The 57,030-nt window shown below is 73.0% G+C and carries 50 protein-coding genes (1 of these 50 only partly in view); 23 read left to right on the top strand and 27 right to left on the bottom strand.

All coding sequences use genetic code 11. The annotated features are described in order from the left end of the window. On the top strand, positions 1–2,212 hold the 3' portion of the coding sequence (locus tag QRN56_RS21460; RefSeq protein WP_285106682.1) for a LuxR family transcriptional regulator. Its footprint begins 545 nt before the window's first position; only the last 2,212 of its 2,757 coding nucleotides appear in the window; the start codon falls outside the window, past its left edge; the stop codon is at positions 2,210–2,212. Positions 2,213–2,221: 9 nt separating this feature from the next. Here the strand turns inward: QRN56_RS21460 and QRN56_RS21455 are convergent, their stop codons facing one another. After that, positions 2,222–4,567, bottom strand: a complete 2,346-nt coding sequence (locus QRN56_RS21455; RefSeq protein ID WP_285106680.1) for an arylsulfatase — start codon at positions 4,565–4,567, stop codon at positions 2,222–2,224. 114 nt (positions 4,568–4,681) lie between these two features. Between QRN56_RS21455 and QRN56_RS21450 the strand changes: the two genes are divergently transcribed. After that, complete coding sequence (locus tag QRN56_RS21450) at positions 4,682–6,403, top strand: SulP family inorganic anion transporter (protein ID WP_285106678.1); 1,722 nt, start codon at positions 4,682–4,684, stop codon at positions 6,401–6,403. Further along, positions 6,400–7,569, top strand: a complete 1,170-nt coding sequence (locus QRN56_RS21445; RefSeq protein ID WP_285106676.1) for an AI-2E family transporter — start codon at positions 6,400–6,402, stop codon at positions 7,567–7,569. Before QRN56_RS21450 ends, QRN56_RS21445 begins: the two co-directional genes overlap by 4 nt. Before the next feature lies 1 nt (position 7,570). Here QRN56_RS21445 and QRN56_RS21440 read toward each other — a convergent pair whose 3' ends face one another. From QRN56_RS21440 to QRN56_RS21405, 8 genes are all read right to left on the bottom strand, one after another. Next, positions 7,571–7,975: an SPFH domain-containing protein gene (locus QRN56_RS21440; protein WP_285106674.1), complete on the bottom strand. Its 405-nt coding sequence runs from the start codon at positions 7,973–7,975 to the stop codon at positions 7,571–7,573. A gap of 124 nt (positions 7,976–8,099) precedes the next feature. After that, positions 8,100–9,029, bottom strand: a complete 930-nt coding sequence (locus QRN56_RS21435; RefSeq protein WP_285106672.1) for a haloacid dehalogenase-like hydrolase — start codon at positions 9,027–9,029, stop codon at positions 8,100–8,102. Then, positions 9,026–9,958 (bottom strand): formylglycine-generating enzyme family protein, encoded by a 933-nt coding sequence (locus QRN56_RS21430; RefSeq protein WP_502928826.1) that lies wholly within the window; start codon positions 9,956–9,958, stop codon positions 9,026–9,028. Before QRN56_RS21430 ends, QRN56_RS21435 begins: the two co-directional genes overlap by 4 nt. Positions 9,959–10,020: 62 nt before the next feature. Then, on the bottom strand, positions 10,021–11,520 hold the full coding sequence (locus QRN56_RS21425) for an arylsulfatase (protein WP_285106669.1): 1,500 nt from the start codon (positions 11,518–11,520) through the stop codon (positions 10,021–10,023). A gap of 128 nt (positions 11,521–11,648) precedes the next feature. Next, positions 11,649–12,371 carry a ZIP family metal transporter gene (locus tag QRN56_RS21420; protein ID WP_285106667.1) on the bottom strand — a complete coding sequence of 241 codons (723 nt, stop codon included), beginning with the start codon at positions 12,369–12,371 and terminating at the stop codon, positions 11,649–11,651. A 105-nt stretch (positions 12,372–12,476) separates the two neighbouring features. Then, on the bottom strand, positions 12,477–13,760 hold the full coding sequence (locus tag QRN56_RS21415) for an ABC transporter permease (RefSeq protein WP_285106665.1): 1,284 nt from the start codon (positions 13,758–13,760) through the stop codon (positions 12,477–12,479). Further along, a complete protein-coding gene (locus QRN56_RS21410; RefSeq protein ID WP_285106664.1) occupies positions 13,757–14,452 on the bottom strand; it encodes an ABC transporter ATP-binding protein in 696 nt (231 codons plus the stop codon). Before QRN56_RS21410 ends, QRN56_RS21415 begins: the two co-directional genes overlap by 4 nt. A 151-nt stretch (positions 14,453–14,603) precedes the next feature. Beyond that, complete coding sequence (locus QRN56_RS21405) at positions 14,604–15,314, bottom strand: GntR family transcriptional regulator (protein WP_285106663.1); 711 nt, start codon at positions 15,312–15,314, stop codon at positions 14,604–14,606. 167 nt (positions 15,315–15,481) lie between these two features. On the opposite strand from QRN56_RS21405, the gene QRN56_RS21400 reads away from it, so the two are divergent. The 4 genes from QRN56_RS21400 (at position 15,482) to QRN56_RS21385 (ending at position 18,666) form a co-directional block, all read left to right on the top strand. Continuing rightward, entirely contained in the window at positions 15,482–16,870 is a 1,389-nt protein-coding gene (locus QRN56_RS21400; RefSeq protein WP_285107068.1) for an MFS transporter, read from the top strand. Continuing rightward, the gene (locus tag QRN56_RS21395) at positions 16,867–17,892 is read left to right on the top strand and encodes an L-idonate 5-dehydrogenase (RefSeq protein ID WP_285106662.1); all 1,026 of its coding nucleotides are present in this window, start codon (positions 16,867–16,869) and stop codon (positions 17,890–17,892) included. Before QRN56_RS21400 ends, QRN56_RS21395 begins: the two co-directional genes overlap by 4 nt. 113 nt (positions 17,893–18,005) lie before the next feature. Further along, a complete protein-coding gene (locus QRN56_RS21390) occupies positions 18,006–18,518 on the top strand; it encodes a mycothiol transferase (RefSeq protein WP_285106660.1) in 513 nt (170 codons plus the stop codon). A gap of 7 nt (positions 18,519–18,525) precedes the next feature. Beyond that, positions 18,526–18,666, top strand: coding sequence for a DUF4184 family protein (locus tag QRN56_RS21385; RefSeq protein ID WP_285106658.1), 141 nt, complete (start codon positions 18,526–18,528; stop codon positions 18,664–18,666). Here the strand turns inward: QRN56_RS21385 and QRN56_RS21380 are convergent. Continuing rightward, positions 18,657–19,169 carry a MarR family winged helix-turn-helix transcriptional regulator gene (locus QRN56_RS21380; RefSeq protein WP_285106656.1) on the bottom strand — a complete coding sequence of 171 codons (513 nt, stop codon included), beginning with the start codon at positions 19,167–19,169 and terminating at the stop codon, positions 18,657–18,659. The genes QRN56_RS21385 and QRN56_RS21380 overlap by 10 nt on opposite strands. Positions 19,170–19,174: 5 nt before the next feature. Next, complete coding sequence (locus tag QRN56_RS21375; protein WP_285106655.1) at positions 19,175–19,534, bottom strand: nuclear transport factor 2 family protein; 360 nt, start codon at positions 19,532–19,534, stop codon at positions 19,175–19,177. A 156-nt stretch (positions 19,535–19,690) separates the two neighbouring features. On the opposite strand from QRN56_RS21375, the gene QRN56_RS21370 reads away from it, so the two are divergent. The 3 genes from QRN56_RS21370 (at position 19,691) to QRN56_RS21360 (ending at position 24,499) form a co-directional block, all read left to right on the top strand. After that, the gene (locus QRN56_RS21370) at positions 19,691–21,160 is read left to right on the top strand and encodes a zf-HC2 domain-containing protein (protein WP_285106654.1); all 1,470 of its coding nucleotides are present in this window, start codon (positions 19,691–19,693) and stop codon (positions 21,158–21,160) included. Positions 21,161–21,961: 801 nt separating this feature from the next. Continuing rightward, the gene (locus QRN56_RS21365) at positions 21,962–23,563 is read left to right on the top strand and encodes an HNH endonuclease (protein ID WP_285107066.1); all 1,602 of its coding nucleotides are present in this window, start codon (positions 21,962–21,964) and stop codon (positions 23,561–23,563) included. A 141-nt stretch (positions 23,564–23,704) separates the two neighbouring features. Continuing rightward, positions 23,705–24,499, top strand: coding sequence for an SDR family NAD(P)-dependent oxidoreductase (locus QRN56_RS21360; RefSeq protein WP_285106652.1), 795 nt, complete (start codon positions 23,705–23,707; stop codon positions 24,497–24,499). Between the two features lie 24 nt (positions 24,500–24,523). On the opposite strand, the gene QRN56_RS21355 is transcribed toward QRN56_RS21360, so the two are convergent. Both QRN56_RS21355 and QRN56_RS21350 read right to left on the bottom strand, forming a co-directional pair. Continuing rightward, on the bottom strand, positions 24,524–25,873 hold the full coding sequence (locus QRN56_RS21355) for an SLC13 family permease (protein ID WP_285106650.1): 1,350 nt from the start codon (positions 25,871–25,873) through the stop codon (positions 24,524–24,526). A 52-nt stretch (positions 25,874–25,925) separates the two neighbouring features. Continuing rightward, positions 25,926–27,299, bottom strand: a complete 1,374-nt coding sequence (locus tag QRN56_RS21350; RefSeq protein WP_285106648.1) for a homoserine dehydrogenase — start codon at positions 27,297–27,299, stop codon at positions 25,926–25,928. Positions 27,300–27,419: 120 nt separating this feature from the next. On the opposite strand from QRN56_RS21350, the gene otnK reads away from it, so the two are divergent. The 4 genes from otnK (at position 27,420) to QRN56_RS21330 (ending at position 31,035) form a co-directional block, all read left to right on the top strand. Continuing rightward, positions 27,420–28,667: a 3-oxo-tetronate kinase gene (gene otnK / locus QRN56_RS21345; protein WP_285106646.1), complete on the top strand. Its 1,248-nt coding sequence runs from the start codon at positions 27,420–27,422 to the stop codon at positions 28,665–28,667. Next, complete coding sequence (locus QRN56_RS21340) at positions 28,664–29,335, top strand: class II aldolase/adducin family protein (protein ID WP_285106644.1); 672 nt, start codon at positions 28,664–28,666, stop codon at positions 29,333–29,335. Before otnK ends, QRN56_RS21340 begins: the two co-directional genes overlap by 4 nt. 16 nt (positions 29,336–29,351) lie before the next feature. After that, positions 29,352–30,140, top strand: a complete 789-nt coding sequence (locus QRN56_RS21335) for a DeoR/GlpR family DNA-binding transcription regulator (protein ID WP_285106641.1) — start codon at positions 29,352–29,354, stop codon at positions 30,138–30,140. Positions 30,141–30,234: 94 nt separating this feature from the next. Further along, entirely contained in the window at positions 30,235–31,035 is an 801-nt protein-coding gene (locus tag QRN56_RS21330; RefSeq protein ID WP_285106639.1) for a CHAD domain-containing protein, read from the top strand. 18 nt (positions 31,036–31,053) lie between these two features. Here the strand turns inward: QRN56_RS21330 and QRN56_RS21325 are convergent, their stop codons facing one another. After that, positions 31,054–32,007: a helix-turn-helix transcriptional regulator gene (locus tag QRN56_RS21325; RefSeq protein WP_285106638.1), complete on the bottom strand. Its 954-nt coding sequence runs from the start codon at positions 32,005–32,007 to the stop codon at positions 31,054–31,056. Positions 32,008–32,024: 17 nt separating this feature from the next. After that, positions 32,025–32,597 (bottom strand): dihydrofolate reductase family protein, encoded by a 573-nt coding sequence (locus QRN56_RS21320; RefSeq protein ID WP_285106635.1) that lies wholly within the window; start codon positions 32,595–32,597, stop codon positions 32,025–32,027. Between the two features lie 229 nt (positions 32,598–32,826). On the opposite strand from QRN56_RS21320, the gene QRN56_RS21315 reads away from it, so the two are divergent. Then, a complete protein-coding gene (locus QRN56_RS21315) occupies positions 32,827–33,513 on the top strand; it encodes an alpha/beta fold hydrolase (RefSeq protein ID WP_285106633.1) in 687 nt (228 codons plus the stop codon). Positions 33,514–33,531: 18 nt separating this feature from the next. Here the strand turns inward: QRN56_RS21315 and QRN56_RS21310 are convergent, their stop codons facing one another. Next, the gene (locus QRN56_RS21310; protein WP_285106632.1) at positions 33,532–34,458 is read right to left on the bottom strand and encodes a S1C family serine protease; all 927 of its coding nucleotides are present in this window, start codon (positions 34,456–34,458) and stop codon (positions 33,532–33,534) included. 156 nt (positions 34,459–34,614) lie between these two features. Here QRN56_RS21310 and QRN56_RS21305 point away from each other — a divergent pair, with 156 nt between their 5' ends. From QRN56_RS21305 to QRN56_RS21295, 3 genes are all read left to right on the top strand, one after another. Next, positions 34,615–35,085 (top strand): carboxymuconolactone decarboxylase family protein, encoded by a 471-nt coding sequence (locus tag QRN56_RS21305; RefSeq protein ID WP_285106630.1) that lies wholly within the window; start codon positions 34,615–34,617, stop codon positions 35,083–35,085. 110 nt (positions 35,086–35,195) lie between these two features. Beyond that, the gene (locus QRN56_RS21300; RefSeq protein WP_285106628.1) at positions 35,196–35,996 is read left to right on the top strand and encodes a helix-turn-helix domain-containing protein; all 801 of its coding nucleotides are present in this window, start codon (positions 35,196–35,198) and stop codon (positions 35,994–35,996) included. Further along, positions 35,993–36,688, top strand: coding sequence for a GOLPH3/VPS74 family protein (locus QRN56_RS21295; RefSeq protein ID WP_285106626.1), 696 nt, complete (start codon positions 35,993–35,995; stop codon positions 36,686–36,688). The genes QRN56_RS21300 and QRN56_RS21295 overlap by 4 nt, the downstream gene beginning before the upstream one ends. A gap of 21 nt (positions 36,689–36,709) precedes the next feature. On the opposite strand, the gene QRN56_RS21290 is transcribed toward QRN56_RS21295, so the two are convergent. From QRN56_RS21290 to QRN56_RS21265, 6 genes are read right to left on the bottom strand one after another with little or no spacing between them, the layout of a single operon-like run. Beyond that, the gene (locus QRN56_RS21290) at positions 36,710–38,437 is read right to left on the bottom strand and encodes an acyltransferase (protein WP_285106624.1); all 1,728 of its coding nucleotides are present in this window, start codon (positions 38,435–38,437) and stop codon (positions 36,710–36,712) included. 9 nt (positions 38,438–38,446) lie between these two features. Then, positions 38,447–38,803, bottom strand: coding sequence for a DUF4387 domain-containing protein (locus QRN56_RS21285; protein WP_285106622.1), 357 nt, complete (start codon positions 38,801–38,803; stop codon positions 38,447–38,449). Then, complete coding sequence (locus tag QRN56_RS21280; protein WP_285106620.1) at positions 38,800–40,176, bottom strand: acyclic terpene utilization AtuA family protein; 1,377 nt, start codon at positions 40,174–40,176, stop codon at positions 38,800–38,802. The genes QRN56_RS21285 and QRN56_RS21280 overlap by 4 nt, the downstream gene beginning before the upstream one ends. 14 nt (positions 40,177–40,190) lie before the next feature. After that, a complete protein-coding gene (locus QRN56_RS21275) occupies positions 40,191–41,273 on the bottom strand; it encodes a tartrate dehydrogenase (protein ID WP_285106618.1) in 1,083 nt (360 codons plus the stop codon). Further along, positions 41,270–42,268 carry a phosphoglycerate dehydrogenase gene (locus QRN56_RS21270; protein WP_285106616.1) on the bottom strand — a complete coding sequence of 333 codons (999 nt, stop codon included), beginning with the start codon at positions 42,266–42,268 and terminating at the stop codon, positions 41,270–41,272. Before QRN56_RS21270 ends, QRN56_RS21275 begins: the two co-directional genes overlap by 4 nt. Positions 42,269–42,271: 3 nt before the next feature. After that, the gene (locus QRN56_RS21265; protein WP_285106614.1) at positions 42,272–43,543 is read right to left on the bottom strand and encodes an MFS transporter; all 1,272 of its coding nucleotides are present in this window, start codon (positions 43,541–43,543) and stop codon (positions 42,272–42,274) included. Between the two features lie 127 nt (positions 43,544–43,670). Between QRN56_RS21265 and QRN56_RS21260 the strand changes: the two genes are divergently transcribed. Continuing rightward, positions 43,671–44,417, top strand: coding sequence for a GntR family transcriptional regulator (locus tag QRN56_RS21260; protein WP_285106612.1), 747 nt, complete (start codon positions 43,671–43,673; stop codon positions 44,415–44,417). A gap of 6 nt (positions 44,418–44,423) precedes the next feature. On the opposite strand, the gene QRN56_RS21255 is transcribed toward QRN56_RS21260, so the two are convergent. Continuing rightward, positions 44,424–45,017, bottom strand: a complete 594-nt coding sequence (locus QRN56_RS21255; protein WP_285106610.1) for a hypothetical protein — start codon at positions 45,015–45,017, stop codon at positions 44,424–44,426. 134 nt (positions 45,018–45,151) lie between these two features. On the opposite strand from QRN56_RS21255, the gene QRN56_RS21250 reads away from it, so the two are divergent. Further along, the gene (locus QRN56_RS21250; RefSeq protein WP_285106608.1) at positions 45,152–45,358 is read left to right on the top strand and encodes an EF-hand domain-containing protein; all 207 of its coding nucleotides are present in this window, start codon (positions 45,152–45,154) and stop codon (positions 45,356–45,358) included. Positions 45,359–45,495: 137 nt separating this feature from the next. Here QRN56_RS21250 and QRN56_RS21245 read toward each other — a convergent pair whose 3' ends face one another. Genes QRN56_RS21245 through QRN56_RS21230 form a run of 4 tightly spaced genes read right to left on the bottom strand, consistent with a single transcriptional unit; the run spans position 45,496 to position 51,139 of the window. Continuing rightward, positions 45,496–47,937 (bottom strand): glycoside hydrolase family 2 protein, encoded by a 2,442-nt coding sequence (locus QRN56_RS21245; protein ID WP_285106605.1) that lies wholly within the window; start codon positions 47,935–47,937, stop codon positions 45,496–45,498. 57 nt (positions 47,938–47,994) lie between these two features. Next, positions 47,995–48,909, bottom strand: a complete 915-nt coding sequence (locus QRN56_RS21240) for a carbohydrate ABC transporter permease (protein ID WP_285106603.1) — start codon at positions 48,907–48,909, stop codon at positions 47,995–47,997. Then, on the bottom strand, positions 48,906–49,832 hold the full coding sequence (locus QRN56_RS21235) for a carbohydrate ABC transporter permease (protein WP_285106601.1): 927 nt from the start codon (positions 49,830–49,832) through the stop codon (positions 48,906–48,908). Before QRN56_RS21235 ends, QRN56_RS21240 begins: the two co-directional genes overlap by 4 nt. Before the next feature lie 11 nt (positions 49,833–49,843). Next, positions 49,844–51,139, bottom strand: coding sequence for an ABC transporter substrate-binding protein (locus QRN56_RS21230; RefSeq protein ID WP_285106600.1), 1,296 nt, complete (start codon positions 51,137–51,139; stop codon positions 49,844–49,846). 177 nt (positions 51,140–51,316) lie between these two features. On the opposite strand from QRN56_RS21230, the gene QRN56_RS21225 reads away from it, so the two are divergent. From QRN56_RS21225 to QRN56_RS21215, 3 genes are all read left to right on the top strand, one after another. After that, a complete protein-coding gene (locus QRN56_RS21225; RefSeq protein ID WP_285106598.1) occupies positions 51,317–52,477 on the top strand; it encodes an ROK family transcriptional regulator in 1,161 nt (386 codons plus the stop codon). Positions 52,478–52,582: 105 nt separating this feature from the next. Then, entirely contained in the window at positions 52,583–54,625 is a 2,043-nt protein-coding gene (locus tag QRN56_RS21220) for a beta-galactosidase (RefSeq protein WP_285106596.1), read from the top strand. Continuing rightward, positions 54,622–56,805, top strand: coding sequence for an alpha-galactosidase (locus QRN56_RS21215; RefSeq protein WP_350224596.1), 2,184 nt, complete (start codon positions 54,622–54,624; stop codon positions 56,803–56,805). Before QRN56_RS21220 ends, QRN56_RS21215 begins: the two co-directional genes overlap by 4 nt. Positions 56,806–57,030: the final 225 nt, after the last annotated feature.

The raw sequence follows: 57,030 nt of genomic DNA, 5'->3' as shown, positions 1-57,030 counted from the left end.
CCTGCGGGGCGACCTGCTGCGGCTGAGCGACGCCGAGAGCGCCTCGCTCGTCTCGGCGCACGCCCGGACCGACGACCCGCGGGTGGTCGAGGCCGTGACGCGGCACGCCGACGGCTGGTGCGCCGCTGCCGTGCTCACCGCCCGCGACCTGAGCGCCGCACCGGACCCGGTGGCCGCCGCCCGCCAGCTCGCCCAGGACGTGACGCCGATCGCGACCCGGGTGGCGGGCGAGGTCTTCAGCACCCTGACGCCGCGGCAGCGGCACCTCCTGCTGTGCATCGCCGGCGACGGCGTGATCAGCGTGCCCGCGGCGGCCCACCTGTCCCACGACCAGCACGCGGGCGAGATCCTCAGCGAGCTGGAGGACACCGGCCTGCTGGTGATGCGCGAGGACTACCGGTGCCCGCCGGCCGCCCCGGCCGCGGAGTCGCCGGCGACCGGCGGCTTCCGGGTCCACCCGCTCCTGGCGGACGTGGTCCAGCGGCGGCTCGCCGTCGGCGGCGTCGACGCCGCCCGGGCCCGCGCCACCGTGATCCGTGCCGTCAAGCTCGACATCGCCCGGGGCAACCTCGCCGAGGCCTTCGCCCGGCTCGTCCGGGTCGGGGCACCCACCGAGGCCGCCGACGTGCTGGCCCAGGACGGGGTGCGCATGGTGCTGAACCAGTGCGAGCACGACGACGTGGGCGAGTTCGTCCGGACCCAGCCCGAGATCGTCGACCACCGGCCGGACATCTGGTTCGCCATCGCGCTCGACTGCTGGATCCGGGACGACCTGGAGGGTGCGCGGCACTGGGGCGACCGCCTGCTGGCGGCCCAGCGACGCTGGTCGCCGTCCTGGTTGGCGGGCGGGCCGGACGGCCTGGACGCGTCGATCGCGTGCGTGCGGCTGTGGCGGGTCGCGCTCGGGCTCGAACCGGCCTATGCCGCCGTCGGCCACGCGAAGCGCGTGGTGGTCGCCTCCCAGACCCGGCCGACCGTGCGCGAGGCCAACGCCGACGTCCTGCCGGTGCTGGCGGCCGAGCTGGGCGCCACGCAGAACTGGCTCGGCGAGCTCACCGAGGCCGAGACCAGCCTGACCCTGGCGGTCAGCCTGTCGCGCAGCCAGGGCCTCGCGCCGCTCGGGGTCAGCGCCCTGAGCCACCTCGCCTTCACCCAGTACATGCGCGGCCGCGAGAGCGCGTGCGTCGAGCTCGCCAACGAGGTGCTCGTGGCCGCGGACGGCCCGGGGGCCCGGACGTCGCGGTTCGTCACGGTGCGGGCGGGTCTCGCCCGGCTGCTCGCGCGGCTGCTCGACGTCCCGTCCGCGACCGGACCGGCCGAGGCGCCGGTCATCGACACGTGCTGCCATGGCGCCGACCTGTGCACCCGCTTCTGGTTCCGCATCTGGGACGCCCGCCAGGCGGTGCTGGCGGGCGACGTCGTCGAGGCGCAGCGGATCCTCGCCACTCCCGGGGAGAGCCCGCACCTGACCGACGACCAGCTCCCCGAGCATCTCCGGGTCGCGCTGCTCGTGGAGCGCGCGTTCGTGGCGACGCTCGCGAGCGACCGCGAGACGCTCAAGTCGCTGCACGCCACTCTCGAGTCCCTCGGCGCCGTCGGCGAGGCGGCGCTCGTGCAGGGGCTGCGCGCCGACCGCGACGGCAACCGCCGGGGAGCGGCGGTCGCGTTCGAGGCCGCCTCGGCGGACGCCACCTACTCCCAGCCGCCCACCCGCGCGCTGGCGCTGGCGTGCGAGGCCCAGCTGCTCGACGCGCTGGGTGACCCGGCGCGCTCCCAGGACTGCCTGGCGGAAGCGATCTCCGCCACCGAGGCCCGCCGGAACGCCTCACCCTTCTTCGGCTGGGCCCGCCAGGGCACACCCATCGCGACTCTGCTGCGCCGCCGGGTCGAGGGGCCCGCCACGCCCTGGGTGCACGAGCTCGCGGCCACGGCGGCCGGACGGCCGGACGTGACGGCCGCCTACGCCTCGACGACCGCGACGCCGCGCGAGCTCGGCGAGGTGAGCCAGGCCCTCGCCCCGCCGGCCCTGAGCCCGCGCGAGCGCGAGGTGCTCAACGAGCTGGCCCGCGGCGCGACCTACGCCGACATCGCCGCCGCGCTGTTCGTCTCGGAGAACACCGTCAAGACGCACGTGTCCAGCCTGTACACCAAGCTCGCGGCGTCCCGCCGGAGCGAGGCGCTCAAGATAGCGCGCAGCTTCCACCTGCTCTGACGACCGGCGTCAGTCGCGGGCCATCGCCGCCCGGAGGTGCGCCTCGGCGTCCACGTAGGCGTCGTCGGCGATGTCGAAGACGACCTTGTGGATGGTCCCGCCCGTGAGCTCGAACCGCGAGCCGGCGTACGCGCTGGAGACGGCGTCCCCGCTGTCGTAGCCGATGCACAGGCCCTCGCCGCACAGCGAGAAGTGGCCCAGCACGGTCCTGATCTCCTGCTCGGCGACCATCTCGTCGTCGATCCAGAGCCGCAGCGGGCCGATCGCCTCCCGGTACTCCCCCGTCCGCTCCTTGGCGAAGTCCACGCCGATGATGTGCCTGCCGCCGCCCGGCAGCGGCGCGGAGACATGGGTCTCGGGCGGTATCCCGAGGAAGTTGTAGGCGTACGTCACGGCGCCGTCCTTGAGGAAGAGCGCGTGGCCGCCGAACCGAGAGCCGTGGGCGAAGACCACGCCCTCGGCGCCCGGGGTGAGGTCCAGCTCGGCCAGCACCTTGTACGAGACGCCGTGGACGTTCGCCGCCGAGCGCTCCGGGACCTCCGACGTCCCGGGGTAGTAGACGTACCGGCCGCTGGGCGGCACGGGGATGTGGAACTCCATCTGCACGAACGTCTCGAAGTCCTTCGGGCTGCCGATGATCTGCAGGTCGTTCAGCGGCAGCACGTCGTTCGCGCGCGCCTCGTCCATCCAGAGCGCCTTGAGCGCCTTGAGCCTGTTGGGGTGCTCGGCCGCGAGGTCGTGCGCCTCGGCCCGGTCGACGTCGGTGTGGAAGAGCTGCCACGTGTCGTTCTCGAACCCGCTCATCCCGGACATGGGACCATGCACCGTGACGGCCTTCCAGCCCTCGTGCCAGATGCCACGGCTGCCGAGCATCTCGTAGTACTGGGTCCGCTTGCGCGTCGGCGCGTCGGGCTCGGCGTCGAAGGTGTAGGCCATGGACACGCCGGACAGCGGGTTCTGCTCGACGCCGTCGTACGTGTGGGGCATCTCGACGCCGCACAGGTCGAGGATGGTCGGGACGATGTCGGTCGAGTGGTGGTACTGGTTGCGCACCTCGCCCCGCGCCCGGATGCCGGCCGGCCAGTGGATCACGAGCGGGTCGCAGACGCCGCCCTGGTAGGTGTAGCGCTTGAACATCCGGTAGGGGGTCGAGAAAGCCATCGCCCAGCCGGTCGGGTAGTGGTTGTAGGTGTTCGGCGTGCCGAGCTCGTCGACCATCGTGAGGTTCTGCGCCTCGTCGTCGGGGTAGCCGCCGAAGATCTTGCCCTCGTTGACCGATCCGTTGGGGCTGCCCTCGCCCGAGGCCCCGTTGTCGGCGCAGTACAGGATGATCGTGTTCTCGAGCTGCCCCGACTCCTCGAGGTAGTCGACGATGCGACCGACCTGGGCGTCGGTGTACTCCGAGAACCCCGCGTAGACCTCCGCCATGCGGCAGAACATCGCCCGCTCCTCGGCGGACAGCTCCACCCACGGCCGCACGAGGTCGGTCTGGGTGAAGGTGCCGTCGGGCATCGGGTTGACGTCGGTGGGCTCGGTGCCCTCCGGAAGGATGCCGCGCTCGATCATCCGTGGCAGCACCCACTCGCGGTAGGCCTCGTAGCCGTCGTCGAACGCACCCTTGTACCTGTCGACGTACTCCTGCGGGGCATGGTGCGGGGCGTGGTTGGCGCCCGGGCAGAACCACAGGTACCAGGGCTTGTCCGGCTCGGTCTGCCTGACGTCCCGGATCATCCGGAGCGCCTGGTCGGCGAGGTCCTTGGAGAGGTGGTAACCCTCCTCCGGGCCGTAGGGCTGGTCGACGTAGTGGTTGTCCTCGGCCAGCGAGGGGTACCAGTTGTTGGTCTCGCCGCCGATGAACCCGTAGAAGCGGTCGTACCCCTGGGCGAGCGGCCAGTTCTTCTTCGAGGCGCCCGAGGTCCACTCGTCGATGGGGACGTTGTGGTTCTTGCCGACCCAGAACGTGCTCCAGCCCGCGTCGCGCAGGACGTTCGCCATGGTCGCGTTCGACGCCGGGATGTGCGAGCTGTAGCCGGGGAACCCCGTCGAGCTCTCCGAGATGGTCGCGAACCCGGTGAGATGGTGGTTGCGCCCCGTGAGGAACGTCGACCGGGTGGGCGAGCACAGCTCGGTCGTGTGCCACTGCGAGTAGGTCAGGCCGCCGGCCGCCAGGCGGTCCATCGTGGGCATCCGGATCCGCCCGCCGTAGGGTGACCAGGCGGCCTGGCCGGTGTCGTCGTACAGCACGACCAGTACGTTCGGGGCGCCCGCCGGCGCCTTCTGCGGGAGGAATGCCTCCCAGTCCCCCTGCGAGTCGCGGACGTCCAGCTCGATCCTGCCCCGGAACTCCCGTGCCATGTCGGTCTCCTCGTCGCCGCGTCACCTGCGTGGATCATCCGCACGCGGCCCGGCCGGTCACCTCACCCGAAGCAGGTGAACACACCACACGAGTCCCCCGCTTGGCTGACCCGTGTGGAAGCGACCTCGGCCCCGCCCCGCTGGCTCGTCCCGTCGCTCCGCGGGTACCGCCGGGCGTGGCTCCGCGCGGACGTCGTCGCGGGGCTCGCCGCCGGGGTCGTCGTCGTGCCGCAGGCCATGGCCTACGCGACCATCGCCGGCCTGCCGGTCTCCGTCGGGCTGTACACCTGCATGGTCCCGGCCCTCCTGTACGGGCTCCTCGGCGGCTCCCGGACGCTGAGCGTGTCCACCACGTCGACGATCGCCGTGCTGACGGCGTCGGCGCTCGCGACGACGGCACCGGACGCGCTGCTCGGGGCCGCCTTCACCCTGACGGCCCTGGTCGGCGTGTGCCTGCTGGCCATGCGGCTGTTCCGGCTCGGCCCGCTCGTGGAGCAGATCAGCCCCGCGACGCTGACCGGGGTGAAGACGGGCGTCGGGCTCACCGTCGCCGTGACACAGCTCCCGACGCTCCTCGGCCTGACGGGAGAGTCCGAGGCCACCGGGTTCTTCGGCCGGCTCGCCGAGACCGTCTCGGCCCTGCCCGAGACGCACGTCCTGACCGCAGCCGTCTCCGTCGGCGCGGTCGCCACCCTGGTCGTCCTGCGGCGCTGGGCACCCCGCGTCCCCGGCGCCCTGGTCGTGGTGGCGGCCTCGATCATGCTGGTGGCGTGGACGGACGTCGAGGAGCGCGGGCTCGCGCTCATCGAGTCCGTGCCGGACGGCCTGCCCGGCGTGAGCCTGCCCGTCTGGGGCGAGGTGGCCGGCCTGGTCCCCGCCGCCCTGGCCATCGCCGTCATGGCCTTCCTGGAGACCGTCCTGGTCGCCCGTGCCCAGCGGCAGCGGTCCGAGCCCGCGATCGACAGCGACCAGGAGCTCCTCGCCGCCGGCTTCGCGGCGCTCGGCGGCGGCCTCAGCCAGAGCCTCCCTCCGGCGGGCGGGTTCTCGCAGAGCGCGGTCAACCTCGGTGCGGGCGCCCGCACCCAGGTGGCCGGTCTCACCACGGCCGCGCTGGCCGTGCTCGTCGCCCTCTTCCTGGGGCCGGTCCTGGACGACCTGCCGGCCGCGACGCTGAGCGCCCTGGTCCTGGTCGCGGTCGTCGGGCTCGTGTCGCCGGCCGAGTACGTGCGGCTGTTCCGGATCGACCCGACGGAGTTCTGGGTGGCCGTGGTCACCACGGCGATCGGGCTCACCGCCGGCCTGCTCCCGGCAGTCGGGGCCGGCGTCGTGCTGACCCTCGGGCTGGTCCTGCGGGGGCTGAGCCGGAACGCCGCACGCCCCCTCTACCCGAAACCCGGCGGCGGCTGGACCCCCAACCCGCCACCCGGCGGCGCCGCGCACCCGCTCCCGGGGCTGGTGCTGCTGCACCTCGACGTGACGATCTACACCGGCAACGCACGGCCCACCCAGGACGCCGTCCTCGCGGCCGTCCTCGGCGCGAAGCCGGCTCCGCGCGCGGTGGTCCTGGAGGGCTCCGCCGTCCGCCAGGTGACGATCCCGCTGCTCGACGCCCTCGAAGGGCTGGACGCCGACCTCGCCCGCGAGGGGACGACGCTCCTGCTGGCGGCGTTCCCGCCGGAGGTGCACCGGCGGGCGCTCGCCTCCCGCTGGTGGGCGGCCGCCGACCAGGACGGCCGCGTCCTGCCGACCGTCGACGCCGCGGTGGTCGCGGCGAACGAGGCGAACGACACCAACGGGACGAGCACCGCGAGCACGGACCGGGAGGCGAGGACATGACGGATCCGGCCGACCGCCCCGGCACCGGCCCACGGCGAGGAGACCCCGCCTCGCGCCGTCCCCCGCGGTGGCTCCCCCGGGCGCTGCTCATGGTGGTCGTGGCCGTCTACCTCGGGGCCTTCGGCTGGTACGCGATCGGCGCCCTGCGCGGGCTCGCGGTCGACGTGCTGATCGCGTTCTTCGTCGCGCTGGCCCTCGAACCCCCGGTGGTCTGGTGCGTCCGGCACGGCTGGCGCCGGGGAGCGGCCGCGGCCGTCGCCCTGCTGGGGTCCCTGCTCCTGGTCGCGGTGGTCCTGGCACTGTTCGGCAACCTCTTCGTCCAGCAGCTCCTCCAGCTCCTGGAGACCGTGCCCGACATCTACGCCGGCCTCCAGGACCGGGTCGCGGAGCAGTTCGACGTCGTCATGCCGGACTCCGACGACCTCCTCCGCGACGTCCTGACTCAGTTCGGCGACGACGTCGCCTCCGGCGCCCTGCTGGTGGGCACCACCCTGGTCGGTGGCGTGTTCGCCGCGCTGACCATCCTGCTGGTGACCTACTACCTGCTCGCGGCAGGTCCACGGCTGCGTGTGGCGGTCTGCCGCTGGCTCACGCCCGCGCGCCAGCAGGAGGTCCTGACGCTGTGGGAGATCACGCAGGTGAAGGTCTCGGACTTCATCAGCTCGCGCGTCGTGCTCGCCGCGCTCTCCAGCGCCTTCACGCTCGTCTTCCTGCTCGTCATGCGCACCCCGTACGCCCTGCCGCTCGCGGTCTTCGTGGGCGTGGTGTCGCAGTTCGTCCCGACGATCGGCACGTACCTGGGCGGCGCGCTGCCGGTCGCCGTGGCGCTGACGTCCCAGGGCCTGCCCCAGGCGCTCGCGGTGCTCGCCTTCATCATCGGCTACCAGCAGCTGGAGAACCTGTACTTCTCCCCGAAGGTCTCCGCGCGGGCCCTGGAGATGAACCCCGCCGTGAGCTTCCTCGTGGTGCTCGGGTTCGGCGCCGTCTTCGGGGCGCTGGGCGCGTTCCTGGCGCTGCCCGTCGCCGCGACGATCCAGGCGACCGCCAACACCTATCTCCGGCGGCACGCACTCATCGAGTCGAGCATGCTGCGGGACCCGAGCAGGTGGCACACGGTCGAGGACGACGACGCCGCGCGCCGCCGTCGCCGCCGGCAGCAGAACTAGCTCAGCAGCCGAGCTCCTCCGTGATCGAGTCGCGCGCGTCCTTCACCGCCGTGGCATCGTCCTTGAGGGAGTCCACCGCTTCGGAGACCGTCGCGTCCCCCTCGATGTCGTTGACGGCCCCGTTGAAGCTCTCCCACGCGTCGTCGAGGGCCTGGCCGCGGTCCTGCGCGACGTCGGACGCGGCCGAGTCGAAGGCCTGCCACGCCTGGCGCACCTCGTCCCGCGCGGACTGCACCTCGGCGACGGTGGCGTCGGGGGTCAGCGTCGTGTCGAAGTTGTCCAGCGCCGTCGAGAGCTCCTCGGCCGCGCTGCAGGCCTGCGCCGTGTTCTCCTCCGGTGTCTCGCTGGAGCACGCGGCCGTTCCCAGGAGGATCAGTCCGACCAGGACCCCTGCTGTCCGCCTCATGTCCACGCCCTTCTGCCGTTGGTACGGGTCGCCCCGTGAGCCTTGTCTGCACGGTCCCTCCGGCGGCGCCGTCCGGCCTCACCCGCGTCGGGTGAGTCCTGGCGCCCGGCGTCGGTCCGGGGTGTCAGCGCGGTGGCTCGTCCTCGACGAACACCGAGACCCAGTCGTCCTTCATGCTCACGGTCGTCCAGCCGAGGCGGTCGGCCGTCGCCGTGACGGGCTCCGTCGCCTCGAAGGTCTGGGCCTGGCTGGCGTAGGAAAACTCCCGCTCGGGGTCGTCGTGGTCGACCAGGAGCGAGAGGTGCGGCCCGTCGGCGGCCGCCGCCCACTCGAGGAGCTCGTGGTCCCCGGCCGAGTTGCCGGCCGCGAGCACCGGGGGCCTGCCGAGCTGGGTCTGGATGTTCGTCACCTTGGCGGCGCCCTCGTTGACGTCGCCCAGCACCCGGGCGGTGCGCCGCAGGGCGGGCCGGCCGGCGGCGTCCTGCCCGAGGTCGTACGCGATCATCGTCCCGACGACCAGCTCAGGCGGCACACCGTACAGCTCCTGGCTGACCGCACGGACGAACTCGGTGCCGCCGCCCGTGACGACCCCGACGGTGAAGTCCAGCGCCCGCAGCGCGTCGAGGAGCTCGAGCATCGGGCGGTAGCGGACGGCGCTCAGCGACCGGCCCAGGGTGGGATGGGCGCCGGTGTCGAGGAAGGTCCGGGCCTCGCGTGTGAACGCCCGCGGGTCGAGCCCCTGGAAGAGGCCGGCCAGTGCCAGCGCCACGCGTTCGAGCCCGATCTCCCCGACCGCGGCGGTGTCGCCCGCGAGCACCGCGCGGAACTCGGCCTCGCCGGCGAGCGCCGGGTCCTCCCGCACCCGCCGCCGCAGCGCGTCGACGTAGAACTCGTACTGGACGTAGGTGGGGCGCTCGCACCACAGCGTGCCGTCGTTGTCGAAGTAGGCGACCCGTTCGTCGCGCGGGATCGAGCGGGCCTGGTCGAGGAACCCGAGGAGGGCGTCCCGGGTGCCGCCGGGACGCCACGAGGGGAGCTGGCCGACGTCGGTCATGGTGCGACTCCAAGGAGAGTGGTGCCTGGCGGAACAGCGGGGGCCGCGTCGTCACGGACGCAGCGGAAGCCGATGTGGCTCATCCCGGTGTCGACGGCCTGCGGCCGGCGCGCGGCGGGCCGGTAGCGGCGGCAGTAGGTGTCGGCGCAGAGAAAGGACCCGCCCTTGATGACCTTGCGGGGCACGGCGAACTGCGGCTGACGCGGGTCCCGGCTGGCGTCGGCGTCCCCGCCGCGCGGGTTCACGGGCGCGCAGCACGCGTCGGGTGCCGCCGCGGGGTGGCGGCCGGTCCACCAGTCCGCCGTCCACTCCCAGACGTTCCCCGCCATGTCGAACAGGCCGTACCCGTTCGGCGGGAACGACCCCACCGGGGCCGTCCGCGTGAAGCCGGACCCTCCGGTCGACCGCCACGGGAAGTCCGGCCCGTCCCAGGTGTTCGCCAGGACGCGTCCGCCGGGCCGGGCCTCGTCACCCCAGGTGAAGCCGGCGCCGTCCAGGCCGCCCCGGGCGGCGTACTCCCACTGGGCCTCCGTCGGCAGGCCCGCCCCGGCCCACGCGGCGTACGCGGCGGCGTCCTCGTGGGCGACCTGGACCACGGGGTGGTCGCCACGCTCGTCGATCCCGGAGCCGGGCCCCTCCGGCCGGCGCCACGACGCCCCGGGTACCCAGGCCCACCACTGGCTGAGGTGGCGCAGGTCCACCGGTCCGGGGGTCGGGGTGAACACCATGGACCCGGGCGCGAGGTTCTCGGGCGGCGCGCCCGGGTAGAGCGCCGGGTCCAGCGGCCGCTCGGCCACCGTCACGTACCCCGTGGCCGCGACGAACGCGTCGAACCGGGCGTTCGTGACGGCGAACCGGTCGATCCGGAACCCGTCGACGCGCACGGGGTGCGCAGGCGCCTCCTCCGGGTAGTGGTCGTCGGAGCCCATCCGGAACAGCCCGCCGCCGAGCCGCACGTCCTCGGCGGTCCGGGCGCCGTCCACCGGGGCCGTCACGTGTTCGGCAGACCGGCCTGGAGCTTGGCCAGCACCTGGTCGATGTTGAAGCTCGCGGGCTCCTGACGGGCAGGGAACTCGGCCAGCGTGGTCAGCATCCTGGCCACGTACGCCTGGGCGGGTACGAGCAGCCACGCATGGTCGAGCATCCAGTCGAAGTAGGAGTTCGACGTGATGTCGGCGCGCTCGAACGGGTCGGTGCGCAGGTTGAAGATCTTCGGCGCACGCAGCTCGACGTACGGCTCGAGCCAGATGTCGAGCGTCCCGGCCGCGCGCTGCTCCAGGAACACGATCTTCCAGTTGTCGAAGCGCAGCCCGGTCAGGTCGCCGTCGTCGGACACGTAGAAGAAGTGCCGGCGCGGCGACTCCTCGGCGGCGCCGGTCAGGTAGGGGAGCTGGTCGTGGCCGTCGAGGTGCACCTTGTACCGGGTGCCGGCGAGCTCGGTCCCCTCCCGCAGCTTGTCGGCGATCGTCGGCTCCCCGGCCGCGGCGAGCAGGGTCACGAACCAGTCGTTGTGGCTGAAGAGCCCGTTCAGCACGGTGCCGGGTTCGATCCTGCCGGGCCAGCGCACCATCGCCGGCACGCGGTAGGCACCCTCCCAGTTGGAGTTCTTCTCGTTGCGGAACGGCGTCATCCCGGCGTCGGGCCAGCTGTTCATGTGCGGGCCGTTGTCCGTGGCGTAGATGACTATCGTGTCCTCGGCGATGCCGAGCTGGTCCAGCTCGTCCAGCAGGCTGCCGACGACGTCGTCGTGGTCGAGCATCGTGTCGTGGTACTCCGACTGCCACCGGCCGGCCCGGCCCTTGCTCTCGGGCTTGCCGTGGGTGCGGAAGTGCATGTGGGTGGAGTTGAACCACACGAAGAACGGCCGGTCGCCGCCGGCCTTGTCCCGGATGAAGCCGAGCGCCGCGTCACGGAACTCCTCGTCGACCGTCCGCATGCGCTCGCGGGTCAGCGGCCCGGTGTCCTCGATGCGCTGCGTACCGTCGCCGTTCGCCCACGAGTGGAGGACCCCGCGCGGACCGAAGTTCTTGCGGAAGTCGGGAAACTCCTCGGGCCTCGGGTAGTCGTCCAGCTCCGGCTCCTCCTCCGCGTTCAGGTGGTAGAGGTTGCCGAAGAACTCGTCGAACCCGTGCATGGTCGGCAGGTGCTCGTCCCGGTCGCCGAGATGGTTCTTGCCGAACTGGGCGGTCACGTAGCCCTGCTCCTTGAGCGCCGTGGCGATCGTCGGGTCCTCGGGCTGCAGACCGACCTTCGCGCCCGGCATGCCGACCTTCGTCAGCCCCGTCCGGTACGGGTTCTGCCCGGTGATGAACGCCGCCCGGCCCGCGGTGCAGCTCTGCTCCCCGTAGTAGTCGGTGAACCGCGCGCCCTCGGCGGCGATCCGGTCGATGTTCTCCGTGCGGTACCCCATCACGCCGTCGGAGTAGGCGCTGATGTTGGTGATCCCGATGTCGTCGCCCCAGATCACGAGGATGTTCGGTGCGTCAGCCACGCTGCCTCCTTCGGGTCGGCGGCACGGGCCGCGGTCTGCTCGGGTGACCCCATGCTCGCCGCGGCGTCGCCGGCCGGACTCCCCCAGAACGGGTGAGCTGCGTGACGGCGGGGCGCCCTGCCGCGCCGTCAGAGTGCGGACAGCATCAGGGAGACAGCGAAACCGATCGCCACCAGGGAACCGGTCGCCACGCCCTCCACCTTGTACGACTCGGGCAGGAGGGTGTTCGAGACCATCGCGAGGAGCGCGCCGGCCGCGAAGCCCTGGGCGGCCGCCCCGGTGCGCCCGCTGGCCGGGTCGAGCAGCAGATAGCCGAGCGCGGCGCTCACCGCCGAGACCAGCACGACGACGGACCACATCCACAGCACCCTTGACCGCGCCCAGCCCGTGGCGCGCAGCCCGCTGGACGACGACAGGCCCTCGGGGAAGTTGCTCAGCACGATGCCCGCCAGGAGGGCGACGCTCACGTTGCCCTCCAGGACCGTCAGGCCCAGCACGAACGACTCCGGGACGCCGTCGAGCACCGAGCCGAAGACGATCGCGAGCGGGGCGCCGTCGGCCTGGGCCCCGCCCGCGTCCTTGCGTCCGCCGCCGCCCTTGCGCCCCAGCCACCAGTCCCCCACGGTGAAGGTGGCGGCGCCCACCAGCGTGCAGAGCCCCACCAGGGCGACGGACGCGGTCTCGACCGCCTCGTCGACCAGCTCGAAGGCGACCGACCCGATGAGCAGGCCGGCGCCGAGCGCCATGACGACGGCGATGAACCGGCGGCTCGGCGCCCCGGCGTAGGCGACGAGGGCGCCGACGAGCAGCGCCGCCGCACCGACCGCACCCCACAGCGCGGCTACGAGCATCGGGCCGGGCCGGTCAGGACGCCGCCGTCGTCCCAGAAGTCCATGACCTGAAAAGTAGCCGCACGTCTGCTCCGCCGCCCGGCGAAGGCGCCGCCCGCCGTCCGGTCACTCGTAGCGCAGCGAGGAGATCGGGTCCTGCCGGGCGGCCCGCAGGGCAGGCAGCGTGCCGGCGACGAACGCGATGGCCATGACGCCCAGCACCACGGCGGCGACCGTCACCGGGTCGAACGCGATGAGGGTGAGCCCCGGGAGGTTCGCCAGGAGGTCCCCGGACACGCCGCCCACGAGCTGCCCGACGCCGATCGCGGCGAGCACGCCCAGGGCGCTGCCGACCAGGCCGATGACCACCGCCTCGATGCTGAACAGTGCGAAGACGCGCGGGCTGGACAGCCCCATCGCCTTCATGAGCCCCACCTCGCGGGTGCGCTCCTGGACCGCCATGAAGAGCGTGTTGACGATGCCGATGGCGGCCGCGACCAGCGCGATCACCGCGAACCCGTTGAGCACGAGCACGATGGCGTCGATCACGGAGGTGATCGTGCCGAGCTGGTCCTCCAGGGTGCTGGCGGTGTAGCCGGCGTCGTCCAGCCGGTCCTTGAGGGCCTGCGTCGCCTCGTCGCCCGCCGCGGCGTCGAACGAGACGGACGCCTGGGCGTACCGCGCGGTCTCCGCCTCCGGCGCCCCCGTGGTCTGCAGGTCGTAGAGCGTCTCGGCGAGCGTGTCGTTGGGGATCGCCCCGGCCATGCTGATGACGCCGGGCTCGGCGATGCCCACGACGTCCGCCTCGGTGGTCACCTGCGTGCCGGTGCCGTCGGTGACGGCCAGCACGACGGTCTGCCCGACGGCGTCGGCCGCGGTGCCCAGGCCCAGCGGCTCCAGGTAGCTCTCGGGCAGCACGACCTGCGGGTCGGCGGCGTCGAGGTCGACCTGGGTGCCGGACGCGAGCTCGACCTTCATCCCCGGCACGAACTGGGAGATCGAGAGCTGGAGCTTGTCGCCGCCGTCGTGCTGCACGTAGTCGGTGGTGACGTTCTTGACCGGCTCCACGGACAGCACGCCGTCGATGCCGGCGATCGTGTCGATGTCGTCGTCGGTCAGGGCGGTCGTCGTGGCCCCCGGCGGCCCCTCGACCGCGATCTGGTCGGGGTCGTACTCGGCGGGACCGCCGTCGGCCGGGGCGTCCTCGTTCGTCGCGGTGACGGTCATGACGTCGTCGACGCCCACCGAGGCCACCGTGTCGTCGATGTACCGGTTGATGCCGGTACCCAGGCCGTTGGTCACCGACAGCGTGAACGCGCCGATGAAGATGGCCAGGACGGTCAGACTGGTCCGCAGCCGGGACCGGAACGCGTTGCGGAACGCCGTGGTGACGACGTCGAGCGCCCTCATGCCGCCACCTCCGCGTGCGCGGCCACGCGGCCGTCGCGGATGTAGACGCTGCGGTCGCAGCGGGAGGCGAGCTCCTCGTCGTGCGTGACGACCACCAGGTTGATTCCCTGGCGCCGGTTCAGGTCGAAGAGGATGTCCTCCACGACCGTCCCCGTGGCGGTGTCGAGGTTGCCGGTGGGCTCGTCGGCGAAGATCACGCGCGGCGTGTTGATCAGCGCCCGGGCGATGACCACGCGCTGCTTCTGCCCGCCGGACAGGTCGTTGGCCCGGTTGCCCGCCTTGTCGTCGAGCTCGAGCTGGGCCAGCGCCGCCATCCCGCGGGCGGTGCGCTCGCGGCGCGGCACGCCGGCGATCTTGAGCGGGAGCGTCACGTTGTCCAGCACGCTGGCCTGGGCGTTGAGAAAGAACTGCTGGAAGACGAACCCGAAGGCGCTGTTGCGGGTGTGGTTGAGCTGCCGCGCGGACAGCCGCGAGGTGTCGGTGCCGTCCAGGGTGATGGTGCCCGCGGTGGGCCGGTCGAGCAGGGCGAGCAGGTGCATCAGGGTCGACTTGCCCGAGCCGCTCTTGCCGACGATCGCCAGGGACTCGCCCTCGGCGATGTCCAGGTCGAGGCCCTTGAGCGCCTCGAAGGCGCTGGGGCCGGACCCGTAGGTCTTGCGCAGGTTGCTGACGGTGATCAATGGGGAGGCCACGTCGGCCGCCTCTCTCGTGGTGCCGGAGATGTTGACGTGACCGACTCTGGTCCACCACGGGCGCGCGCGAATCGTCCCAGCGATGACTCCTGTGTACCCCCCTGGTAGTACACGGGGTCGCCGGACCGCCCGCCCGGGCGGCAGGGAGGGGCTACTCCCAGACCGCGATGCTGCGGCGCACGGGCACGGTCCCGTCGTCCGCGGCGAACAGCTCGGGCGAGCGCTGCCGGGTCTTCTCGATGTCGTCGAAGACGGCGCGCAGGTGCGCCCGGAGGCTGGCGCGGGCGCTGGAGATGTCACCGGCGACCACGGCGTCGAGGATGGCATGGTGCTCGTCCACGAACCGGCCGACGCCGTTGGTCTCGTGCAGGCCGAGGCGGCGTGCGCGGTCCAGGTGCCCCTTGGCCGCCACGACCGTCGACCAGGCCCTGCCGTGCCCGCTCAGCCGCAGCAGACCGTGGTGGAACGCCTCGTCGAGCGCGAAGAACCGCTCGATGTCGAGCCCGGGCTCGCGCTGCTGCTCCAGGTTGGCCCGGAGCTCCGCGAGCAGGTCGGGGTCGAGGGTTTCGGGGATGTCGTCGAACGCCGCCAGCTCGACCGCCTCGCGGAGGAACTGCGCGTCCGCGACCCGCTCGGCGTCGACCCGGGAGACGAAGGACCCGACCTTGGGGAAGACCCGGACCAAGCCCTCCTCACCGAGCAGGATCAGGCTCTCCCGCACCGGCGTACGGCTCACGCCGAGCGACGCGGCGAGCTCGTTCTCCGACAGGGAGGCACCCGGAGCGAGCTCCAGCGTGAGCACCTTGCGCCGCAGCGTCTCGTAGACGACGCTCCGGTTGGATCGGGTCGAGGCTTGCCCCATGCCCGGAGTCTAGACGAGACGACGCGCTCTTCCACGCCACCGACGGTTGACACAGGCTTGTGGACGCTGCTTACATACAAGGCCTGCCACACATCGGCCGACGCGGCCGTTCGGACAATGACGTCAGTCAAAGAAGTCAAGGAGCACCTCCCATGGCGGACACCGCTATGACCTCACCGGGCGACACCTCACCGGGGAACACCTCGCCGGGCAACGCAGTGACCCGGTCGACCAAGGACCTGACCCGGGCCGCCGTGTCCGGCTGGCTCGGCACGGCCATGGAGTTCATGGACTTCCAGCTCTACTCGCTGGCGGCCGCGATCGTCTTCAACCAGATCTTCTTCCCCGGGGTCAGCCCCGCCATCGCGCTGATCGCCGCGATGGCCACCTACGGCGTGGGGTACGTCGCGCGGCTCGCGGGCGCCGTCTACTTCGGCCGCATGGGCGACCGGATCGGACGCCGCAAGGTGCTGTTCCTGACCATCGCGCTCATGGGCGTGTCCACCACGCTGATCGGCGTGCTGCCGACCTACCAGATGATCGGGATCGCCGCGCCGATCCTGCTGGTCGCGCTGCGGCTCGTCCAGGGCTTCGGTGCCGGCGCGGAGATCGCAGGCGCCACGGTGATGCTCGCCGAGTACGCGCCGGTCAAGCGGCGCGGCCTGGTCGCCTCGCTGGTCTCGCTCGGCACCAATTCGGGCACCCTGGCGGCCTCCGCCCTCTGGGCCCTGCTGCTGGTCGTGCTCAGCGAGGAACAGCTCCTGTCGTGGGGCTGGCGCCTGCCGTTCCTGCTCAGCTTCGTGCTGATGATCTTCGCCGTCTGGATCCGCAGGAACGTCAAGGAGAGCCCGGTCTTCGAGGCCCGCCCCGACGTCGTCGACGGCGTCGCCCTGACCCGCGCCGAGGTCAAGGAGACCGAGACCGCGCCCGTGCTGGAGGCCGCCCTGGCGCAGCGCAAGGGCAAGGCATTCTTCCTGGCCCTGGCCCTGCGGTTCGGCCAGGCCGGCAACTCCGGCCTGGTGCAGACCTTCCTGGTGGGCTACATCGCCACCAGCCTGGCCACGGACCGGGCGCTGCCCACCGAGGCCATCATGTGGGGCTCCATCGCGGGCTTCGCGACCGTGCCGCTGGTCGGCATGCTCGGCGACCGGTTCGGCCGCCGCGCCATCTACACCGCGCTCTCCCTGCTGACCATCGCGTTCGCGTTCCCGATGATGCTGCTCATCACGAGCGGCAGCACCGCCGCGCTCCTGTTCGGCATGATCGCCGGCCTGAACCTCGGCGTGCTGGGCCTGTTCGCCCTGGAGAGCGTGACGATGGCGGAGCTGTTCGGCGCCCGCACCCGGTTCACGCAGCTCGCCCTGTCCAAGGAGATCGGCGGCATCCTCGCCACCGCGATCGGGCCGGTCATCGCGGCGTCGCTGACCGCGGCGACCGGGAGCTGGTGGCCCATCGCCGCGATGCTCATCGTCTACTCGACCATCACGCTGGTCGCGGCGCGCCTCGCGCCCGAGACCCAGGGGCGCGACCTGGTCCAGCTCGAGGACGCGGCATGAGGGCCGTCGTCGTCCACGGCGCCGGCGACCTGCGGGTCGAGGAGCGTCCCGACCCCGTGGCCGGGCCCGGCGAGGTCGTCGTGGCCATGGAGTGGGGCGGCGTCTGCGGGTCCGACGTCGCCTACTGGAAGAACGGCGCCTCGGGCACGGCCGTGCTGCGCGACCCGCTCGTGCTGGGCCACGAGGTGGCCGGGCGCGTGGTCGCGAGCGGCCCCGGCGTCACCGGCTGGGCGCCGGGCACCGCGGTCACGGTGCACCCGGCGCAGGCCACTGCCGAGTCCGTGCTGCCCGAGCGGCTGGCCGGACGCACCAACCTGCACTCGCAGGTCCGGTACTTCGGGTCGGCCGCCTTCCACCCCCACACCGACGGCGGGTTCAGCGAGCTGCGGGCCGTCCCCGCGGCTCAGCTCCGCCGTCTGCCCGACGGCGTCGGCACCGAGCTGGGCGCGCTGGCCGAGCCGCTCGCCGTGGCGATGCACGCGGTACGCCGGGCCGGCGCCGTCGTCGGGCGCGACGTGGTGGTCAACGGCGCCGGCCCCATCGGGTGCCTGGTCGTGGCCGCCGCGAAGCACGCCGGCGCCGCCTCCGTGACCGCGGCCGACGTCTCCGACGCCTCCCTGGCCGTGGCCAAGGAGCTCGGCGCCGACCACGTCCTCAACGTGGCGGGCGGTGACCTGCTGCCGCCGGACAGCGAGCTCGTCTTCGAGGCCTCCGGCGCCCCCGCGGCGCTCGGCGGCGTGCTGCGGGCCACGGCCCGCGGCGGCACCCTCGTGCAGGTCGGCAACCTGCCCGGCACCGCGGCGCCCGCCGCCCTGGGCGACCTCGTGACCCGCGAGATCACGTGGATCGGCGCCTACCGGTTCGTCGAGGAGATCAGCGACGCGCTCGACGCGCTGCGCGACGGGCTGGACGTGTCCGGCGTGATCACCCACCGGTTCGGCATCGAGGAGGCCGGCGCGGCGCTGGCGGCCGCCGCGGGCCGGGACAGCAGCAAGGTGATGATCCGGCTCTCGGCGGGCTGAGCGTGCGGCGTCGGCGGGGCTGAGCAGCCGCCGTCGGTGGGGCTGGGCAGCCGCCGTCGGCGGCGCTGTGGCATCGTGGCACCGCACGCGACGTCGAGGCCTGAGGGGGAACGATGCGGGGTACGGATCTGCTGGTGGACGCGTTCGGCCGGATCAAGGAGACGGTGCACGGCGCGGTCCGGGGACTGACCGCGGACGAGCTCGCCTTCCGGCCCGACGACGGGTCCAACTCCGTCGCGTGGCTCGTCTGGCACCTGACCCGGGTCCAGGACGACCACGTCGCCGACGCCGCGGGCACCAGCCAGATCTGGTCGGACGACGGCTGGGACCGCCGGTTCGGGCTGCCCTTCCCGGCAGAGGAGACCGGATACCGGCACGACGCCGACCAGGTCGCCGCGGTCCGCGTCCCCTCCGGCGACCTGCTGACGGCGTACCACGACGCCGTGCACGACCAGACGGTGCGGTACCTGAACCGGCTGTCCGACGAGGACCTCGACCGCGTGGTCGACACGCGGTGGGACCCGCCGGTGACGCTCGGCGTCCGGCTGGTCAGCGTCGTGAACGACGACCTGCAGCACGCGGGCCAGGCGTCGTACGTGCGCGGGCTCGTGCTCCGCCGTCGCTGACGAGCTGATGCCGTTCACGCTCTCGCACCCCGCCGCGGTGCTGCCCCTGCTGCGCCACCCGTTCAGCGCGGCCGCGATCGGGGCCGGGGCGGTCGTGTCCGACCTGCCGGACCTCGGTCCCGGATGCCAGGCCGTCGCTCAGGGATGATCCGCGGGGCGTGGAAGCGACCCGTGCGCGATCAGGTGGTCGTAGATGCCCTCGAACGCGCTCGCCAGCTGCCGGGTCTGCGCGCCTGACAGCGCGTCGAGGAAGACGGAGCGCACGAACGCGACGTGCCCCGGCGAGGCCCGTCCGAGCAGGGCACGCCCCTCGTCGGTCAGGGTGACGTCCGTCGCCCTGCGGTCGTGCACGCTCGGGGTGACCTCGACCAGGGTTCGGCGAGCCATGCGCAGCACCTGGTGGGACACCCGGCTTCGTTCGGCACCGATCCGCGTGGCCAGGTCGGAGACCGTCATCCTCCCGTCCTGGTCGCTGGTGAGCGCGACCAGGACGTCGTAGTCCGCCAGGGAGACGTCGGCGTCGGCCTGGAGCTGGTGGTTCATCTCGTACCGCAGGCGCAGGTGCACCTTCATGTAGGCGTACCAGGCGCGCGCCTGGTCGTCGTCGAGGAAGGCGAAGGGCGACTCAGGAGGGACTTCGTACCCGCCCATGCGGTTCAGCGGAACAGGACGGTGTAGACCTTCGCGAGCAGTCCGTCGCGGACGAAGCCCATGTCCGTCCCGCGGACGACCGGCGGCGCCCCCTCGGGTCCGAGCGCCCACGCCAGGTAGCCCATGTCCTGCACCTGGTAGAAGTCCCCGTCCGCGCGGAACACGAGACCCGGCGCTCCGTCCTGGATCTCCCGCACCTTCGTGTCGAGCGCCTCGTGCCCCTCCACCTGACCCTCCGCGTCGGCGAAGACCACGTCCTGGGTGTACGTGCGGCGGATCGCCTCCACCCGGCGAGCGGGGTCACGCTCGCCGAAGACCTCCAGCAGGTTGGCGCGCATCAGCTTCTCGAGCCTCGGATCCGACATGGCACCCCTCCAGATTTACGTGAAGTTTCACTTAAACTAGATGCCCGTACGCCGCCCGTCAAGGCGATCGTGCGTTGACGCACATTCTGCTTTTCGTCGCGCGGCCGGTGCCCGGCCTCGGTGGAATGGTCCCCGAACGGGAGGGGATGGACCGGTATGACTGCCGCACGCGCGATGCAGCTTGACGACTGGGTGGTGCACCGGCCCAACGTCGTGCGCTCCGTCGCGGCACGCGTACCCGGCATCGACGCCGAGGAAGCGACCAGCCGCGCGCTGGAGAAGATGGTCCGCATCGTCTCCACCGGCGGCACCATCGACGACCCCGCCCCCTACTGGCGGCGGGCCGCGGTCAACGAGGCCATCTCGATGACCCGCGAGGCCGGGCGGGCACGCCCGGTCGAGGACGACACCCTCGATGCCCTGACACCGCCGGTGGCCGGAGCCGAGCTGGACGCCGAACGCGAGGCGGACGTCTCCATGCTCCGTTCGGCGCTGTCCGACCTGGCCGACGACGACCGCAAGATCCTCCTGGACCGCCACGTCCACGACATGGCCGTCGCGGACATCGCCGGCGACCTCGGCGTGCGTCCGCACGCGGTGACCATGCGGCTGCGCCGTGCCGAGGAACGCCTCGCCGGCGCCTTCGCCGCCGCCCACGCACAAACCGTCAACGAACCCGAGTGCCGCACCACCCGCGCCGCCATGCACGACTACCTCAAGGAGCGGCTGCTCCCCCGGCGTCGCGCCCGGGTCGAGGCACACATGGACGGCTGCGCCGAGTGCACGCGTGCGTTCACGGACGTGCGCGAGGTGTCGTGGATGCTGCGCGACCTGGGACAACACCTCGTCGCGAGCGCCGTGGCCACGGGTGCGCTGGGCGCCGCGGCGGCCGGTGCGGCGGGCGCGGGTGCCGGAGCCGGTGCGGGGGCGGCCGGGGCTGCGGGCGGCGCGAAGCCGTCGTTCGGCAAGAAGGAGGCCGCGATCGTGGCGGGCGTGCTCGCCGCGCTCGCGTTCGGTGGCGGTGCGGCGGCGCTCGTGGCCAACCAGCCGGACGACCCGCCGGCCGCGGAGTCGGTCGCCAACCCTGGTGGCGGGGGCGGCGGGGGCGGCGCGGACGGCGGGGGTGGCGGGGGCGGCGGGGGCGGCGCGGACGGCGCAGGCAGCGGTGACGGCACAGGCAGCGATGTCGGCGGTGGCGGCGATGACGGCGCGGGCAGCGGTGACGGAGCGGACGACAACGGCTCGACCGCTGTCGAGGACTCGGCCCGCGATATCGCCGGCACTGTGTCGACGTGGCTCGACAACCTCGGCACGCCGAGCGACTCGTCCGACGACGGCGTCGACACCGCGACAGGTGACGGCGCGCCCGCCGACTCCCCCTCCGGTCCCGACAGCACCGCCGACGGTGCCGAGGGAGACGGCGGCAGGAGCGACAACAACGGCGGCGGCGCCGTCGACTCCAACTCCGGCTCCGACGGACCCAGCAACGCGGACGGCGCAAGACCGGGCTTCGGCGCGGAGCTGTCGGACTGGTTCACGCGGCTCGGCATCGCGGGCATCCCCGCGTTCCTGTTACTGGTCTTCCTGCTCTGGCTCTGGGACCGCTGGTCCCGCGCCGACGACTAGAGGGCTGATTACAAGGGTCGGTGGTCGTAGGGGTCAGGCTCCGGCGGCAAGTGAAGTGCTGGTGCTGACGCTGATGCAGCGAAGTTTGATGCCCTACGTCTGAACGTGCTGCGACTCGGGAGTGTCGAACTCACGATTTTCGGCAGTCCGGTACCCCGGTCGCCTGGCGTCCCGGGGCGGCGGGGCGGTGGGGACCGCGCGGGAACGCGGCTCGGAGCGGTGTCGGAGACTGCTCGCCTCACCGGTGATAGGCGCACTCGTCTCGACCTTTGCACTGCCCGGCTCTGTGCCGTGCGGTCTTCAACCGAACGGGACTGTTGCCTGGATCGGCACTGCGTTGCTCCGCACTGCCTGGTCCTGCACTGCCTGGTCCTGTGCTGCGCGGTCCTGTGCCGTGGCCGGCGCGGGTGTTCCTGAGGTTTCCGCCCCCGCGACGACCGTCTGGCGTGATCGACGAGACGGCCCGCCCGTTCGGGGCCGCCGGCCGCCTAACTCCAAGACCTGCCCACAAGGGCGAGCAGCCGATTCTGCTGTTGGCAGATCCGGCCCGTTCGTCGAGCGGTGCGAACGGGTGTGCCATATGTTGATGGCATGACGCGAACGGGTGAGGTGCTGATGGCGGCGGGCGAGCAGCCTGCTCGCCCTGTGCTGCCCGACGGCGCGCCGCAGCACGGTGGTGCGCCGCAGCACGGTGGTGCTCCGCCGCGCGGTGGTGGCGTGTCGTCCGGTGCGCCCGCGTCCGTGCCCGGCGGGGTCGTTGACGTGGCGGGTGTGCGCGCGGTGCGGGAGTTGCTTGCGGGCATGATCCTGCCCGGAGCCACTGACACCGGCCCGGGTGCTCTTGTCTCCGGTGCAGTGCAGACCGAGTGGGTCGACCTGCTCGGTGAGTTGGAGGCCGTGAAGAACACGGTTACCGCGACCCAAGCCCGGCTCACGGTCGCGTTGGACGAGGCAACCCGTGCCGAGGAGGCCCGGCAGAGCATCCGGTCCGAGCGTCGCGGACGCGGTGTGCCGAACCAGGTCGGTGCCGCGTTGCGGGTGAGCCCGCACGCCGGTGCTGGGTTCGTGGGCACGTCCCGGGTCTGGGTCACGCAGATGCCTCACACGTTCAACGCGCTGCGCTCGGGGGTGTTGTCGTCGTGGCGGGCCACGCTCCTGGTCCGCGAGACCTCCCACCTGTCCCTGGAGCACCGTGGCCTGATCGATGAGGAGATCTGCGGCCCGGCGCATCTGGCCGAGCTGGCTCGGATGGGCACCCGCCGCCTGATCGCACGCATCAAGGAACTGGCCGCCCAGTTGGACGTGCACGCCTGCGTGAAGCGGAACGCGAAGGCGGTCACTGAGCGGCGGGTGTCGGTGCGGCCCGCCCCCGATCTGATGGTCTACCTGACCGCCCTGGTCCCGATGGCTGAGGGCGTGCAGGCCTACGCCCAGCTCAAGGCCCACGCAGACGCTGTCAAAGCGGCGGGTGATGAGCGGAGTGCGGGGCAGATCATGGCCGACACCCTCATCGAACGCACCACCGGACGCGAGTCCGGACACGCCCAGGACGTGCCAGTCACGATCAACCTCCTGGTCTCGGACGACACCCTCCTGGCTAACGGTGACCAGCCCGCCGTGGTGGTCGAGGGAGCCCCGGCGGGTGTGGGCGTCGTCCCGGCTCCGGTCGCCCGCCACCTGGCAGCGCACGCGATCGACACCGACACCGCGTGGCTGCGTTCGATCTACGTCAACCCCCACGGCCGCCTGCTGGCCACGACATCCACGTCCCGGTTCCACCCCCAGGGACTAGCGAGCCTCTTGCGGGCCAGGGAGCAGGGAATCTGCGCGAGCCCCTGGTGTGACGCCCCGATCCGGCACACGGACCACGTCACCCCGCACACCGAGGGCGGCCCGACCAGCCTCGACAACGGGCAGGGCCTATGCGCCAGATGCAACCACGCCAAGCAGGCACCCGGCTGGTCACAGAAGACCACCCAACTCCACGGGCGGCACGCCGTCGAGACCATCACCCCGACGGGGCACACCTACGTCTCGATCGCGCCCGCACCACCAACACCAGCCAGAACCAGCGCCACGGACCCCGGCCAGCACCCCAGTGCGCCCAAAAACGGACCAGCAGCAAACGAGACCGACCACACTCCAAGCCCAGCCGCAGTCCGTGACCGCACCACGACCCCGGCATGGACCCCCGCGGTCGGCATGACCGGCCCCGCACCCGGCCACACCCCACGCAGCCGCTACCAGATCGGCTGCCACACCACCCCCACCCACGGCACGATCGCCTACCGACCCAGCCCACCACCCCACCAACCACGCCCGGCGAATCGACCCAGCCGGTCACCTGCCCAAGCCCGCACCCGGTCCCGACACCCCGACCTCTCCTGGACCCACCCCACCTGACCCACCCAGGGCCAACGGCACCCGCGAGGTCACGCACTACAAAACCTTCCATATGGACGCAGACACCGCGCTTGCGCGCCGTGCCGGATGGTTCAGTCTGGGTGCACCGGGTAGAGCCGTCACGACACAGCAGGGGGAAGCATGCAGATCGATCTGACCGGCAGGACCGCACTGGTGACCGGCTCGACCCAGGGCATCGGGCGGGCGATCGCCGCGAAGCTCGCCGACGCGGGCGCCCGGGTCGCGATCAACGGACGCCGCCCGGACGGCGTCGTCGCCACGATCGACGAGCTGCTCGAGGAGTCGGCGGACCGCGAGCTCGTCGCGGCGACCGGCGACGTCACCGACGCGGCAGGTGCCGCGCAGGTGCTCGCGGCCGTGGGCGACGTCGACGTGCTGGTCAACAACCTGGGCATCTTCGGCAGCGTGCCGCCGCTGGACATCGACGACGACCAGTGGCGCCGGTACTTCGAGGTCAACGTCCTGGCGGCCGTCCGCCTGATCCGCGAGACGCTGCCCGGCATGACGGCGCGCGGCTGGGGACGCGTGCTGAACATCGCCAGCGACTCGGCCATCGTGATCCCGGCCGAGATGATCCATTACGGCGTCTCGAAGACGGCGCTGCTGGGCGTCTCCCGCGGCTTCGCCAAGGAGGCGGCGGGCACCGGCGTGACGGTCAACTCCGTCATCGCCGGCCCCACCCACACCGGCGGCGTCGAGAACTTCGTCTACGAGCTCGTGGACGAGACCCTGCCCTGGGAGGAGGCGCAGCGGGTGTTCATGCGGCTGTACCGCCCGCAGTCGCTGCTCCAGCGGCTCATCGAGCCGGAGGAGATCGCGAACATGGTCGCCTACCTCAGCTCGCCGCTCGCCTCCGCGACCACGGGAGCCGCCGTCCGGGTGGACGGCGGCTACGTGGACTCGATCCTGCCCTGAGCTGCGGTACCGGCCCGCGGCCGGTCAGGCCCAGAGGAAGGGCACGACCATCGTCAGCAGCGTGACGACCGGGCCGATGATCACCATCGACAGGCCCCAGATGGTGAGGTTCCGGTTCACCGTCGGCCGGTCGTGCTCCACCGTCGACGCGACGATCGTCGCGCCGGTGGTGCCGAACGGTGCGCAGTCGACCAGCGAGGCGGAGATCGCCAGGGCGTAGATGAACCCGGTCATCTCCAGGCCGCCGCCGGGCACGAGCAGCGGCACGGCGAGCGGGATGAGCGCGCCGATGATGCCGATGGTCGACGCGAACGCCGAGACCAGGCCCGCCACGATGCACAGCACGAGCGCCGCGACGAGCGGCTCGCTGACCGAGCGCGCGGCCTCGCCGAGCTGGTCGATGGCGCCGAGCCGCGTGAGCACCTCGACGTACGTGATGATGCCGCCCAGCAGCAGGATGGTGCTCCAGTCGATCCGCGAGATCCCGCGGCGTCCGACGCCGGGATCCACGAGCGCGAGGATCACCGCGATGGTCAGCGCGACCACGCCGAGGTTGATGTCGACGTCGAGCGTGGTGAGCAGGAAGAACCCGCCGATCAGCACCAGGATCGAGACGATCACGAGCACCTGCATCGCCGTGATTCTCGCCGGAGCCTTGACCTCCGTGCGCTCCAGCGTGGCCACGCCGCCGCCGGACCCGCCCGCCGCGCCGCCGGACCCACCGACGCCGCCGCCCGCGCCGCCGCCCGGCCCCGAACGGGCCAGCCGCGTGCGCTGGATCAGCTCGCGGCCGCCGAACAGGAAGAACGCGGCGAGCACGACCAGGGCGTTCACGCCGACGGACAGGCCGAACATCAGGCCCGCGTCGTAGGGGATGTCCGCGCTGGAGGCGACGGTCTGCACGGTGATGCCCACGATGCTGGTGGGCGCGAGCGCACCGCCGACGATGGCGGAGCTCATCGCGATGCCCATCATCGTGGAGCTGATGCGGTGGGTCGCGGCCAGGCTCATCGCGATCGGCACCACGGCGAACGCCGCGTGCGAGGTGCCGAGGCAGGCGACGCCGGTGGCGATGAGCCACAGGCCCCAGGGCAGCAGGGCCACCCGGTCGCCGATCAGGCCGAGCGAGCGGTCCACCAGCCAGTCGATGGTGCCGGTCTCGCGGGCGATACCGAACAGGTAGGTGATGCCCACCAGGATGATCAGCGCGTCGACGGGGAACCCGCCGAGCACGTCGTCGAGGCCCTCCCCCACCACGCCGATGCCCACCACGAAGGCGGCCACCAGCGCGAGCGCGCCCATGTGGACGTTCCGCAGCGCGGAGATCCCGAAGACGAGCGCGAGCCCGATCAGGGCGACGATCTCGGCGGTCATGCCGTCAGCTCCTCGGGTGAGCGTGCGGCCTGCGTGCACGGGGCGAGAATCGTCATCGATCGTCTCCGTTCGTGGTGGTGGTGGCGGTGCCCGCCAGGTAGGCGGCGAGCGCGGTCTGGTCGACGCCCTCGACGTCGGACAGGCCGATCAGGCTGCCCGCGGCGACGGGGCGCGCGAGGCGCGCGCCGTCGAGCAGGTAGTAGGGGGCGACGCCCTCGGCCGGGTCGATCATCACGGGGGCGACGCCGGCGATCTCGTGGTGGTGACCCTCGACGCGCAGCGTCGTGCCGACCGCCAGGTCCTCGGCCGCGCGGGCGGCGAGCAGCGTGGTCCAGCGCGCCCGCAGGGCCGGGACACGATCGACCGCGGCGTGCACGGTCAGGGGCGTCTCGACGCCCATGTAGTGGTACGGCCAGTAGATACAGGCGTACTTCCCGTCGCGGCTGATCACGTGGCCCTTGCCACGCAGCAGCTCCCAGGTGACCGGGTCGCCGGTCCGCACCACGGCGAACACGCCTCCGGCGAAGCTTGCCTCGCCCGGCAGCCGGAGCGCCGAGAAGACGTCGACGACGCCGTCGTGGGTCAGGATGCCGCCGTCCTCGCGCGCGGCGTAGACGTCGGCGAGCTCCGCGATGCGGGCCACGGGGTAGTGCATGGCCTCGACGTCGGCGCTCGTGCCGGTGCGGGTCGCGACCACGGTCATCTCGCACGAGTCGGCGGCGGCGGCGCGCTTGAGGCCGCGGACGGCGTCGGCGCGGCGGGCGAGCGTGCCCGCGACGTCGTCGCCGAGCTCCAGCAGGTCGAGCAGCGCCGGGGCGTCCACCGTGACGCCGGCCTGCGTCACGCGGCCGGTGGCGGGGTCGAGCTCCAGGTCGTACTCGCCGGACTTGCCGATCGCCACGATGTCGAGGCCGGCCGCGGCGACCCAGTCGACCAGGCGCAGCAGGTTGGCGGGCTGGTCGCCGTCGCCGGGGAGGTAGCTCAGGCCGTTCGCGGCGGCGCGCGCGCCGAGGTCGGCGCCCACGACGGTGTCGACCTCCTTGCTCACCATGACCACGTGCGTGCCGTGCTCCAGCGCCGCCGAGGCGTAGCCGAAGCCGGCCGCGACGCGGCCACAGGCCTCGACCAGGACGTCGACACCTGCCCAGTCCAGGGCGTCGGCCGAGGCCACCAGCGCGATGCGGTCCTGCTCGACCAGGCGCGCCGTGGTGGCCGCGTCGGCGGACTCGACGGCCCGGTCGGCCGGGTAGCCCAGCTCGTCGAGCATGCGCCGCACGCCGGCGACGTCGGGGTCGACCAGCACCGCCGGGCGGATCTCGGGCGTCAGCGCGAGCTGCGCCAGGAACGTGCGCCCGTAGCCGCCGTTCGCACCCGTCAGGGCGACGCGGAGCGAGGCTCGCGTCCGGGAGGCGTGATTGAGGATCACCGTTGTTCCGATCGTCGTGCACCCGCTCGGCGTTCGAGCGGGCTGGCGGCCACTGTGCCACAGTTTCTAACATCGTCCAACTTCGCATCAAATACTCACACAGTGTGAGAAGATCTGAGCATGCTCGGATCCATCGCCGACGACTTCACCGGCGCCACCGACCTCGCGACCATGCTGCGCACGTCCGGTCACCGCGTCTGGGTGGTGGTCGAGGACGGCGCGCTCTCCCCCGCCCAGCTCGCCGAGGTCGACGCCGTGGTGGTCGCGCTCAAGACGCGCACCGCGCCGCGCGCCGAGGCCGTCGCCGCCTCGCTCGACGCGGTGACCCGCCTGCGCGCGTGGGGCGCCGACCGCTTCTACGTGAAGTACTGCTCCACGTTCGACTCGACCGACGAGGGCAACATCGGCCCGGTGCTCGACGCCGTGTCGGACGCCGTGGGCGCGGACCGCGCCGTCGTCGTGCCGGCGCTGCCCGCCAACGGGCGCACGGTCTACCAGGGGCACCTCTTCGTGGGCACCGACCTGCTGGAGCACTCGTCGATGCGGCACCACCCTCTCACGCCGATGACCCGCTCACGCGTGGCGGACCTGCTGCGCCCGCAGACCACGCACGACGTCGGCGAGGTGCCGCTCGGCACGGTGCGGCGGGGCGCCGACGCCGTCCGGGACGCGCTCGACACCTCTGCCGCCCGCTACACGGTGGTCGACGCGATCACCGACGAGGACCTGGTGACGATCGGCGCGGCCACGGCGGACGACGTCCTGGTCTCGGGCGGTTCGGGCCTGGCGCTCGGCATCCCGGGGCCGCGGCTGCCCGACGCCCTGTGGTCGGCCCCCGCGACCGGCCGCGGCGCCGTCCTGTGCGGCAGCGTCTCCGCGACGACGCTCGCCCAGATCGCCCACGCCGCCCGGACGCAGCCGGTGCGGCTGATCGACGTCGCGGCGGCGGTCGCCGACGAGCACGCCACGATCGCCGGGCTCGCGGCGTGGGTCGAGGAGCAGTCCCCGGGCTCGCACCCCGTGGTGTGCGCGGCGCGCGAACGCTCCGACGTGCGGTCCCACCTGGACGGCGTCGAGGTGGCGCCGGTGGTCGAGCGGGTGCTCGCCGGAGTGGCGCGGCTGCTCGTGGAGCGCGGTCTGGTGACGGCGCTGATCGTCGCGGGCGGCGAGAGCAGCGGCGCCGTGGTGCGCTCGCTCGGCGTCGGCGCGCTGCACATCGGCCCGGAGCTCGCCCCCGGCGTCTGCTGGGCGGCGGGCGCGGTGGACAGCGTGGGCGGCGGGCCAGGCCCGACCGTGGCGCTGGCGCTCAAGAGCGGCAACTTCGGGGGCGAGGACCTGTTCACAGGGGCCTGGGAGGTGCTGGCGTGAGCGCGGCGACCGACCGGGTGACCGACCCCCTGGCCGCACTGATCGCGGCCGGCCGCCAGCTCGTCGACGCGGGCCTGAGCCCCGGCAGCAGCGGCAACGTGAGCGTGCGCGACGGCGACCGCATCCTGATCAGCGGCACCGGCGCGTCGCTCGGCCGGCTCACGCCGGACGGGATCGCCGAGGTCTCGCTCGACGGCACGCACCTGGGCGGCGCCCGGCACTCCAAGGAGACGCCGCTGCACACGGCGTTCTACCGGCGCGAGGACGGCTACCGCGCCGTGGTGCACGTGCACTCGCCGCACGCCGTGGCGCTGGCCTGCCTCGCGCCGTGGGCGGCGCACAACGCGGTCCCACCGCTCACGCCGTATTTCGTGATGCGTGTGGGGCAGGCGCCGCTGCTGCCCTACCGGCACCCGGGAGACCCGGCACTGGGCGACGACCTGCTGACCGCGCCGTGGCCGCTGCGTGCCGCGCTGCTCGCCAACCACGGCGCCGTCGTCGCCGGGGCGAGCCTGGACGAGGCGGTCGACCGCGCCACGGAGCTGGAGGAGGCGTGCCGGATCGCCCTGCTCACGGCTGGTTCCGAGCGCCGCGAGCTGGCTCCCGAGCGAATCCGGGAGCTGGCCGACAGGTGGCGCAGTCCGTGGACCCCGGCGCCCCTAAACTGACGCGCAGGAGGCGATGATGGCGAAGACGACGGCCCTGATCCCGGAGCAGCGCAGGCAGCAGATCCTGCGGCACCTGCGCATGGAGCAGGTGCTCAGCTACCGGCAGATCACCGAGCTGCTCGGCATCAGCCAGATGACCGCGCGCCGGGACGTGGCGCTGCTCGCCGAGCAGGGCCGCGTCCGGGCGACGCAGGGCGGCGCCACCCTGGTGACCCGGCTGCTGAACGAGCCCCGGCGCGCCGAGAAGGCGGTGACCGGCCTCGCGGAGAAGACCGCGATCGCCCGCGCGGCGGCCGAGATGGTCACCGACTCGATGACCCTGTACCTCGACGCCGGCACCACGGTGCAGGCGATGCGTCCGTTCCTGGAGGAGCGCACCGGGCTCACCGTCGTCTCGAACGACCTCAGCACGGTGCTCGCCTTCCTCGACCACCCCGGCGTGGACCTCATCAGCGTGGGCGGGCGGGTGGACCCCGACAACCAGTCGACGATCGGGCGGCTCGCCGCCCTGACCCTGGCGGAGCTGTCGCTCGACATCGCGTTCCTGTCGTCGAGCTCGTGGGACGCGCGCCACGGCGTCACCACGCCGGTCGAGGCCAAGATCGAGGCGAAGCGCGCGGCCATGGCCTCGGCCACGACCACGGTGCTGCTCGCCGACAGCGGCAAGTTCGGGAGCTACGCCAAGTACCGGGTGCTGTCGCTGGACGAGCTCGACACGGTGGTCTGCGACCTGGCGCTCGACGACGCGGACGCCGAGCGGATCGAGGCCCTGGGCGTCGACGTCGTCCGGGCCCCCGTCGCATGACGCGCGGTAGCCTGGCGGGATCGCCACCTCTGACGCCGGCACGACGCGCCCCGGGACCGCGGGCGAGCTGCTGACCCTCGCGGTCGGCGACCTGGTGCGCCGGATCCACGACGACGTCCCCGCGGCGCTGGCCGACGAGCCCGACGCCGTGCACCGCCTGCGCACGTCGGTACGGCGCCTGCGCAACGTGCTGGCCGCGTTCCGCAGGTACCTCGACCGGGACGCAGCGGCCGTGCTCCGGTCCCGGCTCAAGGAGCTCGGCGACGTGCTGGGGAAGGCGCGCGACCTGGAGGTCCGGGCGCAGCAGGCCGCCGCGGCGTCCGACACCGCGGGACTGGACGACGCCGCCCGCTCCGCTCTCGTCGACCCGCTGCGGACGGCCCATCTGCACGCCCACGCGGAGGCGGTGCGCTGGATCCGGTCGGAGCAGAGCCGCGACCTGGACCGGCTGCTGGCCGAGTGGGCGGCCCTGCCCCGGCTCGGCGACCGGGCGGGGCGGCCGGCCAGGAAGGCGGCCCGCCGGACAGTGCGGCGACAGGCGGCGCGCACCCTCGACGCCGCGCCCCGGCTCGCGGACCCGGAGGCCGCCCACGAGCTGCGCAAGGCGGCGCGGAGGCTGCGGCACACCTGCGACGCCGTCACCCGCGAGCCGGTCGGGCTGCTGGGCGGCAGGACCAAGGACCTGGGCGCCGTCGGCCACCGGATCCAGTCCGTGCTGGGCGACCACCGCGACGCGCTGCTCCTCGCCGAGCACGTCCGCGACCACGCCCGCGCGCACACGGACGACGCCCGCGCCTACGACGGCGTGGTGGACCTGTGCCAGGGCCGCGCCCTGTCCGCCCTGGCGGACCTCCCGGCCACCCTGGGCGACCTGGAGCGCCGGGCCCACCACTGACCAGGGGGACCGCAGGTGCTACGAGTCCCGGACCGCGGCCGCCAGCCGCTCCGCGAGCGTCGCGACCGCGGCCCGCAGCTCGGGGCCGTCCTCGACCCGGAAGGCGAACGGCACGCTCGCCAGCCACTCCTGCGCGTACATGGCCGGGTTGCGGGTGGTGCCCGTCAGGACGCACCGGTCCTCCCCCACGGCTTCGAGGCGGCCCATCTGCGCGCCGACCCAGGGGGCGACGTCGGCGAGCGGGGCGTCGAACACGACGCGCGTGGTGAACTGCCAGCCGGTGCCGAGATGCTCCTCCAGCGCCGCGACGGGGTCGAGGTCGGCGGGCGGCTCGAAGGGCCGGTCCGTGTGCTCGACGGCGATGACCCGGTCCACGCGGTAGGTGCGCACGGCGTCGGCGCGGTGCGAGTGGCACAGCAGGTACCAGCGCCCGTAGCGCACGACGACGGCCCAGGGGTCCACCTCGGCGACCCACTCGCTGCCGGACTCGCCGCGGTAGGTGACCAGCACGCGCCGTCGGGCGGCGACGGCGGCGACGAGCTCGCTGGTGACGGCGGTGTCGGGGCGGGCCGCGTACCGGTCCGGGGCCGCGGAGGCGTGCTCGCGCAGGGTGGCGGCCTGCCGGCCGACGTCCTCGGGCAGCGCGCGGATGACCTTGCCGAGCGCGGTGCTGACGAGGTCGTCGGCCTCGGGGTGGCTGTCGAGCACGGCCATGACCAGGCCGAGCGCCTCGGTCTGCGTGAACGTGACCGGCGGGAGCCGGGTGCCCCGCCCGAGCCGGTAGCCACCGTGCGGCCCCCGGGCCGAGGTGACGGGGATCCCCGCCTCACGCAGGATCTCGACGTACCGGCGGGCGGCCCGCTCCGTGACGCCGAGCCGGTCCCCGAGCTCGTCCGCCGTCGTGCCCGGGCGCGTCTGCAGGATCTCCAGGGCGCGCAGGGCGCGGGCGGTGGGGCTGGTCTCGGACGGCACCCCTGCAGGCTATGCCGTCAGCGCACGACGTCGAAGACCTGCTTCTGGACGCCGTTCCTGTACGCCTCGTGCTCGACCAGCCGGAGCTTCTGCGCGGGCTTGTCGGTGTCGCTGAACAGCGGCTTGCCCTGGCCCAGGAGCACCGGGAAGACCAGCAGGTGGTAGGAGTCGACGAGGCCCGCGTCCGCGAGCGCCCGGGTGAGCGACACGCTGCCGTGCACCTGGATCTCGCCGCCGTCGGTCTCCTTGAGCCGGGCGACGTCGTCCAGCGAGCGCAGGATGGTGGTCTCACCCCAGTTGTCGGTGAGGTCCGCGTCGGTGAGGGTCGTCGAGACGACGTACTTGGGCAGCTCGTTGTAGCGCGTGAACTCGGCCATGTCGGGCCAGACCGGCGCGAACATCTGGTAGCTGGTGCGGCCGAGCAGCAGCGCCCCGGCCTCCTCCTGCTCGCGGCCCTTGAGCTCGTAGGCCTCGGGGACCATGTCGACGGTCTTGAAGGTCCACGCGGTGTCGTGCAGCTCGGGGTCGCCCCCGGTCGGGTCGACCTTGCCGTCGAGCGAGACGAAGTGCGTGGCGACGATGGTGCGCATGCGGTGGATCTCCTGTCGTGGTGGCCGCGCGGTGCGGCGTCCTGCGGGCGGGGTGTGTGGGGTGGGTTCTACGGGTTGGACGGGAGCGTGGCAGCAAACTCATCGGCTTCGCGCGGGATTTTCGATCCGGAAGCGGAACGTCCGGAACCGGTCCTAACGTGGTGTTCGCGGGGATCGCACCGCACCGCATCCACCACCCAGCACGGGATCAGCCCGGGAGACGAGAATCATGGACATCCTGCTCATCGGCGGCCTCTGGCTCGACGGTTCGGCCTGGGACGACGTCGTCCCGCAGCTCGAGGCGCTGGGCCACCGGCCCGTGCCGGTCACGCTGCCCGGCCAGGGCGACGGCCGGGCGGACGCCACGCTCGCGGACCAGGTCGCCACCGTGGTCGCGGCCGTCGACGCGGCGTCCGGCAGGCCGCTCGTCGTGGGGCACTCCGCGGCGTGCACCCTGGCGTGGCTCGCGGCCGACGCCCGCCCGGAGGCGGTGGCCGGCGTGGTCCAGATCGGCGGCTTCCCGTGGGACGACGGCAAGCCCTACGCCGACCTGTTCCCCGTCACGGACGGCGTGATGCCGTTCCCCGGCTGGGAGCCGTTCGCGGGGCCCGACTCCGACGACCTGGACGAGGCGGCCCGGAGCGCCTTCGCGGCCAAGGCCGTCCCGGTCCCCGAGGGGGTCGCCCGCGGCGTGGTGCACCTGAGCGACGAGCGCCGGTTCGACGTGCCCGTGGTGGTCGTGTGCCCCGAGTTCACGCCTGCCCAGGCGCAGGAGTGGATCGACGCCGGCGACGTGCCCGAGCTCGCGCGCGCCAAGCACGTCGACCTGGTCGACATCGACTCGGGCCACTGGCCCATGTTCACGCGCCCGGCGGAGCTCGCCCGGCTCCTGGCGGACGCGGCCGCGGCGGTGTGACGACGGCGCCCGGTGCCCTCACGGCGAGGTGACGAGCTCCTGCGGGAGCACCACCGCGTCGACGAGGGCGCCGTTGCGCCACACCGTCACCTCGGTGCGCCGCCCGATCGCGTCGCCCACCATGAGGCGCTGCACGGCCGTGGTCGTCACGACGGTCGAGCCGTCGATCGCCACGAGGATGTCGCCGCGCCGGATCCCCGCGAGGTCGGCCGGGGACCGCGCGATGACCTGCGCCACCTGCATGCCGGTCCGGGAGCCGACCCGTTCGGCGACCGGCTCGGGCAGCACCACCTGCGCGCCGGCGATGCCCAGCCACGCGCGCCGCACCCGCCCGTCCCGGACCAGGGTGTCGATGATGGCCCGGGTCGTGGCGTTGACCGGCACCGCGAGACCCAGGCCGATGCCCGCCACGGCGGTGTTGACGCCGACGAGCCGGCCTGACGTGTCCGCGAGCGCTCCGCCGCTGTTGCCCGGGTTGAGCGCCGCGTCGGTCTGCACCACCTCGTCGATGATCCGGCCGGCCCCGGTGGGCAGCGACCGGCCGAGCGCGGACACGATCCCGGCCGTGACGCTGCCCGCCAGGCCGAGCGGGTTGCCGAGGGCGACGACGAGCTGCCCCACCCGCAGGCCGGCCGCGTCCCCCAGCGGGAGGGCGGGCGGCACGTCGTCGTCCGCACGCAGCACGGCGAGGTCGGAGAGCGGGTCCCGGCCGATCACCCGCGCGGCGACCTCCGAGCCGTCGGAGAACGAAGCCCGGACGTCGGTGGCCGACTCGACGACGTGCGCGCTCGTGAGCAGCAGCCGCTCGCCCGGGACGACCGAGGCGCTGCCGGCCCCGGCCCCGCGTGCCGTCCGCACCGAGACCGCCGCGACCGACGGCAGCACGGCGTCGACCACGCGCACGATCGCCGCCGAGTAGGCGTCCAGTGCCTCCTGATCGTCCATAGGTCCCATCAGACACCGCGCGACGGGCATGCCGGGAGGAGATTCGCCAGGGGCAGACAAGGTGTCGTGGGTGGCCGGTCACATTCGTGGGCCGGTCCCGGTCAGGTGTGCGGACCCGCGACGCGGGCCGTCACCCTCACCAAGGAGAGCACACACATGGACGCCAGGATCGACTTCTTCGGTAACCCCTTCGCCGGAAAGGTCCTGCGGCACATCAACTCCGCGAACAAGCTCGTCGTGGACTCGACCCTGCCCGCCGTCACGCAGGAGCTCGTGAAGATCCGGGCGAGCCAGATCAACGGCTGCGGCTTCTGCACCGACATGCACACCAAGGACGCCGCGGCCGCCGGGGAGACGCAGCTCCGGCTGAACCTGGTCGCCGTCTGGCGGGAGGCCACCGTGTTCACCGAGCCCGAGCGGGCCGCCCTGGAGCTGACCGAGGAGGGGTCGCGCCTGGCCGACGCCTCGGGCGGCGTCTCCGACGAGACCTGGGCGCGGGCCGCCGCGCACTACGACGAGGACCAGCTCGCCGCGCTGATCTCCCTGATCGCGATCATCAACGCCTACAACCGGATCAACGTCATCAACCGGCAGCCCGCCGGGGACTACGTGCCCGGCCAGTTCTGACGTCGGCGGCGGCCCGCCGGACGACATCCGCTCCGCTTGACTGTGCCCCGGGGGCATGGTTTGGACTGGTGTCTGCCGGCGGTCCGCCGGCGGACCGAGAGGATCGGACAGTGGCCTGGAGCACCCGCCAGCTCGCGGAGATCGCGGGGACCACGATCAAGGCCGTCCGCCACTACCACGAGATCGGCCTGCTGGAGGAGCCCGCCCGCCGCTCGAACGGGTACAAGCAGTACGAGACCGCGCACCTGGTGCGGCTGCTGCAGATCAAGCGGCTGAGCGACCTCGGCGTGCCGCTCGCGCAGATCGCCACGATGGGCCGCGCCGACCAGGATCCCGACGAGGCGCTCCGCGTGCTCGACTCCGAGCTGGAGGCGACGATCATCCGGCTCCAGCGCGTCCGGGCGGAGCTGGCGGTCATCCTGCGCCATCGCGCCCCGGCGGACCTGCCGGTGGGGTTCAGCGCCGTCGCGCGCGACCTGACCGACGTGGACCGCTCCATGCTGATGATCTACGCCCAGGTGTTCGACGACGACGCCATGGACGCGCTGCGCGACCTGATGCACGACCAGCCGCACACGGACGCGGACGACCAGTTCGAGACGCTGCCCGCCGACGCGGACCGCGCGACCCGGCAGGCGCTCGCCGAGCGCATCGCGCCCATCATGCGGCAGCAGCTTGCGACCTACCCCGCGCTCGGCGACGCCGATTCGCACTCGCTGCACAGCCCCGGCCTGACGGGGAGCGCCGTCGTGCAGGCGCTGCGCGAGTTCTACAACCCGGCGCAGCTCGAGGTGCTCTACCGCGCGCACCTGATCGTCACCGGACAGACTGACGAACGGCTCGACGACGAGGAGCTCGTCGTGGACCGGACGCCCCGACCAGCCGACCCCGACGAACGGACGAGACGTTGACCGCACCGACCACGCCCGACACCGCGCTGATCGCCGAGGACCTGCTCCTGCTGCTGTTCGACCCCCGGTCGGGCACCATCGCCGGGGAGAACACGCTCTTCTACACGCTGGCGGGCGCGGTGCTCACTGAGCTCGCGGTCGGCGACCACGTCGAGATCGACGGCAAGCCCGGCCTGACCGGGCCCCGGATCACCGCGAACGCCGGCAGCCCACCCGCCGACCCGCTGCTGCGCGAACGCTGGGAGCTGCTCGTCGAGAAGCCGCGCGGCGCGCAGACGTTCCTCGCCGAGGTCGGCCCGCGGCTGCGCGAGCCGCTGCTCGACCGGCTCGTCGAGCGCGGCCACGTCGGCCGCGAGAAGCGCAAGGCGCTCGGGTTCATCCCCACCACCGCCCTGACCGACGGCGGCACGCCCCGCCGCGCGGAGCTCGTCGCCGCGGTGCGTCCCGTGCTGGCCGACGGCGCCGACCCCGACCCGCGCACCGCGGTGCTCGCGGCCCTGCTCTCGGCCAGCGGCAGCCTGCCGACGCTGCACCGCGACATCCCCTGGTCCGGCGCCGTCTACACGCGCGGCAAGGAGCTGGAGCAGGGCGACTGGGGCGCGGCCGCCGCCGGCGAGGCCGTGCTCAGGACCACCATCGCGGTCACCACCACGAGCGCAGCCATCGCGATCGCGGCCGTCCAGAACACCTGACCTCGCCGCGGTCCGGCCCGGTCAGTCCGCCTCGTCGACCGGCGTCAGCCGCACCAGCGGGTCGGGGTTGTGCACGCCCCGCGGCCGGTAGCCGAGGGAGTCCGCGACGCCGAGGTGGTCGGCCAGGTACCAGACGATGCTCAGCCACATCTCGGTGCCCTGCAGACCGGGGACGCCGTCGGGGCCGTCGCCGCGCGGGGCGAACGCGATGCCCGCGCCGTCGGCCCAGTTCTCCAGCGCCCGGTCGAGCTGGTCGCGCGCCCAGGCCTCGCCCTCGGCGCGCCGGTGCGCGGTCTGCTTCGCCGCGAGCCAGAGCGGGTGCACGATGTCGAGGACGTTGCAGGCCGTGTAGCCGTCAGGAGTCGCGAGCACGGGGTCGGCCGCGTGCTCCAGCACCGTGTCGACCACCGCCTCGGGGTAGGGCAGCGGTAGCCCGAACTGGGCGTACGAGCCACGGGTCAGGCGGTAGAACCCGTTGACCGCCTGGAGCCAGCGCGGCGCGGGCTGCGGCGCGCCCCACAGGCCCGTGGCGGGGTTCGCCCGCGCGGTCAGCCAGCCGAGCAGCCCGTGGAGGGGGCCGACGCCGCCGTCGGGCAGCTCCTCGGAGAAGTCGGCCATGTTGAGGGCGCAGGCCGTGGCCAGCGAGTCGACGGCGGCGCCGCTCCCCCAGGCCTGGGCGCCCCAGTCGCGCGCCTCCAGGGCGGCGACGACGTCGCGGTCGCCCAGCGCGTGCACCGCGCGGACCGGGTGCGGCAGGCGTGCGCCGAGCAGCCGTACCGCGTAGCCGACGCTGAGCACGTGGTAGGCGGCGTCGCCGTCCGTGGGCGAGAGCGGCTCGTCCGCGGCGTCCGGCCGCTCGGCGGTCCCGGCCGACAGACCCCGGTCGGCGAGGTCGCCCTCCGGGATCAGCCCGGTCGCGGGGTCCTGGCGGGCGGTGAGCCGCCGGACCAGGTCGGCGGCGTCGAACCCGGGCGGCGGGGTGCCGAGCAGCAGGTCGGCGATCTCGACGGCGTCCGCCCACGGGCGGACGGCCGGGGGCAGCGGTCCCGCGGCGGCGGACGGGCGGTCGACGAACCGCCCGTCCTCGAAGCAACGGGCCAGCACGTCGCCGGCCTGCTCCCGGGCGCGGTCGCCGAAGGCCGCCAGCCGGGCGGCGAGGTCACCGGCGGTCGCGCCCTTCGTCTCCGCGCGGCGGTCGCGCAGCACGCGCGCGGGGTTGCCCGCGACCACGGCCCAGTCGGGCACGTTCTTGGTGACGACGGCGCCGGCCGCGACGACGACGTGGTCGCCCACGGTCACGCCGTCCAGGATCGTGGCGTTCGAGCCGATCCAGACGTCGTCGCCGATGGTGATGCCCTTGCTCCAGGTGCCCTGCTGGAAGACCGGCCGGTCGTTGGCCATCTGGTGGTTGAACCCGAGGATCGAGGTGTGCGCGCCGATCCGCACGCCGTCCCCCATCCGGATCTCCCCGCGCACGACGGCGAACGGGTTGACCGAGCAGTCCGCCCCGATCGTCAGGTCGCCCGAGAGGTAGGCGAGCGCCGCGACGTAGGTGCGGTCGCCGAGAGCGAGCCGGTCGCAGTAGACCGCGGCGTTCGGGGCGACGAAGACGCCCGCCCCGAGCTGCGCCCCGGCGTCGACCAGCTCGCGCTGCCGGGCCGCCTGCGCCGCGCCCTCCGCCGAGGCGGGGTCGTACTCCCAGGGGAGAAAGTCGACACGTCGGACGCCCTGAGCCGCTGAGTGATCCACGCCGCAAGCCTATCCACGCGCCGGGGCGCCCTCCGGAACCCGCAGCAGCGCGAGCGGGACGTGGTGCTGCCCCGCATGCACGTCCCGGTCCCGGAGCGAGCCCTGCGAGACCGGCCGGGGAAAGGAGATCTTGACGACGTCGAGGGACGGGATCCGGAAGATCCGCACCGCGCTCGCCTCGACCCCGTACAGGCCGGCGACCACGTCCTCGTTGATGAACTCCTCGTCGGCCACGACGCGGTAGCCGGCGGCGTCGCGCATGAAGAGCTCCATGGTGACCCAGAACGGGCCGGCGTTCTTGGACCGCACCTCGTGGGCGAGGTCGGCGACGGTGGGGCTGGTGGGTCTGGTCAGGGGGTCGGTCATCGCTGCACTCCGTACTCGATGCGGAACAGGCTGGTCGGGGTGGGACTGTCCACCACGTGGTTGAGCACGAACTCGTAGGCGGCGCCGCGCTCGACCTCCGCGGGCGAGGTCGGGAACGCGAGGCTGGGCAGGTAGCCCATGGCGGGCGTCGGCAGGTGCAGCATCAGCGGGTTGACGAGCTTGGCGACCGCCGTCGCCGTGGCCTGGTCGGCCGCGTCGACCAGCAGCATCACGCCCACCTCGCGCGGCGGCCCGCTCTCGGGCTCCAGGTCGTCCAGCACCGCGTCGTGGCCGTACAGGCGCAGGTCGAACGCGTACTCGTCGTCGGCCAGGCCCAGCGTGCCGCTCACCCACTGCCGGATCATCGTGCGCATCAGGTCCGCCCAGGCGTCGATGTCCCGCAGGATCAGCGGGTCCCGGATCGCCGAGAACGACATGGTCTCGTAGCCCGTGATCCGGGCGCCCTCCAGCTTGACGGTGTGCTGGTCGGCGACGTGGAACCGCGAGCCCTCGACCCGGACGGTCCGCTCGTCGAGCGCCGTGTAGACGGCGTCGCGGACGTCGAGCGTGCCGTCGGGCTCGCGCATCTGGAACGGGTCGACGGTCTCGTAGAGCATGTGGGCCGCGACCGTCCGCGGTGTGCACGCGGTCTCCGGGTCCAGCGGCTCGATGGTGAACCCGGTGGCGTCGATCGTCGTGTGGACCCCGCCCGTGCGCGGGTTGGTCGTGGCCTGCCCGCCGCACTCGACGATCTTCGCGGCGTGCCAGGTGGGGCCGGCCGGCATCCCCTTGAGCAGCGGGTACGCCGCGGCGAGCGCCGTGTCGGTGGCCCGGCCCGCGAGGATGACCTGCGCTCCGGCCTCGAGCGCCTCGACGATCGGCTCGTGGCCCATCATGCCCACGACGTGGGTGCAGCTCTCCAGGGTCTCCGCGCTCAGCTCCCCCAGGGGCGGCAGGGCGTGGATCCGGCCGGCGTCGAGGTGCTCCTTGAGGTCCGCGGCGTCCTGCTCGCTGTAGATGCGGGCGACCTTGAGGTCCAGCCCCTCCTCGGCCATCACCCCGGCCGCGAGCCCGGCCACCCAGTCGACGCCGGAGTCGGTGCCGCTGGTGCCGCACGAGCCGATGATCAGCGGCACGTCGGCGCGGGCCGCGGCCTTGAGCAGGCTGCGCAGGTCGCGGGCCACGGCCTGGGCGGCGGTCTTGGGGGTCGACGACCCCAGGTAGTAGGGGCCGGAGTCGGTGGAGCCGCCGTCCAGGGTGATCACGTCGACGCCGAGCGCGAGGCCGCGCTCGATCGTCGACTCGTCCCAGCCCGCGCCGAGCATGCCGCTCGGCGTGAGGATCCGGACGGAGCCGGCGGGTGCGTTGTCCATGGTTCTCATCTCTGTCACGCGCCGGTGGGCGCTGCGGTGATCGCGGCCAGGACGGCGTCGGTCATCTCCCGGGTGGTCGCGGTGCCCCCGAGGTCGGGGGTGCGCACGCCGCCGTCGGCGAGCGCGGTCTCGATCCCCGCCATGACGTCCCGCGCGGCGTCGGGCTGCCCCAGGTGGTCGAGCATCATCGAGGCGGACCACAGTGCGCCCACCGGGTTGGCGATGCCCTGGCCGGCGATGTCGGGGGCCGAGCCGTGCACGGGCTCGAACATCGACGGGAACTGCCGGGAGGGGTCGATGTTGCCGGCCGGGGCGATGCCGATGCTGCCCGCGACGGCGGCGGCGAGGTCGCTGAGGATGTCGCCGAACAGGTTGGACGCCACGATCACGTCGTACGCCGACGGGCGCAGCACGAGCTTGGCGGCCAGGGCGTCGATGTGCTCCTGCCGCCACGTGACCCCGGGGTACCGGGCGGCGCGCTCGCGGACGATCTCGTCCCAGAACGGCATGGTGTGCACGATGCCGTTCGACTTGGTCGCCGACGTGACGTCGCCGCGCCGGGTCGCCGCGAGCTCGAAGGCGTGGTCCACGATGCGGGTGACCCCCGGGCGCGTGAAGACCGACTCCTGGACGGCCATCTCGTCGGGCAGGCCGCGGTTCAGGCGCCCGCCGATCTCGCTGTACTCCCCCTCGACGTTCTCGCGCACCACGACGAGGTCGACGGCGCCCGCGTCCCGCAGCGGGCCCGGCAGCCCGGGCAGGACCCGGATGGGCCGCAGGTTGACGTACTGGCGGAACCGCCGCCGGATCGGGATGAGCAGCCCCCACAGCGAGACGTGGTCGGGCACGCCGGGCCACCCCACCGCCCCGAGCAGCACGGCGTCGTGCCCGGCGATCCGGTCGAGCCCGTCGTCCGGCATCATCGCGCCGGTGACCAGGTAACGGGTGCACGACCAGTCGAGGTGGTCGTAGCGCAGCACGAACCCGTGCCGGGCGGCCACCAGGTCGAGGGTCTGGAGGGCGGGCGGGATCACCTCGGTCCCGATCCCGTCCCCGGGGATCACCGCGATGCGGTACTCGGGTGGGCTGCTGGTCATGCGGTCTCCTCGGGGGTCGTCGCCGGGACGGCGAGCAGGTGGGCGTTGACGGCGTACCGGGGGCGGCCCGCGAGCGCCGCGACGAGCTCGGCCGCGCCCTCCAGGCCCGCGGCGGCGCGCGCCTGCGCGGTCTGCCCGGCCATGTGGGAGTAGACGACGATGCCGTCCACGCCCCGCAGCGGGTCGTCCGCGGGGAGCGGCTCCTCGGTGACGACGTCGAGCGCGGCCCCGGCGATCTCCCCGTCGCGGACGGCGTCCACGAGGGCCCGCTCCTGGACGACGGCGCCGCGGGCGGTGTTCACGAGCACGGCGGTGGGCTTCATCTGCCGCAGCTCGGCGGGTCCGATCAGGCCGCGGGTCCGGTCGGTGAGGGCGGTGTGGACGGACACGTAGTCGGACCGGGCCAGCAGTTCTGCCAGGTCGACGAACTCGACGGGCTCCGCGGGCACCGCGATGCGCTCCGGCTCCGGCACGCGGGTGGTGCAGAGCACGGTCATGCCGAACGCACGCGCGAGGGGCACGACGGCGCGGGCGGCCGCGCCGTAGCCGATCAGCCCGAGGGTGGCGCCGCGCAGCTCGTGCCCGTCCACGCGTGGCCAGCCGCCGTCCGCCACGCCCCGCGCGCTCTGGACCAGGCGCCGGGCCGCGGCCAGGAGCAGGCCGAGCGTGTACTCCGCCACGGCGTTGGCGTTGATCCCGGGCAGGTTGCTGACCGTGACGCCCCGGCGGGCGGCGGCCGCGACGTCGACCGAGTCGTAACCCACGCCGGTGCGCACCACGACGCGCAGGCGCGGGGCCCGCGACAGCACGTCGGCCGTCATCGGCTCGTTGGCCACCAGGGCCGCCTCGACGCCGTCGAGCGCGGCGACCAGATCCTCCGGGTCGCGGCGCCCCACGAGCGGCCGGTGCGCCGTCTCCAGGCCGGCGGACCGCAGGTAACGGTCGACGTCGTCGCCGGGGCGCAGGTAGTCGGTGGTGATCAGCACGCGGGTCATCGCTCACACCGCCTTCGCGGTGTCGGTGCGCCGCTGCAGGGCTTCGACCCGGGCGACGGCGAGCACACCGAGCACCGCGACGACGGCGACGTCGAGGAGCATCAGCGTCCAGCCGGTCAGGTCGACCATGCCGCCCACCAGCGCCGGGCCCACGAACCCGCCGCCGGCCCAGCCGACGGCGTAGAGCCCGGCGTAGGTGCCCATGACGCGCGCCGAGGGGGCCAGGTTCCAGAGCACCACCACGGCGTTGACCAGGAAGGCGGCGGCGCCCGCGGCACCGACGCAGAAGGCGACGACGGTGCCCGCCGGGGTCTGCGCCACGGTGCCCACCACCATCGCCGCGGCGAAGAGCGACATCCCGATCATCATGGTCCGCAGCCGGCCGATGCGTTCGGCGAGCAGCGCGGTCGGGTAGGCGGCGAGCAGGAACGCGACGCCGCTCGGCAGGAGCAGCCCGCCGGCGTCGCCGCGGGAGAGGCCGAGCGCCTCCATGCCGTAGGGCGTGGCCAGGGCGCGCGACGCCGACCAGGCGCTGCCGAAGAGCAGGATCGCGACCATCATCAGCAGCCGGCTGCGGTCCGGGTCGCGGACGATGTCGAGCACGACGCGGCGCACGCCCAGCCGTGCGGGTGCGGCGGCGTCCGCGGCGTCCTCGGCCAGGGCCGCCTGGTAGCCGGGCGAACGGCTGTCGCGCACCGTGAGGCCGAGCACCACGATCGAGACGAGCATGAGCGCCGACGGGATGGCGAACGCGATCCCGGGGTGTTCGTCGACGACGAGGATGCTGATCAGCGCGGCGACGATCACGGTCAGGCTGGAGGCGATCTTGACGGCGGCGTTGGCCCGGCTCCGCTTCTCGGGCGCCACGAAGTCGGGCACCAGCGACTCGGCGATCGGCTTGAACGCGTTGGCGACCAGCGCGTAGCAGAACATGACCGCCACCAGCAGCGGCAGCGACGCGGCGACGTGCGGGAGCACCAGGAAGAGCAGGGCGGCGACCGGCATGCCGACCACGAGGTACGGCATGCGGCGGCCCCACGACGTGCGCGTGCCGTCGGAGCGGTTGCCGAGCCAGGGCTGGACGAAGACGCCGAGCAGGTTGTCCATGCCCATCAGGAACCCGACCAGCGCCGCGCTGGTGATGTGCTCCCGCAGCAGCGGCGGCACCTGGGCGTCGTAGAAGTTCCAGGTGGACTCCTGGGCGAAGACGGCCAGCGCCACCAGCAACGTGATCCTGGTCTGCGCGTGCCGCACCGGCGGCGCGGTGGTGGACATGGAACCTTCTCCCTCTGCCACCTCGTCGTGGCCACGTCGGCGTGTCGGGCTCACCGTACTTTTGCTATAGCAAAACTGTCAACGGTTGCAAACGTGGGCTGCGATAGCACGGGCCTACGATGGGGCCGTGACCTCCGAAGCCCTGGCAGCCCTGGCCGGCGACACGCTCGCCGACCGGTCCTACCGCGCCATCCGCGACGCGATCACGACCGGCGAGCTCCGCCCGGGTCAGAAGGTGACCGAGCGCGGGCTGGCCGAACGGCTCTCGGTGAGCCCCACGCCGGTGCGCGAGGCGATCCGGCGGCTCGAGCAGGACGGCCTGCTGGAGCGGACCGGGCCCCGCACGGTCAAGGTCTCGCCCATCGGGGACACCGCCGTCCAGGACCTGGCCGAGGTCGAGGTGGCGCTGCGCGGCATGGTCGCGCGGTTCGCCGCGCGGCACGCGACGCCGGACCGGCTCGACCGGCTCGACGCCCTCCTCGACCAGGCCGACGACCTGCTGATCGTCGCCCGGCAGCGGCACCGGTCCGGCGAGGACGTCACCCGGCAGCTCCACCAGCTCCTGGACGTCATGCAGCAGTTCAACGACACCGTCGACGCCTGCGCGGGCAACCCCGTGCTGGTGCGGCTGCTCGACCAGACCCGGGTCTTCTCGCGCCCCGAGCAGCGCGCGCGGCGCCTGGAGCGCGTCGCGCACGACGACGAGTTCGGCATGGAGCGCTGGGCCACCCACCGGGCGCTCGTCACCGCGCTGCGCGCGGGCGACGCCGCGGCCGCCGAGGCCCTCGTGATCGAGGACGCCCGCGGCGGGCTCAGCGACCTGCTCGCCGGGACGGACCGGCTGCGAGCGACGCGGACCGCGCCCGCCTCCTGAGCCCGGCTACCGCTTCAGACCGAGCGCCCGCAGCTCCAGGTCGGCCAGCCGCCGCACGACGTCCGGGTCGTCGTCCCGCCACGCGCGCACCGGGTCGTCGGAGACCCTGGTCAGGGCCCCCAGCGGCTGGTTCGTCAGGGCGCGCAGCGCCAGCAGCGCCGGGTCGGCCCCGACCAGCCGGCGGCCCGCGCTCGCCCGCCGCACGAACCGCACCCGCAGCGGCACGTAGAGCACGGCCACCAGCAGCACCGGGACGAGGAACACCGCGAGCCCGGCGAGCAGCGCGACGTCGGCCACCGTCTCGGCCTGGGAGCGGCCCGCCTCGGCCAGGCTCTCGGCGGCGTCCGCGGCGCCGCCGAAGGGCGCGGCCAGGTCGTCGCCCACGCCAGGGATGCCGTCGATGCGGCCCTCGACGTCGTGGAACCGGGCGGCCATGTCGTCGGCGGCGCCGGCCGTCGCGCGACCGGGCCGGCCGAGCTCCAGGGTCGCCGCCCAGACCTCGCGGCCGGCCCACGCCCAGGCCCCGATCCAGGCGAGCAGCAGCAGGTCACCGAGCACCTGGCGGGCGCCCCTGGCGGGCGCGGCGGCGTACAACCTCATGGTCCGGACCTCCGGGTCTCGACGTTCGGCACGCCGCACCGTATCGGACTTACCGCCCAGCAATTCAACGACCGATCAAACCGATATGTGGTTGCATACTCTCCGAATCGTTTCCGACTTTGCGAGGTATCAGCATGGCTGCCGACGAGCTCACCCGGACCTTCGTCGAGTTCGACTCCGACGGCGACGGCCGCATCACCGCGGACGAGTTCCGCCAGGCCATGGCCACGCGCGGCGAGGAGACCACGGACAAGGACCTCGACCAGATCTTCGGCAAGGCCGACCACGACCAGGACGGCAAGATCGACCTGGCCGAGTTCACGATCGCCTGGGACGCCTGAGACCGCCCGCCGGCCGGCGACCTCGACCAGGGTGGCCGAACGTAGGGCTGGTCGCTGCGTGCCTCCACGTGCAGCGACCGACCCTACGTTCGACATGGGAGTCAGCAGCGAGACGCGTTCTGCACCAGGTAGTCGTCTCAGACGAGGTCGTTGACCGAGCGCAGGACCGGGGCCGAGGTGAGTGCCTCGGGCTCGGCGGAGGTGCGGATGCGCACCTCGCGCGTCTCGCCCGGCAGCACCGTGACGAGGGACTCGTCCGCTGTTGCCTCCGGGTCGACCCGGTCGGCGTGCACGACGACGTCCTTGACCACGGACGTGGCGCTGAGTCGCAGCACCACCTCGTCCCCGTCGCGCGCGGTCTCGACGGTGAGGGCGTCGTCGCGCAGAGCGAGCTCGGTGTCCTCGACGAAGTAGTGCAGCGCACGCTCGCCTGTCGACAGCTCGGCGACGACGAGCTCTCCACGGGGATCGGAGGGCGCGAGCAGGTCGGCACCGAGCTCGAGTCGCTCCAGGGTGCGCGGTTCGACCAGCACCTCCGTCTCGTGACGGGCGAGCTCGGTGCCGTCGAGGGTGATCCGGCACAGCACGACGTGGGCGCTCCACGGCTCGGGGGTGTCGTTGTGCAGCGCCAGGGTGGTGCCCTCGCCGGCCGGCTGGATCGTCGCCAAACGGTCGGCGAAAGCCTTGCGCAGCGCGTACCAGAGCGGCTTGCGGCGGCCGAGCCCGTCGACGGCGGCCCACGAGACGACGGGCCAGCAGTCGTTGAGCTGCCAGACGATCGCTCCGGTGTTCAGCGGGAACAGCGACCGGAACCACTCGATCCCGTAGGCGACGGCCCGGGCCTGGTTGAGCTGGGTGGTCGCGTGCCAGGTGTCGATGTCGCCCGGTCGCGGCAGGTGCGTGCCCAGGCCGCGTTCGAGCTTGCCGTTGCCGTCGTTCGCCTTCTGGTGCACCAACATCTGGGGGCCGAACGGATCGAGGGGCTCGTCGTGCACGACGGCGGTGAGGGTCGACCAGGCAGGCGGGCCCTGGAACCCGAACTCGGAGACGAACCGGGGCCGGTAGCCGCGGTAGTGCGTGTAGTCGACCTGGTTCCAGATGTCCCAGATGTGCACGGTGCCGTGAGCCGGGTCGTTGGGGTGCACGTACTTCGAGAAGCCGAACGGGCTGCCGGCCGAGTAGGGCGTGCCGGGGGCGAGCTCGGCGACGATCTGCGGGAACAGCTCCGTGTAGTAGCCGTCGCCCCAGGTCGCACCGGCGAGCCGCGGGCGCCAGCCCCAGTCGACCCAGCCCACGATGTTCTCGTTGCTCCCGTTCCAGAGCGCGAGGCTCGGGTGCGCGGTGAGCCTGGTCACGGCCTCGCGCGCCTCGGCCTCGAACTCGCTCCACAGCGGCTCGTCCTCGGAGTACGCGGCACAGGCCAGGAGGAAGTCCTGCCAGACCAGCAGCCCGAGCTCGTCGCAGAGGTCGTAGAACTCCTCACTCTCGTAGATGCCGCCGCCCCACACGCGGACGAGGTTCACGTTCGCCTCGACCGCGTCGGTCAGCGAGCGTCCGAGGGAGGCCCGCGTGATGCGGGGGAAGAACGTGTCGTCCGGGATCCAGTTGACGCCCTTCGCGTACACCGGCTGACCGTTGACGACGATCGTGAAGGGCGTGCCGTCGGCGTCCGGCGTCGTGTCGAGCGCGACGTCCCGGAAGCCGACACGCGACTCCCACTGCTGCCCGGGAATGGTGACCGTCAGCGGGTAGAGCCGCTGCTTGCCGTAGCCGCGCGGCCACCACGGCTCGACGTCGGGCACCTCGAGCTCGAGCACGACCTCGGCCGCTCCGGGCCGCGCCTGGGCCGACAGGGCGTTGCCCTCGAGGTCGAGCGACACGTCGACGGGGTCGGAGCCGGCAGGGTCGGAGCCGGCCCAGTCCAGCGCGACGTGCGCCGTCAGCCGCCCCGTCGATCCGTCCAGGGTGACGAGCGGGCGTACGCTCGCGATCCGCGCCCCCGACCAGCTCTCGATCCGCAGCGCCTTCCAGATACCGGAGGTCGCGACGTCGGGGCCCCAGTCCCAGCCGAAGTTCGCCGCCGTCTTGCGGATGGCGTTGTAGGGGTGGTGGTTCACGTGCGGCCGTTCGCCGAGCACCAGCTCCTGCTCGCGGGCGTACTCGACGGGCGAGCGGAACGTGGCACGCAGCTCGTTCTGCCCCTCGCGCAGCGCGGAGGCGACGTCGAAGCGATAGCTGCGATGCTGGTTCGCCGTCCGGCCGACCTCGACGCCGTTCAGGGTGACCGTCGCGACGGTGTCGAGACCGTCGGCCGCGAGCTGCGTGCGCGCCTCGCCGGTGCCCGCCCACTCGAAGGTGCGCGAGTACTCCCAGTCGGTCAGCCCGATCCACTGCAGGGCCGCCTCGTTCTCCCCGTCGTACGGGTCGGGGACGAGCTGTGCGGCGAGCAGGTCGAGATGCACCACGCCGGGCACGGTCGCCGGGACGCCGGTCGTGAGCCGTTCGCGCAGCTGCTCGGGCACGGGTCCGGACAGGGCTCGAACGGTCCAGGCGTCGCCGCCCAGGTCATGGATCTGCATGGTCCTCGTTTCAGGTCGAACACTTCAGGTCGAACAGAGAAGGTGGAGAGGGCGGCGCTACCCCTTGAGCCCGCCGGACACGAGGTCCAGGCGCCAGTAGCGCTGCAGGAACAGCACGAGCGCGAGCAGCGGGATGATCGACACCGCGGCGCCGGTGATCGCCACCGAGTAGAGCGCGGGCGAGCCCGATCCCTTCGCGAGCAGGGTGAACAGGCCGACGGTGAGCGGGTACAGGTCCTGGTCCGACAGCATGATGTAGGGCAGCAGGAAGTTGTTCCAGGTGCCGATGAACTGCAGCAGGAACACGGTGACCATGCCGGGCACCATGAGCGGCAGCACGATGGTCTGGAAGATGCGCCACTCCCCCGCGCCGTCGATGCGCGCGGCCTCCAGGGTCTCCTGCGGCACCGCCGACATCGCGTACACGCGCGAGAGGTAGATGCCGAAGGGGCTGATGATGCTCGGCAGCAGCACCGACCAGTGGGTGCCGACGAGCCCGAGCTGCGACAGCAGCAGGTACTGCGGCACCGCGAGCACGATCCCCGGGATGAGCACGCCGGCGAGGATCGACAGGAACAGGAACGAGCGGCCGCGGAACTCGTACTTCGCGAGGCCGTACCCGGCCATGGTCGAGACGAGCACGGACAGCAGCGACCCGACGCCGGAGTAGACCAGCGAGTTGAGGCACCACAGGAGGTACTGCCCGCCCTCGTAGGCGAACAGCGCGACCAGGTTCTCCCACAGCCCGGTGCCGGGGGCGAAGGTGAACGTGGTGAACAGCTCGCCGCGGGTCTTGCTCGCGGCCACGTACACCCAGATCACGGGGATGAGGCAGTAGATCGCGCCGACCAGCAGCACGATCGTGGGCAGCACGCCCCAGCCTCCCTGGCGCCTGCGGGTGCGTGCGCGGTCGGACGGACGCCGTCCGGCGGTCGCCGCCGGTCCCGGGCGGGCGGTGGTGGTGGTGGTCATCGTTCGACTCCCATGCGCTTGCGGTTGACGATCCGCAGGATGATCACCGAGACGAGTACGGTCCCGACGGCGAGCACGGTGGACGCGGCGGCGGCCTGCGGCAGGTCGTCGGTCCCGAAGGCGTCGCGGTAGATGGTCATCAGGGGGACCCAGGTGTTCGAGATGGCGCTCGTCATCGGCTGCAGGGTCGCGGGCTCGCTGTACAGCTGCAGGGTGCCGATCAGCGAGAACACCCCGGTGAGCACGAGGGCCGGCACCACGAGCGGCACCTTGATCCGCAGCGCGATCTGCGTCTCGCTGGCGCCGTCGAGACGGGCGGACTCGTAGATCTCGCTCGGGATGCTCCGCAGCGACGTGTAGATGATGATCATGTTGAACCCGACGCCGCCCCAGACCGCGATGTTCGCCAGCGAGCCGAACAGCCCCGGCTCCTCGAGGAACGGGATGGTGCCCAGCCCGACCGCCCGCGTGAGGTACGAGAACGGGCTCGTGCTCGGCAGGTACATGAAGCCCCACAGCAGCGCGGCGACGACGCCGGGTACCGCATAGGGGATGAAGATCGCCGTGCGCCCGAACCGCTTGAGCCGCGCGGCCGGGGTGTCCAGCACGAGCGCGAACAGGAGCGCCAGTCCGAGCGTGAGGGGCACCGCGATGATGCCGTAGACCGCGAGCCGACCGAACCCGGCGGCGAAGTCGGGGTTGGTCAGCACGGCGGCATAGTTCTCGAGGCCGACGAACACGTCGGTCTTGCGCCCCAGGAGCGCCCCCTCGATGCGGTAGGCACGCAGGCTCAGCCAGACGGCGTAGCCGACCGGGACGAGCATGAAGGCGATATAGAGGATCACCGCGGGGGCGGTGAACAGGTAGGGCGCGACCTGCCACCGTCGGGGACGGCGGCGTGGGGCCTGCACGGTGGTCGACATCGTTGCCGTCCTCAGCCGTTGCTCACAGTGAACCCGGTCTCCTTCATGTCGGCCACCACCGCGTCCTGCGTGGCGACGAACGCGTCACGCCAGGGTGTGCCGTTCTTGATGGCCTTGCCCAGCTCGTCCTCGAACACCGACTTGGCGAGGTTCACGTCCGGCCCCCAGGTCACCGGGACGGTGTCGGAGGAGATGTCAGCGGCGACCGAGTAGAAGTCCTTCTGCTGCGGCATGAGGCTCGGCGGGTCGTTGCTCTCCGCCATCTCCTGGCCCTCGTCCGAGGCCGGGTACAGGCTCTGCGTGTCCAGGAGCAGGCCGTTGCCCTCCTCGCTGGCATTGAGCCAGGTGGCGAACTTGGCCGCTTCCTCGGGGTGCTCGCTGTCCTTCGTCACGACGAGGGCTGAGCCACCCTGGTAGGCGACCGCCTTGTCGCCGGGCGTCCACTGCGGCAGCGGCGCCATCGCCCACTTGCCGGCGGTGTCGGGGGCGACGGACTCGATCACGCTCGGCGCCCAGACGGCCGAGGGCCAGGAGAGCATCGTGCCGGCGTTGACCATGGCGTTGTACTCCGGGGTCAGCAGCGGCTCGGTCTGGATGAGGCCGTCGGTGGCGAGCTCCTCGAAGTAGTCGGCCACCTCGAGCGACGCCTCGTCGGCGATCCCGACCGTCCACTCGTCGCCGTCCACCGACCACCACTCGCCGCCGGCCTGCGTGGCGACGCCGGCGAAGAAGCCGAACTCCGTGGGTGGCAGGCTCGTGATGACGGCGTCCGGGTCGGCCTCCTTGACGGCGGCCGCCGCCGTGCGGAACTCCTCCCACGTCGTGGGCACGGGGACGCCGAGCTCCTCGAACCGGTCGGTCCGGTAGACGAACGCCATCGGGCCGACGTCCTGCGGCACGCCGAACACGGCGCCGTCGAACGTGGTCTGGGCCCAGGTGCCCTCGGTGAAGGCGTCCTGCACGTCGCCCACATAGTCCGTGATCTCCTGCGGGACGTCGGCGACGATCAGGGACGGGAGGGTCGTGTACTCGACGAGCGCGAGGTCGGGGGCGTTCCCGGCACGCGACGCGGTCAGCAGCTTCTGGGACGACTCGTCCCCGCCACCGGCGTCGGTCAGCTTCACCTGGATGTCCGGGTTCTCGTTGTTCCACTGGTCGACGACGCTCTGGCCCTCGGCGGTCCAGGACCAGAGCTCCAGGGTGACGGGCCCGTCGGTACCGGCACCGCCGGCGGCGCCGCAGCCGGTCAGGACGGCGGCAGCACTGACGGCGGCGGTCGCGGACGCCACGAGGGGTCTGATTCGCATGGGGGTCTCCTTTGACGGGTGCGAGTCGGCGATCATGCGCCAACTGGACCAAAGCATGGCGGCGGGGGCATGCTTTGTCAATCAGTGAAACAAAGACGCTGTTCGCCGCTGGAGGCGATGCGGCCCGTTCGACCTCGGAGGACGGTTAGGATCCGGGGCGAGGAGACGAGGTGCGGGATGTCGCGAGCCCAGTCCGAGGTGCCGTCGAGCGCGGCCGTGTGGCCGGTGCTGGCCGACGCCGAGCGCGGCGTGCTGCGCGAGCTGCTCATCCACGGACCCCTGCCCCGTGCCGAGATCGCACGGCGGCTCGGTGTGTCGCGGGCGAGCCTGACCCGGGCCACCCGGGCCCTCATGGACCACGGGCTCGTCGCCGAGGGCGCCGTCGAGCTGCGCGGCGCGACCGGGCGCCCGAGCGAGCTGCTCGTCGTGCGGCACGACGCGCGGCACTTCCTCGGGGTGAAGCTCACCGGGGACACCGTGTTCGCAGTCGTCACCGACCTCGGCGCGCGCATCGTGGCCGTCCACGAGGAGCCCATCAGCTCGCGCGAACCCGACGCGGTGATCGACCAGATCGCCGTCATCCACGCCCGGTTCGTCGAGGAGTACGGCACGATCGTCGCCTGCGGCGTCGCTCTCGCGGGCGACCTGACCCTGCTGGACGGCCGGCAGGTTGTCAAGAAGTCCCAGTTCCTGGGCTGGGTCGACGTGTATCTCGCCGAGCGGCTGACCGCCCGGCTCCGCATCCCGGCGAGCGCGGAGAACGATGTGCGCGCGCTCACTGCCACCGAGCACTGGTTCGGTGCGGGCGTGGGCTGCAGCTCGCTCGCACTCATCACCGTCGGCGCCGGTGTCGGCACCGGCTTCGTCGTCGACGACCGCGTCGTCACCGGCCACCACGGGCGCGCCGGCAGGCTCGACCACCTGCCCGTCGACTCCGCCGGGCCCATCTGCGGCCAGGGACACCGCGGCTGCGTGAGCGCACTGCTGCCGAACGCTGCGATCGTCGACGCGCTCCGGGTCCCCGGTCTCGACTTCGCCGGCGCCGTCGAGCTCGCGCGGGACGGCCACGCGGGCGCCCGGCGCGCCTTCACCGACGCGGGCCATGCGCTCGGCGTACTCATCGGCACGGTGGCCAACGCCCTCGACCCCGAGAAGATCGTGCTCGCCGGCGACGGGCTGGTCGTCATGGAGCTCGCCGGCGACGAGGTGTACGCGACGATCGAACAGGTGCGCGCCCCCGGCATCCCCCCGCTGTCCCTGGACATCCAGCCGTTCCAGTTCGACGAGTGGGCGCGCGGAGGGGCCGTGCTGGGCATCCGCACGATGCTCCAGTTCTGAGTCCGCCGCCTCATGTTTGTTTCACAGATTGACAAACGCCCGGGTTCTCGACAAGTCTGAGCGAGGAGGCGACTGCCTCCTCGCCGACATCGAAGGGGATGCCCCATGGCCCGCCGCGCTACCGAACGACCCCCCACCCGCCACGCCCTGACCGGCTGGCCGACCGACGGCCTGAGCTACGGCGGCGACTACAACCCCGAGCAGTGGGCGCCCGAGGTGTGGCGCGAGGACGTGCGGCTCATGCGCGAGGCGGGCGTCAACATCGTCACCCTCGGCGTGTTCTCCTGGGGGCTGCTCGAACCGCGCGAGGGCGAGTACGACTGGGGCTGGTTCGACGAGATCATCGGGCTGCTGCACGAGTCCGGCATCGCCGTCGACCTCGCCACCCCGACCGCCGCGCCGCCGAGCTGGCTGCTGCACGCGCACCCGGAGGTGCTGCCGGTCGACGCCTACGGCGTGCGGGAGCAACCCGGCGGGCGGCTCGGCTGGTGCGCGAGCTCACCAGTGTTCCGGGAGCACGCGCTGCGGATCACCACCGCGCTGGCCGAGCGCTACGGCGACCACCCCGCGGTGCGCCTGTGGCACGTGAGCAACGAGCTCGGCGGCGGCAACGGGCGGTGCTGGTGCGACGTGTCGGCGGCCCGGTTCCGGGAGTGGCTGCGGGCGGAGTACGGCACCGTCGAGGCGGTCAACGCCGCGTGGGGCACGGCGTTCTGGGGCCACACCTTCGCCGACATCGACCACATCGAGCCGCCCCGGAGCGAGCAGCACAAGGTGAACCCGGGGCTGTTCCTCGCCTACGAGCGGTTCTCCTCCGACGAGCTGCTCGAGCACTACCTCGCCGAGGCGGCCGTGCTCCGTGCGCACAGCGAAGCGCCCGTCACCACCAACTTCATGGTCGGCTCCGGCCGCCATGTGGTCGACTACTCCGACTGGGCCGCGCATGTCGACGTCGTGGCGAACGACCACTACACGATCGTGGACGACCCGGTGCGCGAGCAGGACCTCGCCTTCGCGGCCGACCGGATGCGCGGCCTGGCCGCCGACCGCACGCCGTGGCTGCTCATGGAGCACTCCACCGGGGCGCCGAGCTGGCAGCAGCGCAACCGCGCCAAGGCACCCGGCGAGATCCTCCGGAACGCGCTCGCCCACGTGGCCCGCGGCTCGGACGGCGCGATGTTCTTCCAGTGGCGGGCCTCGACCGCGGGGACCGAGCAGTTCCACTCCGCGATGCTGCCCCACGCCGGCACCGAGAGCCGCGTGTGGCGCGAGGTCGTGCGGCTCGGCGACGCGCTGCGGCGGCTCCGGAGCATCGCGGGCTCGCCGGTGGAGCCGGCCAAGGTGGCGCTCCTGGTCGACGAGGAGTCGGCCTGGGCGCTGCAGCAGGGGCTCAAGCCGCACCGCGCCCTGCGGTACTCCCGCGAGACCCGGCTCTGGCACCGGGTCTTCTGGCAGCGGCAGGTGCTGGTCGACGTGCTTCCTGTCGACGCCGACCTCGACGGCTACGACCTCGTGGTCCTGCCCACGCTGCTCGTGGTCTCCGACGCGCAGGCGGCGCGGGTCGACGCGTTCGTGCGCGGCGGCGGCACGGCGCTCGTCACGTACCTCTCGGGCGTCGTCGACGAGACCAGCCGCGTGCGCGGCGGTGGCTACCCCGGCGCGTTCCGCGACCTGCTCGGCGTCACGACCGAGGAGTTCCGCCCGCTGCAGGCGGACGAGACGGTGCACCTGTCCGACGGCGGCGAGGTCACCGACTGGAGCGAGGACACCAACCTGCACGGTGCCGAGGCGGTCGTGACCTACGCGGACGGGGACTCCGCCGGCCGGGCGGCCGTGACCCGCAACGCCGTCGGGGACGGCGCCGCCTGGTACGTGTCGGCGCAGCTCCCGCTCGACTCGGCCACGCGGATCGCCGACCGGCTCATCGACGAGCTCGGCCTGCCCCGCGCGGTCGAGGCGGGCACGGGGATCGAGGCGGTCCGACGGCGGACGCCGGACGGCGACGTCCTGTTCCTCGTCAACCACTCCGACGCCGACGAGACGGTGGCCGTGTCCGGCCGCTCGCTCCTGGACGACGCGACGTTCGACGGCGCGGCGCTCGTGCCCGCCGGCCGCGTGGTCGTGCTGCGCGAGAGCGCCGCCGAGTGACGCTCGACGCGACCGAGGTGACCGGCCCTGCCGGCACCGAGCTGACCGGCGCCGACCCCGGCGCCGGCCCGCGCGTGCACGTGCTGCGCGCGGCCGGCGTCGGCGTCGTCGTCGCCCTGCCGCGGGACGGGCTGCCGGAGGTGGTGCACTGGGGCCGGGACGTCGGCCCGTTCGGCGCGGACGACGCCCGGCGGCTGCTGCGGTCGGTGGCGCGCCCGGCGTCGCCCAGCGCGCTCGATGCGCCGTGGCCGCTCACGGTGCTCCCCGGCGAGCACGACGGCTGGGAGGGCCGCCCGGGCCTCGCCGGGCACGTGGGCGGCCGGGCGCTGCTGCCGCGCTGGCGGCGCACCGCGGCCGACGGCGACGAGCGGCACCTGCGCGTCACCGCCGAGGCTGTGGGGCTGCGCGTCGTCGTGGACCTCACGCTCGACGCGTCGGGGGTGCTGCAGGTCGAGCACGAGCTGCACAACACGGGCGCCGAGCCGGTCGACCTCGCGATCCTGGAGGCGACGATGCCGGTCGGCGACCTCGCCGCGGAGGTCCTGGACTTCTCGGGGCGGTGGACGCGCGAGCGCACCCCGCAGCGCCGTCCGCTCACCCAGGGCAGCCAGGCGCGCGAGTCGCGCCGCGGCCGCACCGGGCACGACTCCCCGCTGGTGCTCGCGCTCGGGACCGCCGGGTTCGACGACGGCCGGGGCGAGGTGTGGGCGGTGCACCTCGCGTGGAGCGGCGACTCGGTGCACCGGGTCGACGCGCTGCCCGAGAGCCGCACGGTGCTCGGCGCCGGGCCACTGCTGCGGCCGGGCGAGATCACGGTCGGGCCCGGTGCCTCGTTCCGCACCCCGGCCGCGCTGTTCGTGTGGAGCGACGGGGGTCTGGACGGCGTCGGGCAGCGGTTCCACCGGTTCGTGCGCGGCCGCCCGGGGCACCCGCGCACGCCCCGCCCGGTGACGCTGAACACCTGGGAGGCCGTCTACTTCGACCACGACCTGGGAAAGCTCCAGCGGCTCGCCCGCCTCGCCGCCGACCTCGGCGTGGAGCGGTTCGTGCTCGACGACGGCTGGTTCCTCGGCCGCCGCGACGACTCGGCCGGCCTGGGCGACTGGCGCGTCGACCCCGAGCCGTGGCCGGACGGGCTGCACCCGCTGGTCGACGTCGTGCGCGACGAGGGCATGGAGTTCGGGCTGTGGCTCGAACCGGAGATGGTCAACCTCGACTCGCAGCTCGCGCGGGAGCACCCGGACTGGCTGCTGCAGCCGGTGGAGAACGAGGTGCGGCCCTGGCGCAACCAGTTCGTGCTCGACGTGTCGCGGCCGGAGGTGTTCGACCACCTGCTGGAGGCGGTCTCGGCGCTCGTGACGGAGTACCGGCTCGACTACGTCAAGTGGGACCAGAACCGGGACCTCATCGAGGCCGTGACCGCCGGCCGGGCGAACGTGCACCGGCACACGGCGGCGGTCTACCGGCTGCTGGCGGCGCTCCGGGCGCGGCACCCCGGGCTGGAGATCGAGGCGTGCGCCTCGGGCGGGGCGCGCGTGGACCTCGGCGTGCTGGAGCACACGGACCGGGTGTGGGCCTCGGACACGAACGACCCGGTCGAGCGGCTGGCCATCCAGCGCTGGACCGAGCTGCTGCTGCCCCCGGAGCTCGTGGGCACGCACGTCGGCCCGCCGGTGGCCCACACGACCCGGCGCGCCACGGGGCTCGACCTGCGGATCGCCGTGGCGCTGACCGGGCACTTCGGCATCGAGTGGGACCTGACGGCGGGCACGCCGGACGAGCTGGAGCGGCTGCGCGACGGCATCGCCGCGTACCGGCGGCTGCGGCCGCTGCTGCACACCGGCGACGTGCACCACCCGCCGACCGGCGACACGGGGACGAGCGCGACCGTCGTCGTCGCGCCCGACCGGAGCAGGGCGGTGGTGCGCGTGGTGCGGTCGGTGACCGGCGACCGGTCGCTGCCCGCGCTGCTGCGCGTGCCGGGCCTGGACCCGGCACGCCGGTACCGCGTGTCGCTGCCGCTGGCCGCGGACCCGCCCCGCAACGCCCCGCCGCTGTTCGCGGCGCCGGGTGAGGCGCCGGCCGAGGTGCCCGGCGCGGCGCTGGGCGCGGTCGGGCTGCGGCTCCCGCTGCTGCACCCCGCGCACGGCATCGTCATCGAGCTCGACGCCGTGGACTGACGCACGCCCCCGGGCTGGTCAGGGTGGGTCGTACGACCTGGGTATGACCCAGGGGCCGACCAAGACCAGCCCGGGGCCGGACGCCGTCGGGTGCCCCCGGTCCGTAGCGTCCTTCCCATGGACACCACCGTGTACGCGCCCGGGTCGTCGCCCGCAGTGCGCGCCCGTTCCCTGACGAAGACGTACGGCAAGGGTGAGGCGATCGTGCGCGCCCTGGACGGCGTG

Source organism: Promicromonospora sp. MEB111 (genome assembly GCF_030209445.1).
GTDB lineage: Bacteria > Actinomycetota > Actinomycetes > Actinomycetales > Cellulomonadaceae > Promicromonospora.
Note: the sequence above shows the minus strand (reverse complement) of the source record. Positions and strands in the feature narration are given on the sequence as shown.

Bases quoted from the DNA above. Each gene is read 5' to 3' on its own strand.
- QRN56_RS21455 (WP_285106680.1), bottom strand. From the start codon at position 4,567: ATGGCACGGGAGTTCCGGGGCAGGATCGAGCTGGACGTCCGCGACTCG.
- QRN56_RS21445 (WP_285106676.1), top strand. From the start codon at position 6,400: ATGACGGATCCGGCCGACCGCCCCGGCACCGGCCCACGGCGAGGAGAC.
- QRN56_RS21440 (WP_285106674.1), bottom strand. From the start codon at position 7,975: ATGAGGCGGACAGCAGGGGTCCTGGTCGGACTGATCCTCCTGGGAACG.
- QRN56_RS21435 (WP_285106672.1), bottom strand. From the start codon at position 9,029: ATGACCGACGTCGGCCAGCTCCCCTCGTGGCGTCCCGGCGGCACCCGG.
- QRN56_RS21430 (WP_502928826.1), bottom strand. From the start codon at position 9,958: ATGGGCTCCGACGACCACTACCCGGAGGAGGCGCCTGCGCACCCCGTG.
- QRN56_RS21420 (WP_285106667.1), bottom strand. From the start codon at position 12,371: ATGCTCGTAGCCGCGCTGTGGGGTGCGGTCGGTGCGGCGGCGCTGCTC.
- QRN56_RS21415 (WP_285106665.1), bottom strand. From the start codon at position 13,760: ATGAGGGCGCTCGACGTCGTCACCACGGCGTTCCGCAACGCGTTCCGG.
- QRN56_RS21405 (WP_285106663.1), bottom strand. From the start codon at position 15,314: ATGGGGCAAGCCTCGACCCGATCCAACCGGAGCGTCGTCTACGAGACG.
- QRN56_RS21400 (WP_285107068.1), top strand. From the start codon at position 15,482: ATGACCTCACCGGGCGACACCTCACCGGGGAACACCTCGCCGGGCAAC.
- QRN56_RS21395 (WP_285106662.1), top strand. From the start codon at position 16,867: ATGAGGGCCGTCGTCGTCCACGGCGCCGGCGACCTGCGGGTCGAGGAG.
- QRN56_RS21390 (WP_285106660.1), top strand. From the start codon at position 18,006: ATGCGGGGTACGGATCTGCTGGTGGACGCGTTCGGCCGGATCAAGGAG.
- QRN56_RS21385 (WP_285106658.1), top strand. From the start codon at position 18,526: ATGCCGTTCACGCTCTCGCACCCCGCCGCGGTGCTGCCCCTGCTGCGC.
- QRN56_RS21380 (WP_285106656.1), bottom strand. From the start codon at position 19,169: ATGGGCGGGTACGAAGTCCCTCCTGAGTCGCCCTTCGCCTTCCTCGAC.
- QRN56_RS21375 (WP_285106655.1), bottom strand. From the start codon at position 19,534: ATGTCGGATCCGAGGCTCGAGAAGCTGATGCGCGCCAACCTGCTGGAG.
- QRN56_RS21370 (WP_285106654.1), top strand. From the start codon at position 19,691: ATGACTGCCGCACGCGCGATGCAGCTTGACGACTGGGTGGTGCACCGG.
- QRN56_RS21365 (WP_285107066.1), top strand. From the start codon at position 21,962: ATGATCCTGCCCGGAGCCACTGACACCGGCCCGGGTGCTCTTGTCTCC.
- QRN56_RS21360 (WP_285106652.1), top strand. From the start codon at position 23,705: ATGCAGATCGATCTGACCGGCAGGACCGCACTGGTGACCGGCTCGACC.
- QRN56_RS21355 (WP_285106650.1), bottom strand. From the start codon at position 25,873: ATGACCGCCGAGATCGTCGCCCTGATCGGGCTCGCGCTCGTCTTCGGG.
- otnK (WP_285106646.1), top strand. From the start codon at position 27,420: ATGCTCGGATCCATCGCCGACGACTTCACCGGCGCCACCGACCTCGCG.
- QRN56_RS21335 (WP_285106641.1), top strand. From the start codon at position 29,352: ATGGCGAAGACGACGGCCCTGATCCCGGAGCAGCGCAGGCAGCAGATC.
- QRN56_RS21320 (WP_285106635.1), bottom strand. From the start codon at position 32,597: ATGCGCACCATCGTCGCCACGCACTTCGTCTCGCTCGACGGCAAGGTC.
- QRN56_RS21315 (WP_285106633.1), top strand. From the start codon at position 32,827: ATGGACATCCTGCTCATCGGCGGCCTCTGGCTCGACGGTTCGGCCTGG.
- QRN56_RS21310 (WP_285106632.1), bottom strand. From the start codon at position 34,458: ATGGACGATCAGGAGGCACTGGACGCCTACTCGGCGGCGATCGTGCGC.
- QRN56_RS21305 (WP_285106630.1), top strand. From the start codon at position 34,615: ATGGACGCCAGGATCGACTTCTTCGGTAACCCCTTCGCCGGAAAGGTC.
- QRN56_RS21285 (WP_285106622.1), bottom strand. From the start codon at position 38,803: ATGACCGACCCCCTGACCAGACCCACCAGCCCCACCGTCGCCGACCTC.
- QRN56_RS21280 (WP_285106620.1), bottom strand. From the start codon at position 40,176: ATGGACAACGCACCCGCCGGCTCCGTCCGGATCCTCACGCCGAGCGGC.
- QRN56_RS21275 (WP_285106618.1), bottom strand. From the start codon at position 41,273: ATGACCAGCAGCCCACCCGAGTACCGCATCGCGGTGATCCCCGGGGAC.
- QRN56_RS21270 (WP_285106616.1), bottom strand. From the start codon at position 42,268: ATGACCCGCGTGCTGATCACCACCGACTACCTGCGCCCCGGCGACGAC.
- QRN56_RS21265 (WP_285106614.1), bottom strand. From the start codon at position 43,543: ATGTCCACCACCGCGCCGCCGGTGCGGCACGCGCAGACCAGGATCACG.
- QRN56_RS21255 (WP_285106610.1), bottom strand. From the start codon at position 45,017: ATGAGGTTGTACGCCGCCGCGCCCGCCAGGGGCGCCCGCCAGGTGCTC.
- QRN56_RS21250 (WP_285106608.1), top strand. From the start codon at position 45,152: ATGGCTGCCGACGAGCTCACCCGGACCTTCGTCGAGTTCGACTCCGAC.
- QRN56_RS21245 (WP_285106605.1), bottom strand. From the start codon at position 47,937: ATGCAGATCCATGACCTGGGCGGCGACGCCTGGACCGTTCGAGCCCTG.
- QRN56_RS21240 (WP_285106603.1), bottom strand. From the start codon at position 48,909: ATGACCACCACCACCACCGCCCGCCCGGGACCGGCGGCGACCGCCGGA.
- QRN56_RS21235 (WP_285106601.1), bottom strand. From the start codon at position 49,832: ATGTCGACCACCGTGCAGGCCCCACGCCGCCGTCCCCGACGGTGGCAG.
- QRN56_RS21230 (WP_285106600.1), bottom strand. From the start codon at position 51,139: ATGCGAATCAGACCCCTCGTGGCGTCCGCGACCGCCGCCGTCAGTGCT.
- QRN56_RS21225 (WP_285106598.1), top strand. From the start codon at position 51,317: ATGTCGCGAGCCCAGTCCGAGGTGCCGTCGAGCGCGGCCGTGTGGCCG.
- QRN56_RS21220 (WP_285106596.1), top strand. From the start codon at position 52,583: ATGGCCCGCCGCGCTACCGAACGACCCCCCACCCGCCACGCCCTGACC.